This window comes from Kitasatospora sp. NPDC092286, assembly GCF_044755565.1.
In the GTDB taxonomy this organism is placed as follows: Bacteria; Actinomycetota; Actinomycetes; order Streptomycetales; family Streptomycetaceae; genus Kitasatospora.
Genome location: NZ_JBIVRD010000005.1, coordinates 175,537 through 232,532, shown reverse-complemented (window position 1 = coordinate 232,532; position 56,996 = coordinate 175,537). Strand labels below are relative to the sequence as shown.

General features: G+C 73.6%; 48 protein-coding genes, 2 pseudogenes and 1 riboswitch (1 of these 51 running past the window's edge). Of the genes and pseudogenes, 24 read left to right on the top strand and 26 right to left on the bottom strand.

Features of this window, described 5'->3' with window-relative positions; translation table 11 throughout:
- Window positions 1-24: 24 nt before the first annotated feature.
- Window positions 25-627: a superoxide dismutase gene (locus ACIQIB_RS07710; RefSeq protein WP_400650630.1), complete on the top strand. Its 603-nt coding sequence runs from the start codon at window positions 25-27 to the stop codon at window positions 625-627.
- A gap of 60 nt (window positions 628-687) precedes the next feature.
- Here ACIQIB_RS07710 and ACIQIB_RS07705 read toward each other — a convergent pair whose 3' ends face one another.
- The 11 genes from ACIQIB_RS07705 to ACIQIB_RS07655 form a co-directional block, all read right to left on the bottom strand.
- A complete protein-coding gene (locus tag ACIQIB_RS07705) occupies window positions 688-1,881 on the bottom strand; it encodes an XRE family transcriptional regulator (protein ID WP_400757218.1) in 1,194 nt (397 codons plus the stop codon).
- Window positions 1,882-2,339: 458 nt separating this feature from the next.
- Window positions 2,340-2,669 (bottom strand): MazG-like family protein, encoded by a 330-nt coding sequence (locus ACIQIB_RS07700; RefSeq protein WP_363605099.1) that lies wholly within the window; start codon window positions 2,667-2,669, stop codon window positions 2,340-2,342.
- A 19-nt stretch (window positions 2,670-2,688) separates the two neighbouring features.
- Complete coding sequence (locus ACIQIB_RS07695) at window positions 2,689-4,014, bottom strand: UDP-glucose/GDP-mannose dehydrogenase family protein (protein ID WP_363605098.1); 1,326 nt, start codon at window positions 4,012-4,014, stop codon at window positions 2,689-2,691.
- A gap of 103 nt (window positions 4,015-4,117) precedes the next feature.
- Window positions 4,118-4,450 carry a hypothetical protein gene (locus ACIQIB_RS07690; RefSeq protein ID WP_363605096.1) on the bottom strand — a complete coding sequence of 111 codons (333 nt, stop codon included), beginning with the start codon at window positions 4,448-4,450 and terminating at the stop codon, window positions 4,118-4,120.
- Entirely contained in the window at window positions 4,447-5,454 is a 1,008-nt protein-coding gene (locus tag ACIQIB_RS07685) for a hypothetical protein (protein WP_400757216.1), read from the bottom strand. Before ACIQIB_RS07685 ends, ACIQIB_RS07690 begins: the two co-directional genes overlap by 4 nt.
- A 60-nt stretch (window positions 5,455-5,514) precedes the next feature.
- On the bottom strand, window positions 5,515-5,655 hold the full coding sequence (locus tag ACIQIB_RS07680) for a hypothetical protein (protein WP_400757215.1): 141 nt from the start codon (window positions 5,653-5,655) through the stop codon (window positions 5,515-5,517).
- Window positions 5,656-5,862: 207 nt separating this feature from the next.
- The gene (meaB, locus tag ACIQIB_RS07675) at window positions 5,863-6,855 is read right to left on the bottom strand and encodes a methylmalonyl Co-A mutase-associated GTPase MeaB (RefSeq protein WP_363605091.1); all 993 of its coding nucleotides are present in this window, start codon (window positions 6,853-6,855) and stop codon (window positions 5,863-5,865) included.
- Between the two features lie 12 nt (window positions 6,856-6,867).
- Entirely contained in the window at window positions 6,868-9,072 is a 2,205-nt protein-coding gene (gene scpA / locus ACIQIB_RS07670) for a methylmalonyl-CoA mutase (protein WP_363605090.1), read from the bottom strand.
- A complete protein-coding gene (locus tag ACIQIB_RS07665) occupies window positions 9,069-10,997 on the bottom strand; it encodes a methylmalonyl-CoA mutase family protein (protein ID WP_400757213.1) in 1,929 nt (642 codons plus the stop codon). The genes scpA and ACIQIB_RS07665 overlap by 4 nt, the downstream gene beginning before the upstream one ends.
- A gap of 282 nt (window positions 10,998-11,279) precedes the next feature.
- Complete coding sequence (locus ACIQIB_RS07660) at window positions 11,280-14,039, bottom strand: FtsX-like permease family protein (RefSeq protein ID WP_400757212.1); 2,760 nt, start codon at window positions 14,037-14,039, stop codon at window positions 11,280-11,282.
- Window positions 14,036-14,803 (bottom strand): ABC transporter ATP-binding protein, encoded by a 768-nt coding sequence (locus tag ACIQIB_RS07655; RefSeq protein ID WP_400650611.1) that lies wholly within the window; start codon window positions 14,801-14,803, stop codon window positions 14,036-14,038. The genes ACIQIB_RS07660 and ACIQIB_RS07655 overlap by 4 nt, the downstream gene beginning before the upstream one ends.
- Before the next feature lie 243 nt (window positions 14,804-15,046).
- Between ACIQIB_RS07655 and asnB the strand changes: the two genes are divergently transcribed.
- The 3 genes from asnB (at window position 15,047) to ACIQIB_RS07640 (ending at window position 20,040) form a co-directional block, all read left to right on the top strand.
- Entirely contained in the window at window positions 15,047-16,879 is a 1,833-nt protein-coding gene (gene asnB, locus ACIQIB_RS07650; RefSeq protein WP_363605085.1) for an asparagine synthase (glutamine-hydrolyzing), read from the top strand.
- 162 nt (window positions 16,880-17,041) lie between these two features.
- A riboswitch (M-box (ykoK) riboswitch) is annotated at window positions 17,042-17,215 on the top strand.
- Between the two features lie 351 nt (window positions 17,216-17,566).
- On the top strand, window positions 17,567-19,210 hold the full coding sequence (locus tag ACIQIB_RS07645; protein ID WP_400757210.1) for an NRAMP family divalent metal transporter: 1,644 nt from the start codon (window positions 17,567-17,569) through the stop codon (window positions 19,208-19,210).
- A gap of 167 nt (window positions 19,211-19,377) precedes the next feature.
- On the top strand, window positions 19,378-20,040 hold the full coding sequence (locus ACIQIB_RS07640) for a YoaK family protein (RefSeq protein ID WP_400757235.1): 663 nt from the start codon (window positions 19,378-19,380) through the stop codon (window positions 20,038-20,040).
- A 14-nt stretch (window positions 20,041-20,054) separates the two neighbouring features.
- Here ACIQIB_RS07640 and ACIQIB_RS07635 read toward each other — a convergent pair.
- Both ACIQIB_RS07635 and ACIQIB_RS07630 read right to left on the bottom strand, forming a co-directional pair.
- Window positions 20,055-20,294: pseudogene (locus tag ACIQIB_RS07635) on the bottom strand (Uma2 family endonuclease); the annotation flags it as partial.
- A 117-nt stretch (window positions 20,295-20,411) separates the two neighbouring features.
- The gene (locus ACIQIB_RS07630; RefSeq protein ID WP_400757208.1) at window positions 20,412-21,080 is read right to left on the bottom strand and encodes a hypothetical protein; all 669 of its coding nucleotides are present in this window, start codon (window positions 21,078-21,080) and stop codon (window positions 20,412-20,414) included.
- A 435-nt stretch (window positions 21,081-21,515) separates the two neighbouring features.
- Between ACIQIB_RS07630 and ACIQIB_RS07625 the strand changes: the two genes are divergently transcribed.
- From ACIQIB_RS07625 to ACIQIB_RS07590, 8 genes are all read left to right on the top strand, one after another.
- The gene (locus ACIQIB_RS07625) at window positions 21,516-22,040 is read left to right on the top strand and encodes a PadR family transcriptional regulator (protein WP_363605080.1); all 525 of its coding nucleotides are present in this window, start codon (window positions 21,516-21,518) and stop codon (window positions 22,038-22,040) included.
- Window positions 22,037-22,723 carry an ABC transporter ATP-binding protein gene (locus ACIQIB_RS07620; protein ID WP_400757206.1) on the top strand — a complete coding sequence of 229 codons (687 nt, stop codon included), beginning with the start codon at window positions 22,037-22,039 and terminating at the stop codon, window positions 22,721-22,723. Before ACIQIB_RS07625 ends, ACIQIB_RS07620 begins: the two co-directional genes overlap by 4 nt.
- Window positions 22,720-24,948 (top strand): FtsX-like permease family protein, encoded by a 2,229-nt coding sequence (locus ACIQIB_RS07615; RefSeq protein ID WP_400757205.1) that lies wholly within the window; start codon window positions 22,720-22,722, stop codon window positions 24,946-24,948. Before ACIQIB_RS07620 ends, ACIQIB_RS07615 begins: the two co-directional genes overlap by 4 nt.
- Window positions 24,949-25,161: 213 nt before the next feature.
- Window positions 25,162-26,043 (top strand): hypothetical protein, encoded by an 882-nt coding sequence (locus tag ACIQIB_RS07610; protein WP_400757203.1) that lies wholly within the window; start codon window positions 25,162-25,164, stop codon window positions 26,041-26,043.
- A gap of 127 nt (window positions 26,044-26,170) precedes the next feature.
- Window positions 26,171-27,322 (top strand): ATP-binding cassette domain-containing protein, encoded by a 1,152-nt coding sequence (locus ACIQIB_RS07605; protein ID WP_363605074.1) that lies wholly within the window; start codon window positions 26,171-26,173, stop codon window positions 27,320-27,322.
- A 63-nt stretch (window positions 27,323-27,385) separates the two neighbouring features.
- Complete coding sequence (locus tag ACIQIB_RS07600; RefSeq protein WP_400650596.1) at window positions 27,386-28,711, top strand: ABC transporter substrate-binding protein; 1,326 nt, start codon at window positions 27,386-27,388, stop codon at window positions 28,709-28,711.
- Window positions 28,708-29,586 carry a carbohydrate ABC transporter permease gene (locus ACIQIB_RS07595; RefSeq protein ID WP_400757201.1) on the top strand — a complete coding sequence of 293 codons (879 nt, stop codon included), beginning with the start codon at window positions 28,708-28,710 and terminating at the stop codon, window positions 29,584-29,586. Before ACIQIB_RS07600 ends, ACIQIB_RS07595 begins: the two co-directional genes overlap by 4 nt.
- 9 nt (window positions 29,587-29,595) lie before the next feature.
- Window positions 29,596-30,375 carry a carbohydrate ABC transporter permease gene (locus ACIQIB_RS07590; protein WP_363605071.1) on the top strand — a complete coding sequence of 260 codons (780 nt, stop codon included), beginning with the start codon at window positions 29,596-29,598 and terminating at the stop codon, window positions 30,373-30,375.
- A gap of 8 nt (window positions 30,376-30,383) precedes the next feature.
- On the opposite strand, the gene ACIQIB_RS07585 is transcribed toward ACIQIB_RS07590, so the two are convergent.
- A complete protein-coding gene (locus ACIQIB_RS07585; RefSeq protein WP_363605070.1) occupies window positions 30,384-31,184 on the bottom strand; it encodes an IclR family transcriptional regulator in 801 nt (266 codons plus the stop codon).
- A 68-nt stretch (window positions 31,185-31,252) separates the two neighbouring features.
- Here ACIQIB_RS07585 and ACIQIB_RS07580 point away from each other — a divergent pair, with 68 nt between their 5' ends.
- Window positions 31,253-32,026 (top strand): inositol monophosphatase family protein, encoded by a 774-nt coding sequence (locus tag ACIQIB_RS07580; protein WP_400757199.1) that lies wholly within the window; start codon window positions 31,253-31,255, stop codon window positions 32,024-32,026.
- 17 nt (window positions 32,027-32,043) lie between these two features.
- On the opposite strand, the gene ACIQIB_RS07575 is transcribed toward ACIQIB_RS07580, so the two are convergent.
- The gene (locus tag ACIQIB_RS07575) at window positions 32,044-33,024 is read right to left on the bottom strand and encodes a zinc-binding dehydrogenase (RefSeq protein ID WP_400757197.1); all 981 of its coding nucleotides are present in this window, start codon (window positions 33,022-33,024) and stop codon (window positions 32,044-32,046) included.
- Window positions 33,025-33,242: 218 nt separating this feature from the next.
- Between ACIQIB_RS07575 and ACIQIB_RS07570 the strand changes: the two genes are divergently transcribed.
- The 7 genes from ACIQIB_RS07570 (at window position 33,243) to ACIQIB_RS07540 (ending at window position 40,635) form a co-directional block, all read left to right on the top strand.
- Window positions 33,243-34,322: a M24 family metallopeptidase gene (locus ACIQIB_RS07570; protein WP_400757195.1), complete on the top strand. Its 1,080-nt coding sequence runs from the start codon at window positions 33,243-33,245 to the stop codon at window positions 34,320-34,322.
- A gap of 26 nt (window positions 34,323-34,348) precedes the next feature.
- Window positions 34,349-35,269, top strand: coding sequence for a hypothetical protein (locus ACIQIB_RS07565; protein WP_400757194.1), 921 nt, complete (start codon window positions 34,349-34,351; stop codon window positions 35,267-35,269).
- A gap of 35 nt (window positions 35,270-35,304) precedes the next feature.
- Window positions 35,305-37,014, top strand: coding sequence for a dihydroxy-acid dehydratase (locus ACIQIB_RS07560; protein WP_400757192.1), 1,710 nt, complete (start codon window positions 35,305-35,307; stop codon window positions 37,012-37,014).
- 35 nt (window positions 37,015-37,049) lie between these two features.
- The gene (locus tag ACIQIB_RS07555; RefSeq protein ID WP_400757190.1) at window positions 37,050-37,916 is read left to right on the top strand and encodes an SMP-30/gluconolactonase/LRE family protein; all 867 of its coding nucleotides are present in this window, start codon (window positions 37,050-37,052) and stop codon (window positions 37,914-37,916) included.
- A 56-nt stretch (window positions 37,917-37,972) separates the two neighbouring features.
- Window positions 37,973-39,460, top strand: coding sequence for an aldehyde dehydrogenase (NADP(+)) (locus ACIQIB_RS07550; RefSeq protein ID WP_363605056.1), 1,488 nt, complete (start codon window positions 37,973-37,975; stop codon window positions 39,458-39,460).
- Complete coding sequence (locus ACIQIB_RS07545) at window positions 39,451-40,212, top strand: endonuclease/exonuclease/phosphatase family protein (RefSeq protein ID WP_400757189.1); 762 nt, start codon at window positions 39,451-39,453, stop codon at window positions 40,210-40,212. Before ACIQIB_RS07550 ends, ACIQIB_RS07545 begins: the two co-directional genes overlap by 10 nt.
- A gap of 81 nt (window positions 40,213-40,293) precedes the next feature.
- Entirely contained in the window at window positions 40,294-40,635 is a 342-nt protein-coding gene (locus ACIQIB_RS07540; RefSeq protein ID WP_400757188.1) for a hypothetical protein, read from the top strand.
- Here the strand turns inward: ACIQIB_RS07540 and ACIQIB_RS07535 are convergent.
- On the bottom strand, window positions 40,611-41,081 hold the full coding sequence (locus ACIQIB_RS07535; protein ID WP_400757186.1) for an NUDIX hydrolase: 471 nt from the start codon (window positions 41,079-41,081) through the stop codon (window positions 40,611-40,613). The two genes, ACIQIB_RS07540 and ACIQIB_RS07535, sit on opposite strands and share 25 nt — an antisense overlap.
- 134 nt (window positions 41,082-41,215) lie before the next feature.
- On the bottom strand, window positions 41,216-42,736 hold the full coding sequence (locus tag ACIQIB_RS07530) for an SDR family NAD(P)-dependent oxidoreductase (protein ID WP_400650562.1): 1,521 nt from the start codon (window positions 42,734-42,736) through the stop codon (window positions 41,216-41,218).
- Window positions 42,737-43,015: 279 nt separating this feature from the next.
- On the opposite strand from ACIQIB_RS07530, the gene ACIQIB_RS07525 reads away from it, so the two are divergent.
- A complete protein-coding gene (locus tag ACIQIB_RS07525; protein ID WP_400757184.1) occupies window positions 43,016-44,455 on the top strand; it encodes a GuaB1 family IMP dehydrogenase-related protein in 1,440 nt (479 codons plus the stop codon).
- Here the strand turns inward: ACIQIB_RS07525 and ACIQIB_RS07520 are convergent.
- Window positions 44,416-45,288, bottom strand: coding sequence for a DUF5995 family protein (locus ACIQIB_RS07520; protein ID WP_400757183.1), 873 nt, complete (start codon window positions 45,286-45,288; stop codon window positions 44,416-44,418). The two genes, ACIQIB_RS07525 and ACIQIB_RS07520, sit on opposite strands and share 40 nt — an antisense overlap.
- Window positions 45,289-45,505: 217 nt before the next feature.
- On the bottom strand, window positions 45,506-46,615 hold the full coding sequence (locus tag ACIQIB_RS07515) for a PP2C family protein-serine/threonine phosphatase (RefSeq protein WP_363605048.1): 1,110 nt from the start codon (window positions 46,613-46,615) through the stop codon (window positions 45,506-45,508).
- 166 nt (window positions 46,616-46,781) lie between these two features.
- Here ACIQIB_RS07515 and ACIQIB_RS07510 point away from each other — a divergent pair, with 166 nt between their 5' ends.
- From ACIQIB_RS07510 to ACIQIB_RS07500, 3 genes are all read left to right on the top strand, one after another.
- On the top strand, window positions 46,782-47,756 hold the full coding sequence (locus tag ACIQIB_RS07510; protein ID WP_400757181.1) for a pseudouridine synthase: 975 nt from the start codon (window positions 46,782-46,784) through the stop codon (window positions 47,754-47,756).
- Window positions 47,757-47,847: 91 nt separating this feature from the next.
- Complete coding sequence (locus tag ACIQIB_RS07505) at window positions 47,848-48,642, top strand: SDR family NAD(P)-dependent oxidoreductase (RefSeq protein WP_400757180.1); 795 nt, start codon at window positions 47,848-47,850, stop codon at window positions 48,640-48,642.
- The gene (locus ACIQIB_RS07500; RefSeq protein WP_400757179.1) at window positions 48,639-49,709 is read left to right on the top strand and encodes an S-adenosylmethionine:tRNA ribosyltransferase-isomerase; all 1,071 of its coding nucleotides are present in this window, start codon (window positions 48,639-48,641) and stop codon (window positions 49,707-49,709) included. Before ACIQIB_RS07505 ends, ACIQIB_RS07500 begins: the two co-directional genes overlap by 4 nt.
- Window positions 49,710-49,831: 122 nt before the next feature.
- Here ACIQIB_RS07500 and ACIQIB_RS07495 read toward each other — a convergent pair whose 3' ends face one another.
- The 7 genes and pseudogenes from ACIQIB_RS07495 to ACIQIB_RS07465 form a co-directional block, all read right to left on the bottom strand.
- Window positions 49,832-53,458, bottom strand: coding sequence for a SpoIIE family protein phosphatase (locus ACIQIB_RS07495; protein ID WP_400757177.1), 3,627 nt, complete (start codon window positions 53,456-53,458; stop codon window positions 49,832-49,834).
- Window positions 53,459-53,687: 229 nt separating this feature from the next.
- Window positions 53,688-54,341: pseudogene (locus ACIQIB_RS07490) on the bottom strand (thiolase family protein); the annotation flags it as partial.
- A 152-nt stretch (window positions 54,342-54,493) separates the two neighbouring features.
- Complete coding sequence (locus tag ACIQIB_RS07485; protein WP_400650547.1) at window positions 54,494-55,057, bottom strand: hypothetical protein; 564 nt, start codon at window positions 55,055-55,057, stop codon at window positions 54,494-54,496.
- A gap of 126 nt (window positions 55,058-55,183) precedes the next feature.
- Window positions 55,184-56,362: a methyltransferase domain-containing protein gene (locus tag ACIQIB_RS07480; protein ID WP_400757176.1), complete on the bottom strand. Its 1,179-nt coding sequence runs from the start codon at window positions 56,360-56,362 to the stop codon at window positions 55,184-55,186.
- Between the two features lie 3 nt (window positions 56,363-56,365).
- Window positions 56,366-56,509, bottom strand: a complete 144-nt coding sequence (locus tag ACIQIB_RS07475; protein WP_363605038.1) for a hypothetical protein — start codon at window positions 56,507-56,509, stop codon at window positions 56,366-56,368.
- 213 nt (window positions 56,510-56,722) lie between these two features.
- On the bottom strand, window positions 56,723-56,956 hold the full coding sequence (locus ACIQIB_RS07470; RefSeq protein ID WP_363605037.1) for a hypothetical protein: 234 nt from the start codon (window positions 56,954-56,956) through the stop codon (window positions 56,723-56,725).
- Window positions 56,949-56,996, bottom strand: partial view of a hypothetical protein gene (locus tag ACIQIB_RS07465; RefSeq protein WP_363605036.1) — the end only. The gene runs 207 nt beyond the window's last position; the window shows 48 of its 255 coding nt (coding positions 208-255); its start codon lies beyond the right edge, outside the window; its stop codon occupies window positions 56,949-56,951. The genes ACIQIB_RS07470 and ACIQIB_RS07465 overlap by 8 nt, the downstream gene beginning before the upstream one ends.

The following is a 56,996-nucleotide window of genomic DNA, read 5'->3' as shown; positions in this document are numbered from 1 at the left end:
CTCGCCGAAAGGGGCCGTGTCCTGATGGGCACCTACTCGCTTCCCGACCTTCCGTACGACTACTCCGCGCTCGAGCGGGCGATGTCCGCCGAGATCCTGGAGCTGCACCACTCCAAGCACCACGCCGCCTACGTCAAGGGCGCCAACGACACCCTGGAGCAGCTGGCCGAGGCCCGCGACAAGGAGCAGTTCGGCGGCCTGGTGGGTCTGCAGAAGACCTTCGCCTTCCACCTGTCCGGCCACGTGCTGCACTCCCTCTTCTGGGAGAACCTCTCCCCGGAGGGCGGCGACCGCCCCGAGGGCGAGCTGGCCGACGCGATCACCGAGCACTTCGGCAGCTTCGAGGCGTTCAAGAAGCAGCTCACCAGCGCCACCACCGGCGTCCAGGGCTCCGGCTGGGGCATCCTGTCCTGGGAGCCGCTCGGCCGGCGCCTGATCGTCGAGCAGGTCTACGACCACCACGGCAACGTCGGCCAGGGCACCACCCCGCTGCTGGCCTTCGACGCCTGGGAGCACGCCTACTACCTGCAGTACCGCAACGTCCGCCCCGACTACGTCACCCGCCTGTGGGACGTCGTCAACTGGCAGGACGTCTCGTCCCGCTTCGCGGCCGCCAAGACCGTCTGACCTGATTCAGGCGGCAGGGAAGGTCCCGGACCGGTCGGGCGGTCCGGGACCTTCCCTGCGTCAGGGGAGCCGCAACAGCGCCGTCCGGTGCTTCCAGGCAAGCCGCAGGAGTGCCGCACCGGCGGGCTGCATCGGCTCCGTGCCGGTGAGGCGGTCCACCTGCTCAGCCGTGAACGGGATGCCCGCCGACCGCCCTGTCGCATCGTCCAGTCCGACGCGACGACCTTCCTCGTTGCCGGAGACGATGCGCCGGAACGTCTCGTCGAACAGGTCGGCGTCGAACACGGCCACGGTGAGCATGTCGGTGACGAAGGTCAGTGGGTCCATCCCGAGGCCCAGCCAGAACACCCGCAGGCTGCCGTCCTCACGCGCTGCGGTGAGCGTCTTGTCGAGTGGCCAGGCGGCGTAGTCGATGGGTGCCTTGTCGCTCCCGTAGTCCTCGGTGTTGCCGAGCAGTTCCTCGCTCAGCTCCCTGAGGACGGCCCGCCAGAGATCGAAGTCGTTCTCCTCGTTCCACGGTGCGTCGTGCGAGGCCTGGAACATCCCGACCGGCATCACCTGGTAGAGGCCGCCGCCACTGGCGACCTTCCCGGGGTCACGCCAGTGCAGCACGAACTCCGCGTCGCCGGTTTGACGATCGTGCCGGATCGTCAACGTGCTGGTGGCCGCCATGACGGGGCGGCGCGTGAGGTCGGTCGGATCGGCGATGGCGGCCCGGAAGGGCGTGGCGGCAAGGCTCACTGGCCCATCCGGACCCGCCAGGACGGCTGCGGCGTACTCGTGCGCAACGGCCTCACAGATGTTGATGACGTCGAAGTACTGGCCGCGCCCGAAGGTCAGCACCGGTCCGGCGACGGACGTCTCGACATCAAGCAGGCGGTAGCAGCTTCGGTTCTCGAACAGCCTGGGTTTGGCAAGATCCCGAACCGCGTCGGCGTAGCGGCGACAGGTCGTTCCGTCCTGCTGGCGCGGGCGGATGTGATCCAGCTCGGGTCCGCCACCGTCCACAGGTGCTGCGGGCGTGTCCGGCTGCCAGCGCAGTCGGACACGCTCCAGTGGCACCGGCTGCTCCGGAATCCAGTGCCGGCGGGCAAGTAGAGGTGTTCCAGGGACCAGGTGGTCGGGAGGGCTCTCGGCCAGGAGTCGGCTGGTCAAGGCGAAGCGGTGATCATTCAGGAAGGCTCGAACCCGCTGCCACTGTTCCCTGCTGTCCAACGAGTTCGGCCGGTCATCTGCCACGGGCGCGCTGGGCACGACGCTCCTTCTTTGTATACAAGTGCGACGACTCGTGCCCGGTTACGGGCTGAGCAACCGGTCGCGGTACTTCCAGGTCAGAGCCAAGCATGCTGCGCCAGGCGGCGCCATGGGTTCGTCTCTGATGAACTGTGAGACGTTCTGTTCGGTGAAAGGGATACCACTTGAGATGTCCCGGCCGTTCCACTCGGTGATCGTCCCAGACGTCCACCGTCACACGGTGGGCGTGGACTGTTGCTGGTGGAGGCGATGGCGCATGCCTGGGGGTGGCATCCGGCGGGGGCGGGCAAGGTCGGGTGGTTCGAGTACCTGGAAACCTGCGAGGCGCCGTGCCCCCACACGTGGGGGCACGGCGCGTGACCTGCACTCTCCGCGCGAGGTGGCGAAACACCTCGCCGCTCTTCCGGGTGCGTGGTCGTGCCGCCTGCCACCGGACGGCAGCCGTCCGGTGGCGAGGGTCAGGTGGCGGCCGCCGCCTCGCGTCCCCGGCGGGTGCGGCGGTGGAAGATCTCGGTGAACGTTTGGCGCCAGCCGTGGGGGTCGACGTAGTGCATGGCGATCACGGACGCGATGACGGCGCCGGTCAGGTCGTTCTGCACCTCGGCCCACGAGTGGATGTCGGTGCAGGTGGTGAGTCCCTTCAAGCCGTGCAGGGCGTGCATGGCTTCGCCGGCTTCCTCGCCGACCTTTCCGATCTGAAGGGCTCTCAGTTCCTCCAGGGGCAGCTCGGCGCCGGCGACGCGGCACACGGCGGACAGCTTCTCGATCGCGTCGAAGAGATCTTCCATTGCCGTGACCCTTTCCTGGTTACCGGGTGGGTTGGGGTCGGCCAAGCTGGTGGACGGCCCATCCGTGGGTGCGCCACAGGTCGGCGTCCAGGACGTTCCGCAGGTCGATGACCAGCGGGTTTTGCACCAGCGACCGGAGCTCGGTGGGGTTGGCGTCGCGGAACTGCGGCCACTCGGTGCCGATCACGACCGCGTCCGCGTCGCGGGAGGCTTCGGCGGTGGTGTCGGCGTAGTCGAGTTCGGGGTGCCGGACGATTGCGGTCGCGTTCGCGTGCGGGTCGTGGACGGTGACCTGCGCGCCTCGGGTGTGCAGCAGTGAGGCCAGAGCGAGTGCGGGGGATTCGCGGACGTCGTTGGTGCCGGCCTTGAAGGACGCGCCCCACATGGCGATCCGAGCGCCGTTCAGGGGCCGCGCCAGGTGGGCTTCGACCAGGGCGGCGGCGGAGTGCGGCCGGTTCTCGTTGATGCGCTCGGCCGCCCTCAGCAACTCGGCGGCGTCGTTCGCGCCGAGGTGAGCGGCGGAGGCGGTGAACGCCCGGACGTCCTTGGGCAGGCAGCCACCGCCGTAGCCGATGCCGGGCTGCATTCCGCCGGCGCCGATACGCGGGTCCATGCCGAGGGCCCGCACCAGGGTGATCACGTCGGCACCGGCGGCGGTGCACATGTCCGCGACGGCGTTGACGAACGACACCTTGAGGCCGAGAAAGGTGTTCGCGGCGCCCTTGATCAGCTCGGCCGTCTCCGGGGTGGTGACGAACAGCGGGCAGCCGTCCGCCAGAATCGGCGCGAACACCTCACGCACGACGGCTTCGGCGTCAGGGCTGGTGAGCCCGGCCACCAGCCGATCCGGGCGAAGGGTGTCCTCGACGGCGTGGCCTTCGCGCAGGAACTCGGGGTTCCACACGACGTGGACGGCTTCGCCGGCCGGGGCGAGCCGCTGCACAAGCCGCGTCAGGTGGGCGGTGGTGCCGACGGTGACGGTCGACTTCCCGATGATCGTGCACGGCCGCGTCAGGTGCGTCGCGAGCGTCCGAGCGGCCCCGAAGACCTGTCCCGGGTCGTAGGACCGGCCGTCGGCGTCGATCGGGGTTCCGACCGCGAGGAAGTGCACGTCAGCGAACGCGGCGGCCTCGGCGATGCTGGTCGTGAACCGCAGTTGCCCGGAGCCGGTGTGTTTGGCGAGCAGTTCGGGCAGCCCGGCTTCGAAGATCGGGGCTTCGCCCTGGTTGAGCTGGTCGATCTTGGCTGCGTCGAGATCGACGCCCAGGACTTCGTGGCCGAGGTGGGCCATTCCGGCGGCGTGGGGGATGCCGAGGTGGCCGCAGCCGATCACGGAAACGCGCATCGTGGTCCTTGTCGGATGGAGTGGTCGCGGGGCGCGCGGGCGTGCGCGCTCCCGCGACGCTACCGGCCCGGCGGGGCCCAACTGACCGACATGTGATGGACCGTCACGCGGAGACGTTCGGCAACTCGCACAGCCGGCGCAGGGCAGGGATCGCGGCCTGCCGCACGACCACGTCGCCGGTATGGGCTCCCTCGATCGGGCAGGGCTTGAAGGTGCCGTTCTCCACCAGCCCTTCGGGGTCGACGTAAAAGATGCGCATATCCATCTCGCGGGCGCGCTGCTGGACCGCGCGCCGGTCTGCGTGCAAGCCGACGACCAGCAGGGCCCGGGCCTCGGGCAGCAGCGGCACCGGTGGGATCTTCTGGTCATAGCGGCGGACGAAGACCTCGGGCAGCCCGGCCCGCGCCGAGAGGCTGTCGAAGTTGTGCGTGATCACCGGGCCGACACCAAATGGCCGGTGGTGTGGAGGGCCTTGAGCGCGCGGTGCGCGGCCGTCGGCTCGGCCAGGAAGTATGCGCGGAACATCGCGACCAGGTCGGGTGCCTTGGTGTCGGCGCTGAGCAGCATCTCTGGGATCAGCGTGTCAGCCTCGTGGCTGAGGGTGAAAGCGTGGGACTGCGTCAGGGTGTTGTCGCGGCGGTCGGTGACCCGGTACACCTCGTGCAGGTAGTGCAGCGGCGGGATACCGGCTTCGATCGACGTGCCGCAGCCGACCTCGACCTGAAACGGCAGGAAGTCCAGGATCGGCGTCAGGTCGGGCGCGATCGTCGGCTCTCCACGTCGGTCCTTGATCCGCATGCCGCCCGCGAGAACGTCCCACGGCAGGTTCCGCACGGTGCGCGGAACCTTGAAGTCCTCCGAGATGAAGCACAGGTCGACGGACCGGAAGCCGGTCGGCGTGGGGCGCCCGGCACGCTCGTCCTGTGGGTGGTCGTCGTACTCGGCAACGGCGACCCGCAGGTCACCCTTCGCCCACACACCGTCGCCCTTCGAGCGCCACGCGCCCTGGTCGAGCCACATGCCGATCTGCCGCAGGTGTGTGGCGATCTCGTCGGCCGGGGCGGTGAAGGAGTGGAACAGGTACAGGTCCGAGAGGACCAGGCGCGTGACGGGGAACGTGTAGTCCAGCCCGTACTGGTAACGGTAGGCCCAACCGGGGGCGGTCGAGCAGACCTCCAGCAGGGTGTCCAGCGCGGTGTCCGACTGTCGGGTGTCCGCCTGTGCAAGGGCGATGTCGAGCAGCAGGCGGTTCCGCGCGGACGGCGTGAGGCTGGAGGTGTCGCCGATCGATTCGAACAGGCCGAGCGCCTTGCCGGGGCGGCCGGTCGATACGGCAGTGCCGACGGCCTGCGCGGTGACCGTGGCCGGCCCGAACGCCGTGCCGTTCACGGTCACGTCCCGGCCCATCCGGGCGGCGACCGCGTGGCCTTGGGACAGCAAGTCGTCGGCCCCGTCGACGTTGCCCTGACGGGCCGCGACGACGGCGGCGAACGTGACGTGTCACCCGTAGGTGGCGAGCAGGCCGAGCTCCCGGTGCCCGTAGTGGGGTTCGATCGACTCGTACGACGCCCGTGCGGTCTCCTCCGCCTGGTCGAGCCGGGCATCCCGCATGTAGATCCACGACCGGCCGGACGCGACCATGGCCGAGCGGACGGTGTCGCCGGAGCCGGTAGGTCTCCCATGCGGCGGTGAGCCCGGCCGCGAGCTCGGCCGGGGGCGGCGGCTGCACGTCGACGCCGACATCGGCGGCGGTGTCGTGGACGGCGCGGGACAGTTCGCGCGGCCGTGCCGCCTGACCGTACGACGAAGCGCCTCGACATCGCGTGCGAGTCGAGGCGCTTCGTGGACCTAGGAGGCGCCGAAGAAGCTGTCCAGGATCTGCTGGGCGGCCAGGCCGGCCGGGAGGGAGCCGGCGCGGACCTGGGCCTCCAGCTCGGGGGCCAAGCGCCGTACTTCGGGGTGTTCGTGGAGGCGGGCGTAGAGCTGGTCGTGGACCATGGCCCAGGTCCACTCGACCTGCTGGTCGCGCCGCTTCGTCGCCAGCGCGCCGGTGGCGTCGAGGACCTTGCGGTGCTGCTGGAGCCGTTCCCACAGTACGTCGAGTCCGGCGCCGTCCCGGCCGCTGCAGGTGAGGACCGGGGGTGTCCAGGGCGCGTCCGGGGCCTGCAACAGCCGTAGCGCGCCGGCGAGTTCGCGCGCGGCGGCGCGGGCGTCGGTCTCGTGCGGGCCGTCCGCCTTGTTGACCGCGATGACGTCGGCGAGCTCCAGTACGCCCTTCTTGATGCCCTGCAGCTGGTCCCCGGTGCGGGCCAGGCTGAGCAACAGGAAGGTGTCCACCATCCCGGCCACCGCCGTCTCGGACTGGCCGACTCCCACCGTCTCGATCAGCACGACGTCGTAGCCGGCCGCCTCCATCACCACCATCGACTCCCGGGTGGCCTTGGCGACGCCGCCGAGGGTGCCGGAGGTGGGGGAGGGGCGGACGAAGGCGTGCGGGTCGACGGCGAGGCGCTCCATCCGGGTCTTGTCGCCCAGGATGGAGCCGCCGGTGCGGGAGGACGTCGGGTCCACGGCGAGCACCGCGACCCGGTGTCCCGACGAAGTGAGCATCGTGCCGAAGGAGTCGATGAAGGTCGACTTGCCGACACCGGGCACACCGGTGATGCCCACCCGGACCGCCCCGCCCGCGTGCGGCAGCAGCCGCTGGAGCAACTGCTGGGCCAGCACGCGGTGGTCGGGCCGGGTGGACTCGACGAGGGTGACGGCGCGCGCGATGTGGGCGCGCGAGCCGTCCAGGACACCCGTCACGTAGCTGTCGAGGTCGATCGTCCGTGGAGGCATGCGATCAAAATCTCACAGCTCGTGGCCGAGGTCGGCGGCGAGCGTCCCCAGCAGGTCGTAGGCGGCGTCCGGGATCACCGTGCCGGGCGGGAAGACGGCCGTCGCCCCCGCCTCGTACAGGGCGTCGAAGTCCTGCGGGGGGATCACCCCGCCGACCACGATGGTGATGTCCTCGCGCCCGGCCTCGGCGAGTTCGGCGCGCAGCGCGGGCACCAGGGTGAGGTGTCCGGCGGCCAGCGAGGAGACGCCGACGATGTGCACGTCCGCCTCGACGGCCTGGCGGGCGACCTCGGCCGGGGTCTGGAACAGCGGTCCGACGTCGACGGTGAAGCCGAGGTCGGCGAAGGCCGTGGCGATCACCTTCTGGCCGCGGTCGTGGCCGTCCTGGCCCATCTTGGCGACCAGGATGCGCGGTCGGCGGCCCTCGGCCCGCTCGAACCGCTCGACCAGGTCACGGGTGCGCTGTACGGAGGCCGACGGCCCCGCTTCGTCACGGTACACGCCGGAGATGGTACGGATCTGGCCGGAGTGCCGGCCGTACACCTTCTCCAGGGCGGCCGAGATCTCGCCGACGGTGGCCTTCGCCCGGGCCGCGTTGACGGCCAGGTGCAGCAGGTTGCCGTCCAGCGAGCCGCCGCGCTGCGGGCCCGCCTCGGCGGCCCGGGTCAGCGCGTGCAGCGCGCCCCGGCAGGCGGCCTCGTCGCGCTCGTCGCGCAGCCGGCGCAGCTTCTCGATCTGGCGGGCGCGCACCGAGGAGTTGTCGACCTTGAGCACCTCGATCTGCTCGTCGCTCTCCACCCGGTACTTGTTGACGCCGATCACCGGCTGGCGGCCCGAGTCGATCCGGGCCTGGGTGCGGGCCGCGGCCTCCTCCACGCGCAGCTTGGGGATGCCCGCGTCGATGGCCTTGGCCATGCCGCCGGCCGCCTCCACCTCCTGGATGTGCTGCCAGGCGCGGCGGGCCAGGTCGTGGGTGAGCTTCTCGACGTACGCGGAGCCGCCCCACGGGTCGATGACGCGGCAGGTGCCGGACTCCTGCTGGAGCAGCAGCTGGGTGTTGCGGGCGATCCGGGCGGAGAAGTCGGTGGGCAGGGCCAGCGCCTCGTCCAGCGCGTTGGTGTGCAGCGACTGGGTGTGGCCCTGGGTGGCGGCCATCGCCTCCACACAGGTGCGGGTGACGTTGTTGAACACGTCCTGCGCGGTGAGCGACCAGCCCGAGGTCTGCGAATGCGTGCGCAGCGACAGGGACTTGGGGTTCTTCGGGCCGAACTCCTTGACCAGTCTGGCCCAGAGCAGCCGGGCCGCGCGCAGCTTGGCGATCTCCATGAAGAAGTTCATGCCGATCGCCCAGAAGAACGACAGCCGGGGCGCGAAGGCGTCCACGTCCAGTCCGACGTCCAGGCCCGCCCGCAGGTACTCCACGCCGTCGGCCAGGGTGTAGGCCAGCTCCAGGTCGGCGGTGGCCCCGGCCTCCTGGATGTGGTAGCCGGAGATGGAGATCGAGTTGTACCGCGGCATCTTCTGCGAGGTGTACGCGAAGATGTCCGAGATGATCCGCATCGACGGCTGCGGCGGGTAGATGTAGGTGTTGCGGACCATGAACTCCTTGAGGATGTCGTTCTGGATGGTCCCCGCCAGCTTCTCGGGCGCCACCCCCTGCTCCTCGGCGGCCACGATGTACAGCGCCAGGACGGGCAGCACCGCGCCGTTCATGGTCATCGACACCGACATCCGGTCCAGCGGGATGCCGTCGAAGAGCTGGCGCATGTCGTAGATGGAGTCGATCGCCACGCCCGCCATGCCGACGTCACCGGTGACCCGCGGGTGGTCGCTGTCGTAGCCGCGGTGGGTCGGCAGGTCGAAGGCGACCGAGAGGCCCTTCTGACCGGCCGCCAGGTTGCGGCGGTAGAAGGCGTTGGACTCCTCGGCGGTGGAGAACCCGGCGTACTGCCGGACCGTCCACGGCTGGTTGACGTACATGGTCGGGTACGGGCCGCGCAGGTACGGGGCGATGCCGGGGTAGGTGCCCAGGAAGTCCAGGCCGGCCAGGTCGTCCGCGGTGTACAGCGGTTTGACGCCGATGCCCTCGGGGGTGTCCCAGAGCAGTTCCTCGACGTCCTTGCCGGTGGCCTGCCGCCAGGCGGACCGCCACTGCCCGTCGGTGACGTCCGGGCCGGTGTCCCCGTCCAGCCCGATCTCGGTGAAGTCGGGGATCATCGCGCCACTCCGATCTCGGTGGTCTCGTCCAGGATCTCGTCCCGGGCCCCGCTCAGGATCTCGTCCTGGAGGGCGGTCAGCACGGCGACGGCGTCGCCGCCCGCGAAGACGAACTCGTCCACGCCCGCCCGCCGGTAGGCCTCCCGCTGTTCGCCCGGCCGCCCGGCCAGCAGCACCCGCCGGGCCCCGGCGGCCTTCAGCGCCGCGGCGACGGTCTCGGCGTGCTCGCCGTACAGCCGGTCGCTGGAGCAGAGGCAGGCCACCCGGGCACCGCTGGCGGTGAACGCCTCGGCCAGCGCGGCGGCGTCGGTGCCTTCGGCGGCGGTGGTCGCGATGCCGCCGGCCTGGAACAGGTTGGCGGCGAAGGTGGTGCGCGCGGTGTGCGCCGACGCGGTGCCGATCGAGGCCAGGAAGAGCCGCGGCCGTTCCCCGGTGGCGGCCAGCCGCGCGTCCGAGCGGTCGCGCAGTGCCTCGTAGGCCTCGGCGCGCCGCACCCGGGGCAGCCCGCCGGCGGGCCCGGCCGGGGCCGGCTCGCGGACCAGCGGCTGCTCGTCCAGGTTCGGGAACTCGCTGACCCCGGTGACGGGTTCGCGCCGCCTGGCCAGCGCGACCGAGCGCTCCGCCCAGGTCGCGGCGATCCGCTCGCCGACCAGTCCGGAGCCCAGCGCGGCCTGCTGGCCGCCGGCCCGTTCGATCTCCTGGAACCAGGCCCAGGCGGCCCGGGCCAGCTCGTCGGTCAGCCGCTCCACGTACCAGGAGCCGCCGGCCGGGTCGATCACCCGCGCCAGGTGGGACTCCTCCAGCAGGATCGCCTGGGTGTTGCGGGCGATCCGGCGGGCGAACGCGTCCGGCAGGCCGAGCGCGCTGTCGAACGGCAGCACGCTCACCGCGTCCGCCCCGCCGACCCCGGCCGCCAGGCAGGCGACGGTGGTGCGCAGCATGTTCACCCACGGGTCGCGCGCGGTCGTCATCACCGTGGAGGTGACGGCGTGCTGGCGCTGCGCCGAGGCCTCGGGTGCGGCCCCCGACACCTGGGCCACCCGGGCCCAGAGCCGGCGCGCCGCACGGAACTTGGCGATCGTCAGGAACTGGTCGGCGTCGGCCGCGTAGCGGAACTCCAGCTGCCCGAAGGCGGCGTCGACGGAGAGCCCGGCGGCACCGAGCGCACGCAGGTAGGCGACGGCGGTGGCGAGCGAGCAGCCGAGCTCCTGCGCGGGGGAGGCGCCGGCCTCGTGGTAGGGGAGGGCGTCGACGGTCAGTGCCCGGACGCCCGGGTACCCGTCGGCGCAGCGGGCCGCGAGCGCGCCGGCCTCGGCGAGCAGCGCGTCGGTGCGTTCGGCCCGGCCGGTCCTGGCCTGGAGGCCCAGCGGGTCGGCGCCGAGGCTGCCCGCGGCGGCGCCGGGGGAGACGTCGCGCTCCCGGTAGAGCGTGAACAACCGCTCGGCGGCGTCGGTGAATTCGGCGCCGGCGTCGAGCACCACGGCGGCCAGGTCCGGATAGACGCCGGACAGTACCTCGGGCAGCGCCGCGACCGGCAGGCCCGCGCCGCCCAGCTCCAGCCAGAGCGAGCCGACGCCGTTCTCCAGGTCCGCGAGCACCGCCTCGTTGGTGCGGCGCGGGTCCGGGTCGGCGTGCCGCTGGCGGACGTCCCAGCCGGAGACGGCGGAGCCCTGCGGCCGGCCGCCCCGGACGAACGGCGGGAAGCCGGGGTGACCGGGCGTGGCCGGGGCGTCCTCGGCGGTGTACAGCGGGCGGGCGCGCAGCCCGTCCTGGAGCGCGGTGGTGAGCGCCTCCTCGGCCGCCGCGCCGTCCGCGGGCTGGGCACCCGACTTGCGCAGCACACCCTCGACGAGGTGCTGCCACTGCTCACGGTGTGCTGCCGGGAACTCGGCGGCCAGGGGAAGCCCTTCGGGCGGGACCGTCATGTCCGGCAGGTTAGCGTCCGGCGGCGGGCGTGCAGGAGAGGCGGGGAGTGTGACCTTTCCCTCGCTCTGCCGCGTCGGTCCACTCCGGACCGGGTGGAGTGCACCGGAACCGGCGTGCGCGAGCCTGCTGGACGGGCGGTTCGGGGGCACTGTCCGGCCCGGACGGCGAAACGCGTTCCGCCCGGGGCCTTGGCCGGCCGCGTCCAGGGGTGACAGGCCCGGCCCGGACGGCCGGGTGGCCCGCCTCCGGACCGGAGACGGGCCACCCGCGGTGAGCCCGCGTCAGGAGACGCGCCGGGTCAGCCGGATCCGCGAGCGGGTGAACGCCGCCGTGATCAGCCCGGCCACCACCGGCAGGACGAGCGCGGTGAGGGCGATCAGCACCCAGGGCGCGGTGACCGGTGCCGAGCCGCCGTCGAGGCCGCCGGCGGTGCGGACCTTGAGCAGGCTCATCGCCGGGACGAATCCGTTGACCGTGCCCAGGACGGCCCCGAGAGCCGCGATCAGCGCGCACTGCAGTCCGGCCAGGGTGCGGCGGATCCGGGGCGGGGCGCCGACGGCCGCCAGGGTGGCCTGGTCGTGCCTGGAGTCGGCGGCCGCGAGGCCGGTGGCGATGCCGGCCGCGCCGAGGACGACGAGGGCGGCGAACCCGCTGAGCGACAGGGTGACCAGGTCGCTCTTGGGCTGGTAGCCGCGCTCCACCCCGACGCCGGCCATCCGGTCCAGCCGGGCGGCTGCGGCGTCGGCGCGCTGCTGCGCCTTGTCGTCCGGCGGCGTGGCGGGCAGCCAGATGGCACCGGTCGCCTGGGCGGAGAGCCCGAGCCTGTGCACCGTCGCCGGGTTCACCAGGACCTGTCCGTACCGGGCGGCCGACGGGTTGTCGACCAGGACGGCCTCCACGCCGACCTCCTGGACGTCCGGTGCGGGGATCTCGCCGGGCTGCAACGGGGCGCCGCCGCCGCGCAGCTGGAACACGGCCTTGCCGTCGAACAGGTAGGAGGGGTCGAACACGACCGCCTTGCCCGCGGCGAGCGCCTGCTCGGCGGCCGGATCGTGCACGGCGAACAGGTTGTGCAGGACGGCGTCGTCGCCGACGACCAGCCGGCCCTGGCCGGCGAACCGCCTGGTCCGGTCGCCGCCCTTGGGGTGGACGGTGCTGGAGCAGTTGGCGCAGAAGCGGTAGACGGCCTGGTAGAGGTCGCCGCGCGGGCCGAGGTCCGGCAGCTCCTGCTCCATCGTGGCGCGCAGCCTCGGCAGGTCGGGGCTGTCGACGCCGGTGGTCAGGGTGACGGCGCCGTTCGGCGTCTGCGGCCGGTAGTCCTGCCGGGCCTGGGCGTCGGTGCTGGCGGTGTAGACGCCGACCGCGACGGCACCGGCGACGGCGGCCATGACGGCGGCGACGGCGGGTGCGGTCCTGGAACGGTGCCGGGCCGAGTCGCGCAGGGCGAGCCGGGCCGCGATCGGGAGGAAGCGGGCGAGCCGTCCGAAGAGCGAGATCAGTACCGGGGTGCAGGCGAGCAGGCCGAGTTCGGCGCTGACCGAGCCGCCCAGCACGCCGAGCGTCCGGGCGTCGTACCCGCCGGCCACCGGGGTGCCGGGCATGCCGGTGCCGCTGCCCGCGCTGTAGAGCGCGAGCGCGGCGCCGCCGGCCAGCATCACCAGGCCGAGCAGGGTGATCCAGCGGTTCGGCGCGTTGACGGTGTCGCGGCCGGAGAGGCCCGCGGTGACGCTCCGCCGGGCGGCCTGCAGGGCGGGCAGGGCGGCGGCGAGCAGGGCGGTGGCCACGCCGATGCCGGCGATGGCGGCCAGGTCGAGCGGCGCCGGGTCGAAGTGGCCGAAGCGGCTGCCGCCCGCCCGTTCGATCCAGGGCCGCACCAGCGCGACCAGGCCGATCCCGAGGACGACACCCGTCACCGCACCGGCCAGGCCGAGGACGACGCCCGCGCCGAGCACCACCGCGCCCACGTGGGTCCGGTTGCCGCCGGCGGCGGCGAGCAGGGCGAGCTGACGGCGCGAGCGGCGGGCGCCGACCGCGAACGCGGGGCCCGCGAGCAGGGCGACCTCCAGCAGCGCCATGCCGGTGACCGTGGCCACCATGACGGCGGTGGTGGTCCGGGCGGAGGTCTCGGCGTACCGGGGGCCGTCCCGGTAGTAGGGGACGGCCGAGCGGTCCGGCGGGTCGAGGGCGACGGAGCGGGAGGTGACGGTGTAGCCGTACGCGTTGAACTCCCGCACCTTGGCCCAGTCGATCACCGCCCCGGCGGGGAGCCGGACCAGCCAGGCGTCCGTGCTCACCGGCTTCTCGTCCGCCGACCCGATACCGGCCACGGGCCTGTCCCTGTCCCGGGCCTCGGCCAGCGGGGTGATCAGCTCCCCGGGGCGGGCGACGAGTTCGACCTTCCTGAGGTCGCCCGGGTGTTCGACCACGCCGGTGATGGTGAAGGGGGTGCGGTCCAGCCCCTTGACCGCGGTCGTCCCGCCGAGCCGCAGCCCGGACCGTTCGAGGAAGGCCCGGGTGGCGGCCGCCTCGTGCGGGGCGCCGGGGGCGCGGCCGTCGACCACATCGAGCCGCCCGGCCCAGACCGGGTCGGTGAGGTCGGCCTCGGCGGTGTCGGTGCGGAGCAGGCCCTCGCGGGAGCCGGCGCTGGCCTCGGGGCCCGGCCGGGCCGCCGTGAGGACGCTGCCCTGGGGCAGCAACGAGGCCACCAGCGTGGCGGGTTCGACGGCCGCGCCCTTGGTCTCCTCGGGCGTGGCGGGCTTCCCGGGGGTGGCGGTGCGGGTGAGGGTGCCGTCGTCGGCGAACGGGGCCTGCTCGACGGTGCGGCCCGGGGCGAGGGCGCTGATCAGGGCGTCGGAGCCGCCCATCACCCGCTCGACGCGCTCGGCCGGGGTGAGCTGTCCGCTGCGGTGGACGATGTCGGCGCCGGTGACGCCGATGACGGGCAGGGCGACCATGGCGACGACGAGGGCGCTGCGGCCCTTGGCGCGCAGGGCGTCGCGGCGGGCGATGCGCAGGGCGACCCGCCAGGCGCTGAGCTTCACCGGGCCACCTCCGGGTGGCCGGCGCCGAGGTCGCGGAGCGTCCCGTCGGGGCGGCGGGTGCGCTCCTCGACGATCCGTCCGTCGCGCAGGAGGACGACGCGGTCGGCCCAGCCGGCGTGGGCCGGTTCATGGGTGACCATCATGGCGGCGGCCCCGGCGTCGCAGCGGGCCCGCAGGACGGCGAGGACGGACTCTCCGGTGGCGGAGTCGAGCGCGCCGGTGGGCTCGTCGGCCAGCAGCAGCCGGCGTTCGCCGATCAGTGCGCGGGCGATGGCGACGCGCTGCTGCTGGCCGCCGGACATGTCGTCGGGGAAGCGGTCGGCGAGCTCCGGGATGCCCATCTCCTCCAGGGCGGCGAGGGCCTCGCGGCGGGCGGCGCGGCCGGAGACACCGTCCAGTTCGCGCGGCAGCGAGATGTTCTCGGCGGCGGTGAGGGCCGGGATCAGGTTGTAGTCCTGGAAGACGTAGCCGATCGAGCGGCGCCGGACGGCGGAGAGCCGCCCCCGGCTGAGCCCGCCGAGCGGGGAGCCCTCGACGAGCACCTGGCCGGCGCTCGGGGCGTCCAGGCCGCCCGCCAGGGTCAGCAGGGTGGACTTGCCGGACCCGGAAGGGCCCATCACGGCGACGAACTCTCCGGCGTGCACGGTGAGTTCGACCCCGCGCAGCGCGTGCACTTCGGACGCGCCCTGCCCGTGGACCCGGGTGACGTTCTGCAGACGCAGGACGGCCTGGCCGGCGGTCCTGATCGGATCGGTGCGGGACACACTTTCCCCCTCATTGAGCTGTTCAGCTGCATATGCAGGTGAACTATATATGCAGGGCGACGACCGCTCGTGCCATCGGGGTGGCAGAAAATGTGTCCGATTCCGCTGGAACCGCAGGTGACCACCGCCCGACTGGTGGACCGGGCGCCGCCGGGCGACGGCCCGTCCGACCCACCCGCCCCGCCTGTCCCACCCGCTCCACCTGCTCCGTCCGACTCTGTCCGCCACAAGGAGTGCACGCGCATGTGCGGAATCACCGGCTGGGTGTCCTTTCATCAGGACGTCCGCCACAGCGCCCCCGTCATCGAGGCGATGACCGCGACCATGGCCCTGCGCGGGCCCGACGCCGGCGGGATCTGGCTCGGTGCCCACGCCGCGCTCGGTCACCGCCGCCTCGCCGTCATCGACATCGACGGCGGCGCCCAGCCCATGGCCGACCGCCAGGAAAACCCGGGCGTGGTGCTGACCTACAGCGGCGAGGTCTACAACCACCACCAGCTCCGCGCCGAACTCCGCGCCAGGGGACACCGGTTCGAGACCCGCAGTGACACCGAGGTGGTGCTGCGCGCCTACCAGGAGTGGGGCGACGCCCTGGTCGACCGGCTGGAGGGCATGTACGCCTTCGCGATCTGGGACGAGCGCGCCGAGCGGCTGCTGCTGGTCCGCGACCGGCTCGGCGTCAAGCCGCTGTTCTGGACCGCCGTCGGCGGCGGACTCGCCTTCGGCTCCGAGCCCAAGGCCCTGTTCGCCCACCCCGAGGTCACCCCCGCCGTCGACGCGGACGGCCTGCGCGAGGCCTACAGCCTGCTGTTCAACACCGGGCCCACGGTCTGGGCCGGCGTCCGCGAGGTGCACCCCGGCGGCCTGCTCGTACTCGACCGGGACGGCATCCGCGAGCGCCGCTACTGGGAGCTCCAGGCCCGCCCGCACGCCGACGACCTGGACACCACCGTCGAGCGGGTGCGCTCGCTGGTCAACCGCGCCGCCCGCGCCCAGCTGGAGGCGGACGTCCCGCTCTGCAGCCTGCTCTCCGGCGGCCTCGACTCCACCGTCGTCACCGCGCTCGTCGCCGACGAACTCCGGCTGTCCGAAGGCCCGCAGGCCAAGCTGCGCTCCTACGCCGTCGACTACAGCGACCAGGCCGAGCAGTTCACCGGCGACGTGCTGCGCACCGGCCACGACACCCCGTACGCCGCCGAGGCCGGCGCCTTCATCGGCAGCGACCACTCCACCGTGGTCCTCGACCCGCGCACCCTGCTCGACATCGAGAACCGCCGGGCCGTGGTCGTCTCCCGTGACTCGCCGATCGGCGTCGGCGACATGGACACCTCGCTCTACCTGCTGTTCGGCGAGATCCGCAAGCACTCCACCGTCGCCCTCTCCGGCGAGGCCGCGGACGAGGTGTTCGGCGGCTACCCGTGGTTCCACAACCCCAAGGCGCTCGCCGCGCAGACCTTCCCGTGGCTGCTGGTCACCGGCGACGAGGCCGCCATGCCGATCAACCCCGACCTCGCCGCCCACCTGCGGATCGGCGAGTTCCGCGACGACACCTACCGCACCTCGCTGGCCGCCGTCCCGCACCTGGACGGCGAGAGCGCCGCCGAGCACCGCCAGCGCGAGATGCAGCACCTCTCGCTGACCCGCTGGCTGCGTCAGCTGCTGCACCGCAAGGACCGCCTCTCGATGGCCCAGGGGCTGGAGGTCCGCGTCCCCTACTGCGACCACCGGCTGGTCGAGTACGCCTTCAACGCCCCCTGGTCGATGAAGAGTTACGACGGCCGGGAGAAGAGCCTGCTGCGCGCCACCGGTCAGGGCCTGGCCCCCGACTCGGTGCTGTGGCGGCCCAAGAACCACTACCCGGCGACCCACCACGCCGACTACAACAGCGGCCTTCAGCGGCTCGCCCGGGAGGCGCTCGACGCGCCGCACGTCCGCGACATCGCCGACGAGACCGTCATCAAGGCCAGCCTCGACACCCCGGCCGACCAGTTGGAGTGGGGCCACCGGCTGCGGCTGGAGCGGGTGGTGGACCTCGCGCTCTGGCTCGACCACCACCGCCCCGCGCTCGCCCTCTGAGGCCTGCCGCCCGCGCCGCCCGCTCCCGCCCCGGACACCCCCGGGCCGGGAGCGGGCCCCGTTCCACCCGCTTTCGCCCAGGTCCCGGTCAAGCTTCTACAAAGCTGTAGAGACCCGTTCGGCGGAGGGGCTATGCTTCTCAAGGTTTGACAGAAGACGAAGAAGGCACCTCGTTCGGTGAGGCGTCTTCACGGACACAGGCCACTGACCCGACGACGTCGAGAGACGCCCAGGTTCAGGACAGATCCTCCCGACTTAAGGGTTGATCCCAAGTGGCTTCCCCGCCAAGGGGATTACGCCGTGAAGTGCCAAAGCTCTGACGAGTAGGGGTGTGCCGGCCCGGCGGGTCGGCCCGCTCCTTGCCGTGTCGATCCGGCGCACCCGTGGTGCGTCGCCGGCCGGGAGGAGGCGAGAGACATGGACAGTAGTAGTCCGGGCCACAGTCGCCCCGGCCCCCGCCTGCTTTCGCTCACCCCCGGCACGCGGTAACAACCTCCCCCGCGCGTACTCCTGACGCACCGTCATGCCCCGCCGCCCCCGGCCCGGCCGTGACGCGCGTCCGGCGCGCCGCCATGCCCGCCCGGCCCTTTGCCGCCGCGGGCCGCGGTGCCGTGCGCCCGCAGGGGGGATCGCTGCTGCGCGCCCCCGACCGGCCCCCTCGCAGAGAAGGGGTCAGGGAGGCACGTCATGACGAACGTGATGCTCGACCCCGAGGTTCCCACGCCGCGTGCGGCCGTACTGGACGACGCCCACCTGGGCGACATCAAGGGCGCCCTCGGCACCATCCGCCTCGACGACGACACCCCGCGCCACGGGCTCTCCGCCCGGCTCAGGACGCTGCTCGCGGTCATTGGTCCCGGCCTGATCGTGATGGTCGGCGACAACGACGCCGGCGCCTTCGCCACCTACGGTCAGGCCGGCCAGAACTACGGCACCCACCTGCTGTGGACGCTGCTGCTGCTCGTCCCCGTCCTCTACGTCAACCAGGAGATGGTGCTCCGCCTGGGCGCCGTCACCGGGGTGGGCCACGCCCGGCTGATCCTGGAACGGTTCGGCAGGTTCTGGGGCGCCTTCTCGGTGATCGACCTGCTGCTGCTGAACGCGCTGACGCTGGTCACCGAGTTCATCGGCATCACGCTCGCGGCCGGCTACCTCGGACTGCCCAAGGCCCTGGCCGTCGTGCTGGCCGCCGCGGTCATCATCGCCTCCGCGTTCACCGGCTCGTTCCGGCGCTTCGAGCGGATCGCCATCGCCCTGTGCGCAGGCTCGCTGCTGCTGGTACCGGTCTACTTCCTGATCCACCCGTCGGCGACGCGGATGGCCCGTGACCTCGTCGTGCCGAACCTGCCGGGCGGCGCCGGGCAGTTGTCCACCGTGATGTTGCTGATCATCGGCATCGTCGGGACCACGGTGGCCCCCTGGCAGCTGTTCTTCCAGCAGTCGTACGTCATCGACAAGCGGATCACCCCGCGCTTCATGGCCTACGAGAAGGTCGACCTGTGGATCGGCATCGTCGTCGTGGTCGTCGGCGCCGCCGCGATGACGGGCTTCACCGCCGCGGCCTTCGCGGGCACCGACGGCTTCGGGCAGTTCACCGACGCGGCGGGCATCGCGCACGGCCTGGCCGTGAAGGCGGGCGAACTCGCCGGGGTGCTCTTCGCGATCGCGCTGCTGGACGCCTCGATCATCGGGGCCTTCGCGGTCTCGCTCTCCACCGCGTACGCGGTCGGCGACGTGCTCGGCGTGAAGCACTCGCTGCACCGGGGCGTGGGCGGGGCCAAGGGTTTCTACGCCGTCTACGCGGGCCTGGTGACGGTGGCCGCCACCATCGTGCTGATCCCCGGCTCCCCGCTCGGTCTGCTCACCGAGGGCGTCCAGACCCTGGCCGGCGTGCTGCTGCCGTCCGCCTCGGTCTTCCTGCTGCTGCTCTGCAACGACAAGGACGTCCTCGGCCCCTGGGTCAACGGGCCCCGGACCAACGCCTTCACGGCGGCGGTGGTCGGCGTCCTGGTCACCCTCTCGGTGGTCCTGACCGCGGCCGTGCTCTTCCCGGACATCAGCGCCGACACCATCCTCACCGTCATGGCGGTCTGCGGCGTCCTCGGGGTGTCGGCCGCCGGGTACTCCTTCGTCCGCCGGCGCACCGGCACCGAGAAGGACCGCATCGACCGCACCGGGCGGGAGAACTGGCGGATGCCGCCGCTGGAGACCCTCGCCCGGCCCACGGTCTCCACCGCCTACAGGATCGGCATGGGCGCGCTGCGCGGCTACCTGCTGGTCGCGATGGTCCTGGTCGTCGTCAAGATCGTCCAGGTCGCGCTCAACCACTGAGCCGCCGAGCCTCCGGACTCGCCCCGACCGACCTGCGGGCCCGCCCGGTGCTCGCCTGACCGGGATCCCGGGCCGACGGGCGTAGAACGGAGTACCCGCGATCATCGAAGCGCACCACTGGAGGACACAGGGTGAAGACCGACCGCCGCCACGGCCCGCTGGTACCGATGCTGCTGGTGCTCACCGTCGTCACCGGGCTGGTGGACGCGGTCAGTTACCTCGAACTCGGCCATGTCTTCGTCGCCAACATGACCGGGAACGTGGTCTTCCTCGGCTTCGCCCTGGCCGGCGCGGCCGGGCTCTCCGCCACCGCCTCGCTGGCCGCCCTGGCGGCCTTCCTGGTGGGCGCGTTCGCCGGTGGCCGGCTCTGCGAGCGGCTGCCCGGTCACCGGGGAAGGCTGCTCGTCGCCTCGGCCGTGATCCAGGCGGTCCTGCTGGCGGGCAGCACCGCCCTGGCGGCCGTGGCCGGCCACACCACCGACGCGGCCCGGTACGGCCTGATCGGCCTGCTCGGCTTCGCGATGGGCCTGCAGAACGCCGTCGTGCGCTTCCTCAAGGTCCCCGACCTCACCACCACCGTGCTGACCATGACCCTGACCGGCCTGGCCGCCGACCGCGCGGGCGCCCGCCGCCTCGCCTCGGCCGTCTGGATGTTCGCCGGCGCCCTGCTCGGCGCCCTGCTGGTCTTCCACGCCACCGTCACCACCGCGCTGGCCGTGGCGCTCACCCTGCTGATCGCGGTCGCCGCCGCCACCCACCGCGCCTCCACCTCCGCCCCCGGCGGGCCCACCCCGGCCTGGACCCGCCCGGGGGGCGCCGGGGACAACTAAGGCGTGGGGCGCCGTCAGAACCCGTTGGTGTCGAGGCTGAGGCCGAAGGGCTCCGGCAGGTGCACGGGAGTCCCGAACGGGTGCGGACCCTCCACACGCGTGTAGCCGAGCTTCCCGGGCTGGGAGAACAGCGTGCAGGCGCGTTCCTGGCGGTCCACCAGCAGGTACACGGGTGCCCCGTACTGCGAGTGCCGGCGGCGTTTGGCCGTGCGGCCGGTGTCACCGTTCGACGGTGACGTGACCTCGACGACCTGCTCCACCGTGCGGTGCGAGATCTCCGCGAACGCCCTGACCCAGTCGACGGGTTCGGCCGGCGGCTCAAGGGTGGGGTGGCGGCTCGCGGCTGCGGGTGAATCGGCCATGGGCGCAGCTCAGCCCTCCTGCGGGCCGCCCGGGCTGCGGCTGCCGCGGCCGCTCCAGAGCGGTTCCAGGCGGGCCCAGGACCGCTGCCACTCCTGGTCGGCCCGCCGGTCGAGGGCGCGCAGCCGCAGTGCGAGGCCGCCGCCGAGCGCGGCGGCGAGGGCGGCGAAGCCGGAGAGGCCGGTGCAGACCGCCTCGACCGCGACGCCGACCCGGGTGGCCGGGGGGTCGGCCCGTCCGCCGTCGTCGTCCACCCAGACGGTGACGGTGGACCCGGCGGTGGCGGAGCGGGGCGCCTCGGCCCGGCCGGTGTGCTGCTGCCCGTCGGGGTACGCCCAGGAGACGGTGACGTCGGCCCGGCTCTCGTAGCCGCCCGCCCAGCGGCTGTTCGCGGCGTTGCCGGGCCGGGCCGCGGTGAGCAGGACGGCGTCGACCCGGTGCAGCCGGGCGCGGTCCGCCGAGGCGTCATGGTCGGCGGCGTGGAAGGAGAGCAGCGCGGCGCCGACGGCGGCGGACAGCGCGAGGAGCAGGCCCAGGAGCGCCGCGGCCCACGCCCGGCTGCGGGACCGGTCCAGCGGTCGGACGGGCGGATCGCGGCGGGCGCCGAGGGCCCGTCGCAGGTGCCGGCCCGCCCGCCGCGGCAGCGACGCGGCCCGGGTCGGGCGGGGTGTGCTGGACACGATGCGTGCTCCTCCGGGGTGTTCGCCGGGCTTCGGCATCCAATCTCTCTCCGCTCCCGGTCCGCGCACAAGGGCTGAGCGGACCGTACCGGCCGGTCCCGTACCGGGACCGGCGGCCTGACGACAGGGACGTTCGGCCCTCGGCGGGGGAGGGGGCGGCAGGGCAGGCTGGTCCCGGCCGCGTCCTCTTGTTGCCGGGACGCGGCGAGGTCCGGCCTGCTGTGGGGGCTCGCCGGGCCGCGGTGTGGAGCAGGGGACGGACGTGGGGCCGTCCCCTGCTCACGCATGTCCCGCCCGGCCCGGCCGCTCCCGTGCGTCAGCGCCCAGCCGGCCCTGACCGCCTCCTGACCGCCTCCTGACCGATGTTCGAGCAGCTCGGCGGACTATTCTCGCCAGCTATACACTCGAAGTATACGTCTGGTGTATGGTCAGCTCATGAGTGTTCCTTTGACCCTTCTGGGCCTGCTGGAGCGAGAGCCGAGCCATGGCTACGACCTCAAGCGCGACTACGACGCCTTCTTCGGGCGGGGCAAGCCCCTGCCGTACGGCCAGGTCTATGCCACGCTCGGCCGACTGGCCCGGGACGGCAAGGTCGTGCCCGCCGAGGCGGAGCCCGGTGACGGTCCCGACCGCAAGCGCTACGTCATCACCGAAGCCGGGGTGACGGAGTTCGAGACCTGGCTCACCGAGCCGGTGTCGCCCGAGCCCAATCTTCAGACGGTGCTCTTCACCAAGGTCGTCCTGGCCCTGATGCTCGGCCGCGACGCCGAGCTGTACCTCGACACCCAGCGCGCCGCCCACCTGCGGCGGATGCGCGAGCTGACCGAACTGCGGCGCACGGGCGCGCTCGTCGACGCCCTGCTCGCCGACCACGGACTGTTCCACCTGGAGGCCGACCTGCGCTGGATCGACCTGACCACCGCCCGGCTGGACGCGCTCGCCGAGGCGGTGCGGTCATGACCCACCTGATCGAGGCCCGCGACATCGAACTCGCCTTCGGCGAGACGCCCGCCCTGCGCGGCGCCGGTCTGGCCGTCGACGCCGGCGAGGTGCTCGCCATCATGGGCCCGAGCGGCTCCGGCAAGTCGACGTTACTGCACTGCCTGGCAGGCATCCTCGTCCCCGACGCGGGGGAGGTCCACTTCGACGGGCAGCGGATCGACACCATGAACGAGGCCCAGCGCAGCGCCCTGCGGCGCGACCGGTTCGGCTTCGTCTTCCAGTTCGGCCAGCTCGTCCCCGAGTTGACGGCCGAGGAGAACGTGGCCCTGCCGCTGCTGCTCGGCGGCACCCGCCGTACGGCGGCCCTCGCCGAGGCCCGGCCCTGGTTCGCCCGGCTCGGCCTGGACGGCCTGGAGCGGCGCCGCTCCGGCGAGCTGTCGGGCGGTCAGGCGCAGCGGGTCGCGCTCGCCCGCGGCCTGGTCGCCCGCCCGCAGGTGCTCTTCGCCGACGAGCCGACCGGCGCGCTGGACTCGCTCACCGGCGAGCAGGTGATGGAGCTGATGGTCGGCGCCGCCCGCGAACAGGGCACCACCGTCATCCTGGTCACCCACGAGCCCCGGGTCGCCGCCTACGCCGACCGCGAGGCGATCGTCCGGGACGGGAAGGCCACCTCGCTCTCGGCCGGACGGATCGCCTCGTGATCGAGTTCGCGCTCCGCCTCGCCGTCAGCGGCGGCCGGGAGGCCATCGCCCGGCTGATCGTCATCGCCGCCGCCGTGGCCATCGGCGTCGGCATGCTGCTCTCCACGCTCGCCAGCATCAACGCCGTCGACAAGGCCAACGACCGGGTGCTCTGGTACAACACCGGGGCGGCCGCCCGCACCGAGACGGCGGCGGTGGACCCGCTCTGGTGGCGGACCCACGCCGACTACCACGACGGCGTCAGGCTCTTCGAGGTGGACGTCGCCGCCACCGGGCCGACCGCGCCCGTCCCGCCGGGCCTGGCCGCGGTGCCGGCACCCGGCGAGTACTACGCCTCGCCGGCCCTCGCCAAGCTGCTGCGCGAGACCCCGGCCGTCGAGCTGGCCGACCGCTTCCCCGGCCGGCTGGCCGGCACCCTCGGTGACGAGGCCCTGCAGTCCCCGGACTCGCTGGTCGCCGTCATCGGCCGCACCCCGGAGGAGGTCAGGGCCCAGCCCGAGGCCAGGACCGTCACCACCATCGCCACCACGCTCCCCGCGGCCTGCGACAACGACTGCCCGGGCGGCGGCGTCCGGGGCGACGCCATGACGCTCATCCTCTCCGTCGTGGCCGGCGCGCTGATCTTCCCGGTGCTCATCTTCATCGGCACCGCGACCCGCCTCTCCGCGGCCACCCGTGAGCAGCGGTTCGCCGCGATGCGCCTGGTCGGCGCCACCCCCCGGCAGGTGTCGGTGATCTCCGCGGTGGAGTCCACGGTGGCCGCCGTCGCCGGGACGGCCGTCGGCTTCGCGCTCTTCCTCCTGCTGCGCCCGGTGGTCGCCACCGTGCCGTTCACCGGCGAACGGTTCTTCACCGGCGACCTGACCCTGACCGCCGTCCAGGTGCTGGGGACCGTCCTGGGCGTCCCGGTGGCGGCGGCGGTCGCGGCCCGGTTCGCGCTGCGCCGGGTGACCATCTCGCCGCTGGGCGTCTCCCGCCGGGTGACCCCGCGTCCGCCCCGGGCCTGGCGGCTGGTCCCGCTGCTGGGCGGCCTCGCCGAACTCGCCTGGTTCGTCGACCGCCGCCCGGATACCACCGACGGGCAGACGGCGGCCTACCTCACCGGCTTCCTGGTGGTCATGCTGGGCCTGGTGGTCGCGGGGCCCTGGCTGACCATGGCCGCCGCCCGGGCCGTGGCCCTGCGCACCAGCCGCCCCGCCACGCTGATCGCCGTCCGGCGGCTCGCGGACGACCCCAAGGCGGGCTTCCGCTCGGTCAGCGGCCTGGTCCTCGCCCTCTTCGTCACCACCGCGACCGTCTGCATCATCGGCACCATCAACGAGAACCGGGGCTCACTGGCCGGCGATCCGCTGACCCGGACCGCGGTGGAGCACGGTGCCATGCTGGACGAACCGCCGATGACGGACGCCGTACCCGACCGCGTCCTGGCGGACGTCCGGGCCGTCCCGGGGGCCAAGGGCCTGGCGGTGGTGCACGCCAACCCGGACAAGATCGCGAAGGACCCGGCGGACCCCCGCCCCTTCGCGCCCGGCCTGGTGCTCTGCTCGGACCTGGCCCGGATTCCGGTGGTCGGCCACTGCCCGGCCGGCGCGAGCGCCGCGGCCATCCCGCTGTACGCGTTCCTCGACCTGCGGTCGCAGGCCGACACGGAGTGGCCCGCCGCGCCGATCACCCCCGAGGCCCTCGGCCGGCTGCCGGTCCAGATGATCTACGCGACCACCGACGGCTCGACGGCGGCCATGGAGCAGACCAGGACCGTCCTCACCCGCGCCTACCCGCACTACATGTCCCGGACGGTCGGCGACTGGGGCTCCGAGCAGCAGCGGCAGATGGCGGGCTGGCGCCAGCTGGCGAACGTGGTGCTGCTCGCCACCCTGCCCATCGCGGGCTGCAGCCTCGCGGTGAGCGTGGTCGCGGGTCTCTCCGACCGCAGGCGGCCGTTCGCGATGCTGCGGCTCACCGGGGCGCCGCTGCGGCTGCTGCAACGGGTGATCGGGCTGGAGAGCGCGCTGCCGCTGCTGGTGGTGGCCGCGATCGCGACCGGGACGGGTTTCGGGGCGGCGGCGATGTTCCTCAAGTCGCAGATGCGCTACGACCTGGTCTCCCCGGGCACGACGTACTTCGTCCTGGTCGTCCTCGGGCTGGTCGCCTCGCTCGGGATCATCGCCTCGACCCTCCCGCTGCTCCGGCGGATCACCGGCCCCGAAGCGGCCCGCAACGGCTGACCGCACCCGCCCGGCCCAAGGCCCCGGGTGTCGCGCCTCCTCACGGGGGGAGGCGCGGCACCCGGGGCTTTTCCGTGTCCGCGCCCCCTCGGCCGGTGACATCTGACGTTCACCTTCCGCCCATTGACCCTGTTGGAACGCCCCTGTTGTAATCCTCTTGGCGATAAAGAACGTCGTTCTGCTATCCCGAACAATCGAGAACAGTAGAGGTGAGTGGCAGTGAAGCTGGGCCGGATCAGCATCAGCGCCGCCCTCGTGGCGGCCGTGGCCGTCGCGGCGGCGACCCCCGCGCAGGCCGCGAGTTGGACGCGGACGTCGCAGTACTACCGGTGGACCGGATTCAACGCGCTGGAGCGCGGGCAGGGCGTGGCGACCGACGGCACGTACTTCTACTACGCGGGCCCGGGCGGGATGGTGAAGGCGACCATCTCCAACGACCACGAGGTGGCCTCCTCCACCTTCCCGATCCCGTCGGCGCTCGGCTCCTCGTTCAAGAGCGACCACATCGGCGACCTCGAGTACTACGGCGGCTATGTGATCGCGCCGATCGAGGACGGCAAGAACGGCTACCAGCACCCGGTGCTGGCGCTGTACAACGCGAGCGACCTCAGCTACACCGGCCGCTACCTCCAGCTGCCGCTCGCGCAGATGCCGGGCGGCGTGCCGTGGGTCGCGGTGGACGCCGCGGCCGGCCTGGTCTACACCGCGCCGTGGTCGCAGAACACCGCGGACGGCACCGACAGGCTGGTCGCCTACAGCCTGTCCGACCTGCTCGGTCTGCCGGCCGGCAGCACCCTGCCGGTGGTGAGGACCGTCACCCTGTCCCAGCCGCTGAGCCGGATCCAGGGCGCGGCCATGTGGCAGGGCAGGCTCTACGCCTCGGTCGACGACAGCGGCAAGTCCGTCTTCTCGATCGACCCGGTCTCCGGCCAGGTCGCCTACGAGTTCCACCAGGACGCCGAGCCGGGTGACGAGGTGCAGGGCATCGCCGCCTGGGACCTCGGTCCGTCGGGCGGCCAGCTGCACATCGTGCACGTCGGCTCCGGCTGGAAGTCGATCTTCCTCTACCTCCAGCACTACACCAAGACCGGCTGATCCACGCGGCAATCCGCATTTCATCGGCAGGTCACCGGCGCGCCGCCGCCACGACCGGGTGGCGCGCCACCATGTTCAGACACGCAGATCAATGTTCGGAATCACAGAACTTGAAAGGCCGGCAGGCATGCCAGACGTGGTACTGGAGCAGATCTCGAAGACCTACCAGGGTGCCAGGGGAGTCCGCCACCAGGCCCTGACCGGGATCGACTTCACCGTGCCCAGCGGCGAGTTCGCCGCCCTGCTCGGCCCGAGCGGCTGCGGCAAGTCCACCACCCTGCGCATCGTGGCCGGCCTGGAACGCGCGGACGGCGGCGACCTCAGGATCGGCGGCCGCTCGGTCACCCGGGTGCCCGCCGCCGAACGCGGGCTGGCGATGGTCTTCCAGAACTACGCGCTCTTCCCGCACCTCTCGGTCGCCGAGAACATCCTCTTCGGCCTCCGGTCCCGCCGGGTGCCGAAGGCCGAGCGGACGGCGCGGCTGGCCGAGGCGGCCCGGCAGCTGCGCCTGGAGGAGCAGCTGAACCGCCGCCCCGCCCAGCTCTCCGGCGGCCAGCGCCAGCGGGTCGCGCTCGGGCGGGCCCTGGTCAGCGGGGCCGAACTCGTCCTGATGGACGAGCCGTTGTCCAACCTGGACGCCCGCCTCCGGGCGGACATGCGCACCGAGCTGCGCGAGCTCCAGCAGCGCCTCGGGCTGACCGTCCTGTACGTCACCCACGACCAGGTCGAGGCGATGACCATGGCCGACCGGGTGATCGTCATGCGGGACGGCGGCATCGACCAGATCGCCGCCCCCGAGGAGCTGTACGCCCGCCCGGCCTCCACCCGGGTCGCGTCCTTCATCGGTTCCCCGCCGATGAACCTGCTCGACGTCCGCCGGGACGGCACCGCGCTGCTGCTCGGCGGTCCCGGCGGGGGCGGCACCGCTGTCGACAGCACCGCCGCCGACGGTCCCCTCCGGATCGAGGCCGCCGCCCTGCTCAGGGGCCTGCCGGACGGGCTGCCCGAGGAACTGGTCCTCGGCATCCGCCCGGAGGACCTGACGCCGGGCCCGGGCGAGCTGACCCTGCCGGCCGTCCGGATCCGGGACGAACTCCTCGGCGCGGACCGGCTGATCGCCTTCCGGGTCGGCGGCCGCACCGTCCAGGTCAGGGTCCGCGCCGACGAGCACCGCCCCGGCGGCGACCGCCTCGGCGCCCGGTACGCCGCCTGCCACCTCTTCGACCGCCGGACGGGAGCCCGCCTCGACGTCCGCCGGCCGGCCGGCGTCCCGCGCTGAACCCCCGTCTTCCCCTCGCCAGTTCCACCGATCCTCGGCTGTACAGAGCATCAGGAGATACCCGTGTCCCTCTCTCCCCGCACCCGGGCGCTCGCCGCCGCGGCGCTCGCGCTCACCGCGGTCGCCGGCTGTTCCTCCGCCTCCGGCGGCCCGGGCGGTGACGGCGGCAAGGACGGCGCCGTCAGCATCGACTTCTACTACCCCGACCAGGTCGGTACCCTCAGCGCGCTGATCGACGGCTACCTCAAGGACTTCGCCAAGGAGCACCCCGAGATCAAGGTCAAGGGCGTCTACTCCGGCGACTACGACCAGACCCTGGCCGCCGTCAACACCGCGATCGACGCCAGGAAGGCGCCCGCACTGGCCATCATGGACCAGTCCTTCATGCACGACCTGGTCGAGCGCAAGGCCGTGACGGCCTGGAACCCCTTCCTGACCAGCGACGCGGACAAGAAGTGGAAGGACGGCTTCTACCCGCAGTTCATGTCCAACTCGGTCGGTGCGGACGGCCAGGTCTGGGGCGTCCCGTTCGCCCGCTCGACCATCGTCCAGTACTGGAACAAGGACTACTTCAAGAAGGCCGGCCTCGACCCCGAGAAGCCGCCGACGAGCTGGGACGAGCTGATCGCCGACGCCAAGGCCGTCCAGAGCGGGGCCGGCGCCAAGTGGGGCCTGTTCGTCCCGACTTCGACCGGTACCGCCTACTGGCTCTACCAGGCGCTGGTCCAGCAGGCCGGCGGCGACGGCGCGCTCAGCGACCGGGCCGGCACCAAGGTCACCGTCAACTCCGACCAGAACGTCAAGGCGCTGGAGTTCTGGGCCTCGCTCGGCGCCCAGAAGATCGCCCCGACCACCGAGGTCGCCTGGGGCACCTCCACCGACGACTTCCTGGCCGGCACCACCGGCATGCTGTGGACGACCTCCGGGCGGATCGGCTCCATCCAGGAGAAGGCCGGGTTCGACTGGGGCGTCTCCGCGCTCCCGGCGGGCGCCGGCAAGGGCGCGCCCACCGGCGGCGGCAGCCTGATGCTGTTCGAGGCGGGGGTCTCCAGGAAGCAGCAGGAGGCCGCGGTCACCCTGGCCAGGTTCCTCACCACGCCGGAGCGGGCCGCGGACGTCTCGATCAAGTCCGGCTACATCGCGACCTCCGAAGCAGCCTGGAACACCGAGGCGATGCAGACCTACCTCAAGCAGCACCCGCAGGCCAGGGCCCCGCACGACGCGGTCGCCGACGCCATCCCCGAGATGGCCACGCCCGACCGCGACCGGGTCGTCTACCAGACCCTGGCACCGGCCCTGCAGGCCGTGCTGCTCAAGGGCGCCGACCCGCGGCAGGCCCTGAACAAGGCCCAGTCCGACATCGACGCCATCCTGAAGACCCACCGGTGAAAGCCCGCACCGCGCCGCGCAGGCTCCCGGACCAGGTGTTCGCGTACGCCCTGCTGGTGCCCGCGTTCGCCTTCCTCGTCCTGTTCACGGTGAAGCCGCTCGTCTCGACGGTCCTCAGCAGCCTGCGGGACCGCCGGGACGAGGGGCCCACCCTGGACAACTACCGCTTCCTCGCCGAGGACGAGGTCTTCCGCAAGGCGCTGGTCAACAACCTGCTGTTCTCGGCGCTGACCGTCCCGGTCTCGCTGGCGCTGGCCATGCTGCTCGCCGTGCTGCTCCAGCGGGCGCTGCGCGGGAAGGCCCTGCTGCGGGCCGGCGTGTTCGCCCCGGCGATCCTGCCGGTGGTCGCGATCGCCGTCATCTGGCTGTACTTCTACCAGCCCAACATCGGCGTGATCAACGAGGTGCTGGGCTGGTTCGGGATCACCGGGCCGGACTGGCTCGGCGACACCGCCCTGGTGCTGCCGTCCCTGATGGCGATGATGGTGTGGAAGGAGGCCGGGTTCTTCATGATCTTCTACCTGGCCGGGCTCCAGGCCATCGATCCCGAGCTGGACGAGGCCTCCCTGCTGGAGGGCACCGGCCGGTTCACGCACTTCCGCCGGGTGACCTTCCCGCTGCTGATGCCGACCACGCTGTTCGCGGCGATCGTGGCGCTCGCCGACAGCATCAAGATGGTCGACTTCGTCTTCGTGATGACCCAGGGGGGCCCGGACAACTCCAGCAACCTCCTCCTCTACTACATCTACCGGGTCACCTTCGCCCAGCACTGGCCGCAGTACGGCGCGGCGATCTCGCTGCTGGTGATCGGCGTCCTGGTCGCCCTGGCCGTCCTGCAGATCCGCCTGCTGGACCGCCGGATCCACTACCGCTAGGAGCCCCAGGTGGACCGTATCGTCAGCTGGCCCGACCGGGTCGAGACGGCGCTGGCGTGGCTGGCCGGCCTGCTCTGGACCGCCCCGCTGCTCTATGTCTTCGTCCGCGCCTTCGAGTCGGGCACCGCCGATCTCTCCTCGGCCTGGCAGGCCGCGCCGTTCGGCCGCTACTACCTCAACACCGCGCTGCTGGTCACCGGGATCACCGCCGCCCAGCTGGTGGTGGGGGTGCTCGCCGCGTACGCCTTCGCCCGGTTCGAATTCCCCCTGCGGGGACCGCTGTTCGTCTTCGTCCTGGTCCAGCTCATGATCTTCCCCGAGGTCCTGATGTCGGAGAACTACCGGACGATCGCCGGCTTCGGCCTGCTGGACACCCTGCCCGGGGTGGGACTGCCCTATGTGGCCAGCGCGTTCTGCGTGTTCTTCCTGCGCCAGGCGTTCCTCGGGGTGCCGGACGAACTGGTGGAGGCGGCGCAGATCGAGGGCACCTCCCGGCTGGGCATCCTGTGGAAGGTGTTCGTCCCGGCCGCCAAGCCGAGCATCGTCGCGTACGCGCTGGTGTCGATCTCCACCCAGTGGAACAACTTCCTCTGGCCGCTGATCGTCGCCGTGTCGGACGAGACCAGGCCGGTGACCGTCGGCCTGGTCCGGTTCCTGGCCCCGGAGACGGGCCTGGACGTGCCCCGGATGGCGGCCGGTACGGTCATCGTCACGGCGCCGCTGCTCGCCCTGTTCCTGATCGGGCAGCGGCAGTTCATCAACAGCTTCCTGCGGTCGGGGATCAAATAGACACCCTGCTAGAGCGCCCGGTGGCCGCCCAGCGCCCGGGTGATCCGGTCGGCGGCCTCGGCCAGCACCCCGCCGAGCTCGGTGATCTGGCGTACCGACTGGTCGCCCTTGAGGCCGGTGACGGAGAGCGCGCCGAGCACCGTCCCGGTGTGGTCGAAGACCGGGGAGGCGACGCAGAGCACCCCGTCGGAGTCCTCCTCGTCGTCCACGCCGTAGCCGCGTTCGCGGGTCAGGTCGAGCTCGGCCCGCAGCTCGGCCGCCGAGGTGATGGTCTTGCGGGTGCGGAAGGGCAGGCCGGTCTCCTCGGCGATGCGGTCGGTCACCGCGGGCGGCAGCAGGGAGAGGATCACCTTACCGGCGGCCGAGGTGTGCGGCAGCTCGCGCACGCCGAGCGGGGTGTGGAAGCGGATGGTGCCCGGGGCGTCGACCCGGGCGATGAACATCGGGTAGCCGTCGTCGTTGATCGCGGCGCGCGCCGTCATCCCGGTCTGCCGGCTCAGCTCGTGCAGCGCCGGTTTGACCACGTCGGCCAGCGGGTGCGCGGCGGACGCCCGGTCGCCGAGCCGCACCAGCGCCATACCGAGCCGGTAGCGGGGGCCGGGCTGCACGTCGCGCAGATAGCCGGCGTCGACCAGGGTGCGGGCCAGCGAGTAGGCGGTGGACTTGGAGGTGCCGAGGCCGCGGGTGAGCTCGGTGAGGGTGACCCCCTCGGCCGGGCCCTCGGCGACCAGGTCCACCAGCCGCAGCGCCCTGACCACGCTCCCCACCGCGTAGGTCCGCTTCTCGCCGGTCTCCGTGGTGTCCGCCATCGCTGTGCTGTCCCCGTCCTGCTGTATGGAACCCAATTCTTCTCTGCCGAACATTCTAGGAGGGGTCCGTGGACCTGCTGACGCTCGCGACCGCGGTGGCGCGAAGGGGAGCCGACTTCGTCCTGAGCAGACGGGTGGCGGCGGTCTCCGTGGTCGCGACCAAGGCCTCCGAGCTGGACGTGGTGACGGCCGTCGACCGCGAGGCCGAGACGCTGATCCGCGAGGCGCTCCGCGCGGCCCGCCCGCGGGACGGCTTCCTCGGCGAGGAGAGCGGACACCGGCCCGGCGGTAGCGGGCTGACCTGGATCGTCGACCCGATCGACGGGACGGTCAACTACCTGTACCGGGCGGTGCCGTACGCGGTGAGCGTGGCCGTGGGGAGCGGGCCGCCCGAGGCGTGGACGGCCGAGGCCGGCGCGGTGGTGGTGCTCCCGGCCGGGGAGGTGTTCGCCGCCGCCCGGGGGAGCGGCGCGACCCTGGACGGCCGGCCGCTGCGGGCGAGCGGGGAGACCAGGCTGGACCGGGCGCTGATCGGCACCGGCCTGGCGTACGACCGCGAGGCCCGCGCCGGACAGCTGGCCGTGCTCGGCCGGCTCGCCCCCGGGGTACGGGACGTGCGAATGAGCGGTTCGGCCTGCGCCGACCTCTGCGCGGTCGCGGCCGGCCGGCTGGACGGCTGCTACGAACGCGGCCTCGGCCCGTGGGACCACGCGGCGGGCGCGCTGATCGCCCGCGAGGCGGGCGCCGTCGTCGAGGGCCCCGACGGCGGCCCGCCGGACGCGGAGCTGGTGCTGGCCGCCGCCCCGGGGATCGCCGCGGCGCTGCGCCGGGCGGTGGGGTGAGGGCGCCCGGTCGCGCCTCACTCCAGCGTCAGCAGCACCTTTCCCCGGGGGCCCGCGCCGCCGCGCAGGGTGGCCAGCGCGGCGGCGGCCTCGGCGAGCGGGAAGCGGTGGGTGATCACGAAGCCGGGCGCGACCTCGCCCGCGTTGAGCAGGCCCACCGTCTCGCGCCAGACCTCGGAGGTGTAGGCGAAGCTGCCGCGCACGGTGAGGTCCCCGTTGACCAGCTCGTCGATCGGAAACGCGGCCGTGCGGCCCGTTCCGGCCAGGCCGAGCAGCAGGACCGTCCCGCCGCGCCCGGCCGCGCCGAGCACCGTCCCGACCGCCTCGGGTGTGCCGGCCGCCTCCACGACCAGCTGGTAGCCCCCGCCCGCCTCCTCGGGGTCGAGGGTGAACCGGTCCGCGCCGGCCGCCGCCGCGAGCCCGGCCTGCTCCGGGCGGCGGCCGAGCAGGCAGACCTCCGCCGGGGACCAGAGCCTCAGCAGATGGACGGCGAGCAGGCCGATCGTGCCGTCGCCGACCACCAGCGCCCGCAGCCCCGGCTCGGGCGCGGCCCGGCGCAGGCCGCGCAGCACCACGGCCATCGGCTCGACCAGCGCCGCCTCGGCCAGGTCCACGCCGGGCGCCAGCCGGTGCACCAGCCGGGCGGGGACGAGCAGTTCGTCGGCGGCCGCGCCCGGCCGGGTGAAGCCGATCTCGTCGTAGGTCGCGCAGAGGTTGGTCGCGCCGCGCCCGCAGGCGGCGCACCGCCCGCACGGGACGATGCCCTCGCCGACCACCGGGGTGCCGTCGGCCAGGACGCCGGACCACTCGTGGCCCAGCACCAGCGGGTAGCGGACGTAGGCGGGGTCGACGGCACCGTCCACCAGTTCCAGGTCGGTGCCGCAGAGGCCGACCGCGCGCGGGCGGACCAGGAGCTCGCCGGCCTCCGGGTCCGCCGCGGGGGAGGGCGCGTCGGTGAGCGCGACGGCGTGCGGCCGGTCGACGCGAAGGGTGCGCATGGTCGGTCTCCTCGGTGCAACGGGTGCGGGCGCCGTGGTGGCGTCGGGCCGGCCGGCCTGTCGTGTGCTGAGCTCGTGGCGGCGGTTCAAATGTTCTGCATTGCAGAACGTTGGTTGTTAATTCAGCATAGCAGCCTTGACGATCACGAAAGCGGGCTGCTTAGCTCTCCATCGTTCACTGGAACGCGGTTCTGCACTACAGAACAGGCTCAGATGTGTTGACCGAAGCACTCGCCCGGGTCCGGGCCTGGCTGGCCGAACGGGAACTGCCCGCGCTGGTCGCCACCCGGCCGCCGGCCGTCGCCTGGCTCACCGGCGGGCCGAACCCCCCGATCGACCGGACGGCCCCGTTCGACACCCTCTGGGCGGTCGTCACCCCGACCACCGCCCTGCTGCTGACCACCGAGGTCGAGTACGGCCGGCTCATCGCCGAACACCCCGATCCCGACAGCGAGTTGCGGGCCGTCCCGTGGTACGATCCGGCCGCCCCCGCGGTCGCCGCCGCACGGTTCACCGGCCACGACCCGGCGCTGACCGCCTCCGACGGCCACCCCGCCTTCGGCGTCGACGCCACGGACGACCTCGTGGCGTTGCGGCTGGCACTCACCCCCGGCGAACAGGACGCCCTGCGCGCCCTCGGTACCGACGCCACGGCCGCCGTCGAGGACGCCCTGGACGACTGGCGGCCCGGCGACCGGGACCGCGACGTCCAGGCGGCGATCGCGGCCGGGGTGGAACGCGCCGGAGCCGACGCGCCGGTCCTGATCGTCGGCGGCGACGAACGGCTGCGCCACCGCCACCCGCTGGCCGTCGGCGCACCGTTGCACCGCACCGTCATGGCGGTCCTGGTGGCCCGCCGGGGCGGACTGCACGTCGCCCTGACCCGGTTCGCCGGGGACGCCCCCGACCGCACCGCGGTCCGCGCCATCGAGGCCGGGGTGCTCGCCGCGAGCCGCCCCGGCCGCAGCTACGGGGACGCGCTCACCGCCCTCGACCGCGCCTACACCGCCGCCGGGCACCCCGGCGGCTGGCGGCAGCACTACCAGGGCGGCCCGATCGGTTACGCCCAGCGGGAGTTCGAGATCGCGCCCGGGCAGACCGACAGCCGCTGGTACCGCCAGCCGATCGCCCTCGGGCACGCGCTGGCCTGGAACCCCAGCCTCCCCGGCGGAGCCAAGGCCGAGGACACCTACCTGCTGACCGACGCCGGGCCGGAGCGCGTCACCACGGCACCGCCCGTCGTAGACCGGCCCGCCACCACCGAACGACCCGTCACCGAACGACCCGTCACCACATGACCCGTCACCGACCCGAAAGGCAGCGCATGAGGGGCACCGAAATCCTCGCCGGACTCGGCCTGAGCGCCGAACCCGTCCCGCCGTCCAGCGAACTCCGGTTCCCCGACGGCGCCCACTACCGGGTGGAGATCCCCAGCGTCGAGGGACCGGACGTGCTGCGCGCCACCCTCGACGCGGGCGACGCCCTCGGCGTGACCGTCAACCGCGTCTCGCAGGGCAGCGGCGCCATGCTGCTCACCCGGGCCGAACTGGCCGAGATGGCCAGGATCGGCGCCGACCGGGGCGTCGAGGTCTCGCTGTTCGTCGGCCCCCGCGAGGGCTACGACACCGGCAACCACTCCCGCTCGGCCGACGGCGCCGCGCTCGCGGGCCAGCTGCGCGGTACCCGCCAGCTCCGCTACGCCGTCGAGGACGTGCTGCGCGCCGTCGAACAGGGCATCCGCGGCTTCCTGGTCTCCGACCTGGGGCTGCTGGAGGTGCTGAGCGGCCTCCAGACGGCCGGGGAGCTCCCGGCGTCCGTGGTCTGGAAGGCCTCGGTGCTGATCGCACCGTCCAACCCGGTGGCCATGCGCCAGCTGGCCCGGCTCGGCGCGCACACCGTCAACGTGCCGTCCGACATCACCCTCGGCCAGCTGGCCGAACTGCGGGCGGTCACCTCGCTCCCCATCGACCTCTACGTCGAGTCCCCGGACTGGCTCGCCGGAGTCGTGCGCGGCCACGAGACGACCGACCTGGTGCTCGCCGGTGCCCCGATGTACGTCAAGTTCGGTCTGCGCAACGCCCGCAACCTCTACCCGGCCGGCGCGCACCTGGCGGCCGACGCCGCCGCGATCGCCGTGGCCAAGGTCCACCGGGCCGCCGTCGCGGGGGAGTGGATCGACCGGCTGGGCGTCCCGCTCGTCCAGTCCGCTCCCGGAGCGGAGGGACTGGGGGTGCCGGAGCTGTGACCGGCCGACCGCCGCAGGGCCCGGAACCCGCCCCGTTGCGCAGCCGCGCGTGGTTCGCGGGCGACGACGAGGTCGCCGTCCTGCACCGGGTGGCGATGCGCTCGGCCGGGATCGAGCTTGCCGCCGACGACCACCGCCCGGTGATCGGCATCGCCGACTCCGCGAGCGACCTCAACCCGTGCAACCTGCCGCTCGCCGGGCTGGTCGACGCCGTCCGCCGGGGCATCACCGAGGCCGGCGGCATCCCGCTGCGCTTCCCCGTCATGTCGCTCGGCGAGGACCTGATGAAGCCGACGGCGATGCTCTACCGCAACCTCCTCGCCATGGAGGTCGAGGAGACCCTGCGGGCCAACCCGCTCGACGGCGTCGTCCTGCTCGCCAACTGCGACAAGACCGTCCCCGGCGCGCTGATGGGCGCGGCCAGCGCCGACCTCCCGGCCGTCCTGGTCACCGGCGGCGCCCGCCCGCCGGCCGTGTTCCGGGGCCGCCGGCTCGGCACCGGCACCGACCTGTGGCGGCTCTGGGAGGACCACCGCACCGGGCGGCTCTCCGACGACGCCTGGACCGAGGTCGAACGCTGCCTCTCCTGCGGCCTCGGCGCCTGCAACACCATGGGCACCGCCTCCACCATGGCGGTCCTCACCGAGACGCTCGGCCTGGCACTGCCCGGCTCGGCGACCGTCCCGGCCGGGGACCGGGCCGCCGAGACGTTCGCCGAGCAGGCCGGACGCCGGGCGGTCGAGCTGGTACGGGAGGGCACCACCCCGTCGCGGATCCTCACCCGGACGGCGTTCCGCAACGCGATCACCGTGCTCAACGCCGTCGGCGGCTCGTCCAACGCGATCATCCACCTCTCGGCCCTCGCCGGGCGGCTCGCCCTGGACCTGGCACCGGAGGACTTCGCCCGCCCGGACGTGCCGGTGCTCGTCGACGTGGCACCGTCCGGCGCCGGCCTCGTCCAGGACCTGCACGCGGCCGGCGGCGTGCCGGCCCTGGTCCGCGAACTGGGCGGCCTCCTCGGCCAGGACGCCCCGACCGTGGCCGGGACGACCCTCGGCGCGGCCGCCGCCGGCGCACCCGGTCCCTCCGGCGTGCTGCGGCCGCTCGCCGACCCGCTGCGCCGGGGCGGGGCCTTCGCCGTCGTCCGTGGGTCGCTGGCCCCGGACGGCGCGGTGATCAAGATCTCGGCGGCCGGCCCGGAGCTGCTCGTCCACCGCGGCCCGGCGCTGGTCTTCACCTCGTACCAGGAGATGCGGGCGCGGATCGACGACCCCGACCTCGATGTCACCGCCGACACCGTGCTGGTGCTGACCGGCTGCGGGCCGGTCGGGGTGCCCGGCATGCCCGAGTGGGGCATGGTCCCGATCCCCGCCAAGCTGGCGGCGCGGGGCGTCACGGACATGGTCCGGGTCACCGACGGGCGGATGAGCGGGACCAGCTTCGGCACCGTCTTCCTGCACGTCGCCCCCGAGGCCGCCGTCGGCGGGCCGTTGGCGCTGGTCCGTACCGGCGACACGGTCGTGGTGGACGTCCCGGCCGGGCGGCTCGACCTGGACGTCCCGGCGGCGGAGCTGGCCCGTCGCCGCGCCGCCTGGTCACCGCCGCCCTCGCCGCACCTGCGCGGCTGGCCCGCGCTGTACCAAAAGCACGTCACACAGGCCTCGCAGGGCTGCGACTTCGGCTTCCTCCGCGCCCCCACCGAGGCGCACCTGGGGATGGTCCCCCCGGTGATCGGGCGCTCCTGAAGGGCCCTCACCCGACCCGACGCGGAAGGAAACGGATGGAGTGGGAGATCGCGGTCGCGGCCGGCGCAGAGCTGGGCGAGCGGCCGGTCTGGGACGACCGGACCGGTGAACTCGTCTGGGTCGACCTCGCGGCCGGTACGGTCCACCGGCACCGGCCGGGCGGGGACTCGGCCGTGCGGTACCCGGGCACGGTCGGCGCGGCCGGGCTCCGTGCCGCGGGCGGTCACGTCCTGGCGGCCGGCACCGACTTCGTCCTGACCGGCCCCGACGGCGGCGTCGAGCGGCGGATCCCGCTGCCCGGCGCCCCGGCGGGCGTCGCCTTCAACGACGGCGCGGTGGACCCGGCCGGGCGGTTCTGGGCCGGGACCGCCGCCCTCGATCTGCGGCCCGGCGGCGGCGCCCTCTACCTGCTCGAACCCGACCTGACGGTGCGGCTGGTCCTGGACGGCGTCACCGAGTCCAACGGCCTCGCCTGGAACCTCGCCGGCGACCTGCTCCACTACGTCGACTCCGGCGCGCCCGAGCCGCGCGTCCGCGCCTTTCCGTACGACAAGCGGACCGGTGAGCTCGGCGCGCCCCGCGACCTCGCCCGGTTCGGCCCCGGCGACGGCATCCCCGACGGGCTCACCGTCGACCGCGAGGACTGCCTCTGGGTGGCGCTCTGGGAAGGCGCCGCCGTCCGCCGGTACGGGCCCGACGGCACACTCCTCGCCCACCTGCCGCTGCCCGTCCGGCTGGCCACCTGCCCCGGGTTCGGCGGGCCCGGCCTGGACCTCCTGTACGTCACCACGGCCCGGCAGGGCCTCGACCCGGCCGCGCGGGCCGCCGAACCGTCGGCCGGGCACGTCCTGGTCACCCGGCCGGGGGTCCGCGGGGTGCCCGCCCACCGCTTCGCGAACTGACCCCCCGTACCGACCCCGCGCACCGCCGCCGCACCAGGAGAACGGCCCTGAACGCCATGGACACCCCGAACACCGCACCTACCGCACCTACCGGACCCGCCGCGCACCCGCCCGGCGGCCACCCCGCCGACGCCCTGGCCGCCCGGGCCGCCGCCGCCCACGCCGAGCTGCGCCGCCGGCCCACCGCCTACCACGGGCGGCTGCTGCACGCCGTCGCCGACCGGATCGACGCCGTCGGCCCCGACCTCGTCTCCACCGCCCACCGCGAGACCAACCTGCCCGAGCCCGGCCTCACCGCCGAACTCGCCCGCACCGTACGCCAGCTGCGGATGTTCGCGGACCTCGCCGCCGACGGCTCCCACACCGAACCGGTCGTCGACCGCGCCGACCCCGCCGCCCGTCCGCCCCGGCCCGACCTGCGCCGGATGCTCGTCGGCATCGGCCCGGTCGCGGTCTTCGGGGCCGGCAACTTCCCGCTCGCCTTCGGCGCCGCCGGTGGCGACACCGCCTCCGCCCTGGCTGCCGGCTGCCCGGTGGTCTGCCGCCCGCACCCCCTGCACCCGCGCACCGCCCGGCTCACCGCCGCCGCGGTCCTGGCCGGTCTGCGCGACGCCGGTGCCCCCGACGGCACCTTCGCGCTGCTCCCGGACCCGGCCCTGGAGGCCGGCCGCCGGCTGGTCACCGCCGACCCGATCCGCGCCGTCGCCTTCACCGGCTCGTCGACCGGCGGGCGCGCCCTGTTCGACCTGGCCGCCGCCCGCCCCGACCCCATCCCCGTCTACGCCGAGATGGGCAGCGTCAACCCGGTCGTCCTGCTGTCCGACGCCCTCGCCCGCCGGGGCGAGGAGATCGCCCGGGGCCTCGCCGCCTCCCTCACCACCGGCTACGGCCAGCTCTGCACCAGCCCCGGCGTCGTCCTGCTGCCGGCCGGCGCCGGGGACTTCGCCACCCGCCTGCTCGCCGCGCTGGACGAGGCCCCCGCCGGCCGGCTGCTCAGCCCCGACCTGGCCCGCCGGCTCACCGCCGGACTCGCCGAACTCGCCGCCCTGCGCGGCGTCGTGGTGCTGCGGGACGGCACCGCCGACGACGACGGCGCCTTCACCACCACCGTGCTCGGCACCGACACCCGGACCTTCACCGAACACCCCTCGCTGCGCGAGGAGTACTTCGGCCCGGCCACCGTCCTGGTCCGGTACGACGACCCGGCCGCGCTCCCGGCCGTGCTGCGGGCCCTGCCGCCCGGTCTCACCGTCACCGTCCACGGCGACGCCGAAGCCGAACTCGTCGACGCCGCCGTCCAGCAGGCCGGCCGGGTGGTCTTCGACGGCTTCCCCACCGGGGTCGCCGTCTCCCCGGCGATGACCCACGGCGGCCCCTACCCGGCGACCACCTCCGTCCTGCACACTGCCGTCGGCCCCACTGCCGTCCGCCGCTTCCTGCGGCCGGTCACCTACCAGAACGCGCCGCGGTCCGCGCTGCCGCCGGAGCTGCGCGACGATCGTCCGGCAAGCCCCACCAGCAGGGAGAACCCACCATGCGCGTGATGGCGTACAACATCCTCGACGGCGGGGAGCGCCGCACCGAGCCGCTGCTCGCGGTGATCCGCGCCCAGCGCCCCGACGTCCTGGGCCTCTGCGAGTGCGCCGGGTTCGACACCGGCGGCACCTTCGAGTGGTTCGCCGAGGAGCTCGGCCTGGTCGGCGTCCTCAACCGGGCCCCCAGCGGCAACCATGTGGCGCTGCTGCACCGGCCCGAGCTGGCGGTCGTCCGCACCTCCACCCAGTCGGCCGGGATGTACAACGGCATGGTGGAGGCGGTGCTGCGCACCGGGCTGGGGGAGGTCGCCTTCGTCATGACGCACCTCCACCCGTTCTCGCCGCTTTTCCGGCTGGCGGAGGCGGAGACCGTCGCCGGCGCCGCCTCGTTCGCGCCGCACTCGGTGGTGATGGGAGACCTCAACAGCCTCTCCGCCGCCGAACACCCCGACACCCACCGGGCGTTGGCCCGGACCCTCCGGCTGCGGACCACCACGGCCGACGGCCGGATCGACACCGGCCCGGCCGACCTGCTGGCCGCCCGGGGCTGGACCGACCTCGACCGGGGCACTCCGCGACCGACCTACCCGACCCGCATCCCGATCGCCGAGGAGGCCCCCGGCGGCGCGGCCCGGCTGGACTACCTCTTCGCCACGCCCGAACTGGCCGCACGCTGCCGCGAGTTCACCGTGGTCGACGACGACCTCGCGCACCTGGCCTCCGACCACCTGCCGGTCGTCGCGGAGTTCGACCTCGGCTGAGCGGGTGCCGGGTCGGACACCGGGCCGGGAGCCGGGCGCCGGAGTGGACTTCCGGGCCGAAGGCTTCGGTGAGGGGGAACCGTGGTGCGGCTGAGTGTCGACATCCGTGCCTCGCTGGTCGCGCGGGCCTTCCACCACGCCTTCACCCGGCCGGTGGTGGCGATCGACGGTGTGGAGACGCCCGCGGTCTGGGGCCGGACGCGACTGCCCGTCGAGCCCGGGCCGTACCGGCTGGCCGTGTACTTCCGCTACTGCGGCCGGCGCACCGCCCGGCTCGGCCTCGGGCAGAGCGCGTTCACCGCCGACACCGCCGTGCCCGAACCGCACGCCACCGCCCGGCTCGGCCCGCGCAACGGCAGCCACTTCCGCGTCACCGTCGACACGCGGACGGGTGGGCGTCAGCCCGAGGAGCCCACGGGGTAGGCGTACGTCCCCGCGCGCAGGACGTCGCGCAGCGCCGTCGGGCCCGGCAGCCAGCTGCCGAGGACCAGGGCGGACGGGTAGAACATCGGCCCGGGCAGGGCGTCGACCGGGAACCGCTCCCAGCCGGCGCAGGCGTGCGGCTCGGTGACCTCGGCGGCGGCCAGGCTCGGCGGGGCGAGCACGGCCGCGGTGAGCCTGGGCCGGCCCAGCTCGTGGTCGAGGAGGACGGCCAGGACGCGCATCTCCGAGGCGGGGAGCACGATGCCGGTCTCCTCGGCGAGTTCACGCGCGGCGGCCTGCTCGAAGGACTCGCCCGGGTCGTCCACCTTGCCCCCGGGCAGGCTCCAGGTGGGCGGCTCGCCGGCGGTGATCCGGCGGCCGAGCAGCACCCGGCCGTCCCCGGTGGGCACGATCACGCCTGCGCCGAGCATCGGTGCGGTGGTCAACTCCGGTCTCCTTCACGGACGGCGATGCGGGCGGCGATACGGCGGCGATACGGGTCTTCGGACGGCGACCCGGACGGGCGGGGGGAGCCGACGGGCCGCCACCGCGCGGCGGCCCGTCGTCGGACGGCGGTCCGTCACCAGGCGGCGCGGTCGAAGTCCTTGAGGAAGCAGCCGTACAGGTCCTCGCCCTGCTCGCCGCGGACGATCGGGTCGTACACCCGGGCGGCGCCGTCGACCAGGTCGAGCGGGGCGTGGAAGCCCTCCTCGGCGAGGCGCATCTTGTCCGGGTGCGGCCGCTCGTCGGTGATCCAGCCGGTGTCGACGGCGGTCATCAGGATGCCGTCGGTCTCGAACATCTCCTGCGCGCTGGTGCGGGTGAGCATGTTGAGCGCGGCCTTGGCCATGTTGGTGTGCGGGTGGCCGGCGCCCTTGTAACCGCGGGTGAACACACCCTCCATCGCCGAGACGTTGACCACGTACTTGCGGCGGGAGGCGGAGGCGGCCATCGCCGGGCGGAGCCGGCTGATCAGGATGAACGGCGCGGTGGAGTTGCAGAGCTGGACCTCCAGCAGCTCCACCGGGCCGACCTCGTTGACGGTCTGCACCCAGCTGTTGGTGGACGCGAGGTCGGGCACCAGGCCGCCGGCGTCGATCGCGGTGCCGGCCTCGATCCGGGCGGGCGTCGCGGAGCCGGTGACCAGGGCCAGCGAGGTGACGTCCTCGGCGGAGATCCGCTCGCTGCCGCCGGTGGCCTGGGCGGGCAGCGCGGGCAGGTCGACGCTGCCGCTGCCGAACCGGCCGATGGTGGTGGACTGCGGCAGCTCGCCGGCCGGCAGCGGCGCCGACTCGGCGGCGACCAGCTCGCGGTAGGACTCCGGCGGCCGGCGCACGGTCTGCGCGGCGTTGTTGATCAGGATGTCCAGCGGGCCGTCCGCGGCGACCTCGTCCGCGAGCGCCAGGACCTGGGCCGGGTCGCGCAGGTCGATGCCGACGATCTTGAGGCGGTGCAGCCACTCGGCGCTGTCCGGCATCGCGGTGAAGCGGCGGATGGCGTCGTTGGGGAAACGGGTGGTGATGGTGGTGTGGGCGCCGTCGCGCAGCAGCATCAGCGCGATGTACATACCGATCTTGGCCCGGCCGCCGGTGAGCAGCGCGCGCTTGCCGGTGAGGTCGGCGCGGGCGTCGCGGCGGGCGCGGTTCCTGGTGGCGCAGGGCTGGCAGAGGTTGTGGTAGAACGCGTCCACCTCGACGTACCGCTGCTTGCAGGTGTAGCAGGAGCGCGGGCGCTCCAGGATGCCGGCGATCTCGGCGGTGGTGACGGTGGTCAGGCCGAACGCGCCGGCCGTCTCGTCGTCGATCCGGGTCGGCGCGCCGGTGGCGGTCCGTGCGGTGACCTCGCGGTCGTTGGCGGTCTTCCGGGCCCGGGTCTCCTGGCGGCGGCGCTGCTTGAGCGTGCGGAATATGCCGCCGACGGCCTTGCGGACGGTGATCGCGTCCGGGTGGTCCACGTGCAGCTGGTCGAGCTCGGCGAGCACGTCGAGGCAGAGCCGCAGCCGCTCGGGGTCGAGACCGGGGCCGTAGTCGATCTCCTCCTCGGGGCCTTCGCCGCCGCCGTCCCGCTCGATGTCCTGCTCGAAGTCCACGCCCGCCGTCATTCCCGCTGCCGTTCTCTGGTCTCGCCTCGCCGTTACCGCGTGAATGCTACGGGAGCGGCCGTGGCCGGGGCGAAAAGCGGACCGGCTGGAGGAACCTCCAAGCCGGACGCCGATCCGGTGATCATGCTTTGTGCGGTGCGCCAGCAATCCTGTTCGAACTGGCTTTTGGTTCCACCGTCCCGGAGAATCGAATGCTGGGTGCGGGGCGCCCGAACGCGCCCTGCGGCACCACCGCAATCGCGCCCGAGGTGTACCTCCCCCCAGCCAGAGAGCCCCTTCATGCGCTTCCTGAACGACCTCATGCCCTCGTACGACCTGACGTACGACGACGTCTTCATGGTCCCCAGCCGTTCCGCCGTGGGCTCCCGGCAGGCGGTCGACCTCTCCTCGAACGACGGCACCGGCACCACCATCCCGCTGGTCGTGGCCAACATGACCGCCATCGCCGGCCGCCGGATGGCCGAGACCGTCGCCCGCCGCGGCGGCCTGGTCGCCATCCCGCAGGACATCCCCACCGAGGTCATCGCCGACGTCATCGGCTGGGTCAAGCAGCGCCACCTGGTGCACGACACCGCCATCACGCTGGACCCGGGCGCCACCGTCGCCGAGGCGCTGTCGCTGCTGCACAAGCGGGCGCACGGCGCGCTGGTCGTGGTCGAGGACGGCCGGCCGGTCGGCGTGGTCACCGACTCCGACTGCCAGGGCGTCGACCGCTTCACCAGCCTCGCCGACGTCATGTCCCGCGACCTGGTGCTGCTGGACGAGGGCATCGACCCGCGCGCCGCCTTCGACCGGCTGAGCGAGACGCACCGCAAGCTCGCCCCGGTGGTGGACGCCGAGGGCCGCCTGGTCGGCATCCTGACCCGCAAGAACGCGCTGCGCGCCACCCTCTACACCCCGGCCGTGGACGCCGCCGGCAAGCTGCGGATCGCGGCCACCGTCGGCATCAACGGCGACGTGGCCGGCAAGGCCCAGGCCCTGATCGACGCCGGGGCGGACGTGCTGGTGGTCGACACCGCGCACGGCCACCAGGAGTCGATGATCAGCGCGCTGCGCGCGGTGCGCGGGCTGGACCCGCGGATCCCGATCGTGGCCGGCAACGTGGTCTCCGCCGCCGGTGTCCGCGACCTGGTCGAGGCGGGCGCCGACATCCTCAAGGTCGGTGTCGGCCCCGGCGCGATGTGCACCACCCGGATGATGACCGGCGTCGGCCGCCCGCAGTTCTCCGCCGTGCTGGAGTGCGCCGCCGAGGCCCGCCGGCTCGGCCGGCACGTCTGGGCCGACGGCGGCGTGCGCCACCCGCGCGATGTCGCGATGGCGCTGGCCGCCGGTGCCTCGAACGTGATGATCGGCTCCTGGTTCGCCGGTACCTACGAGTCGCCGGGCGACCTCCAGACCACCGCGGACGGACGCCAGTACAAGGAGAGCTTCGGCATGGCCTCGGCGCGCGCGGTGAGCAACCGCACGGCCCAGGACTCCGCCTACGACCGCGCCCGCAAGGCGCTGTTCGAGGAGGGCATCTCGCACTCGCGGATGTTCGTCGACCCGGCCCGCCCGGGCGTCGAGGACCTGATCGACTCGATCGTCGCCGGGGTGCGCAGCTCCTGCACCTACGCGGGCGCCTCCAGCCTGGAGGAGTTCCACGAGAAGGCCGTGGTCGGCATCCAGAGCGCCGCCGGCTACGCCGAGGGCAAGCCGCTGCACTCCAGCTGGGCCTGATCGCCCGGGCGCGGTGTTCGGCCGACGCCCGGCCGGTTCCCCGCCACGGGGAGCCGGCCGGGCGCCGGCGCGGCGGTGGTGCCGTGGAACCCCAGCGGGGTGAGCAGGGCGCGGCCGAGCAGGCCGACCGATCCGTCCAGCGCGGCGGCGAGCGCGGCCGCCGCCAACGGCACCCCGCGCAGCTCCCAGAGCGCGAGCACGCTCGTCCACGCCGCCTCGCGGGCCGCGTCGACCGACCAGGCGCCCACCCGGTGGGTGAGCGGCTCGGCCCGCTCCAGCAGGTCGGGCCCGGGCATCAGCTGCTCGCGGACGGTCGTCTCCACCTCCGCCAGCAGTCCGTTGATCCGGTCGTAGTCCCCGGCCAGTTCGTCCGGCGGACAGTCCAGCCGGTGGCAGGTGTCCAGGACGGCGAGCGGCAGATCGTGCTGGATGTGGGCGTTCATCCCGGCCAGGGCGAACTGGACCGGGTGCACGTCCGGGTCCGCACGCAGCTCGAACAGCGGCCGCCAGCAGGCGGGCGGCCGCCCACCGGCCGCGTCGGCGTCCACGGCCAGCAGATAGCGCCCGGCGAACACCGCGTCCAGCTCGGCCATGGCGACCGGGTCGGCGAAGTAGGGCCGGTCGCACGCCGTCAGCCGGTCGCGCACGGTCTCCGTCACCGTGAGGTACATCCGGTTGAACACCGCCACGCCGTCGCCCCCGGGCAGGCCCACCCCGATCTCCCGCAGCCGGCCGATCACCCCGTCGACCTTCCCGAGGCCGGGTCCGAGCCCGGGCCCGAGCCGGGGACCCGGTCCGGGTCCGACCGCCGCCGTCACCGCACCACCCGGCATACGTCACTCCCCGACGTCGATCGCGCACCGATCGCATCATCGTGTCAGCGGAACGCCGGGCCGCAGCCGGTGCCGCGCGGCCGACGGCCGTCGGAGTGATCAGCCCAACTCGTACTCCAGGACGTACAGGACGTAGGCGTGCCTGCCCTCCCCGTCGGCGGAGAGCCGGAACGTGCCGGTGAACCCGGCCGGTTCGCCCGGCACCTGGCCGCTGCGGTCAGTGCTCCCAGTGCTCCCGGCGCTCCCAGCGCACCGCCAGCAGCGCCGCGTCGTCGGCCAGTCCGGCCTGGCCGACCCAGCGGCCGACATCCGCGAGCAGCTCGTCCAGCACGTCCGCCGGGCTCCCGGCGTGCAGCCCGGCGAACCGCTCGGCCAGCGGGTAGAACCGCCCGGCCGCGTTCCGCGCCTCGGACACGCCGTCGGTGTGGAGCAGCAGCAGATCGCCCGGGCGCGGCTCGAACCGGCCCACGCGGTACCGGCCGCCGACCAGGCCGAGCAGGCCCAGCGGCGGGGCGTGCAGGGGCGGTTCCAGTTCGCCGACCCGCCCGGCCCGGCGGTACAGCGGGTTCGGATGGCCGCAGTTCACGAAGTCGACCGGCCCGCCGTCCGGCGCCGCGTTCAGCAGCAGCGCCGTCACGAAGCGGTCGTTCTCCGGGCGGCCGGTCAGCGCCGCGTCCAGCCGTTCGGCCAGCCGGGCGAGGTCAGGCTCGGTGCGCGCCGCCTCCCGGAACACCCCCAGCACGTCCGCGGCCGTCTCCACCGCCGGGAGCCCGTGCCCCTGCACGTCCCCCAGCAGGATCCGCACACCGTACGGGGTGTTCGCCACCTCGTACAGGTCGCCGCCGATCCTGGCCTCGGCCGCCGCCGCGACGTACCGCACGGCGGTCCGCAGCGGCCCGATCCGCTCCGGCGGCGGGCGCAGCAGGGCCCGCTGCGCCGCCTCGGCCACCGTCCGGACGTGGAGCAGCTCGCGCTCCCGGGCCGCCACCAGGACGACGTTGCCGGCGCTGGCCAGGGTGGCGGCCAGCACGGTGATCAGCGCGGTGACGTGGACGGAGTCGGGCAGACCGCTGTTGGTCAGCTCCAGCAGTGCGACGGCGGCGATGGCGATCGCCCCGGCGATCAGCGGCACCCGCGCCGTCCGCGTGGTGGCCCCGGCCAGTATCGGCGCCACCGCCAGCACGGGGGAGAGGGTCGTCCCGGGCCCGGTGACGAGGTCGGCCACCACGGCCGCGCCCAGCAGCAGGAACGCGCCGCACAGCAGCAGCCTGGTCCGCCGCGGCAGATGCAGCGGCGGCACCGCGTCCGGTAGGCTCTCGGCGCTCACCTGTCAGCTCCTCCCGTCCTGGGCACGGCCGGTCCGACCTCTCACCCTCCACTTTCCTCCGCGCGCGCCGCCACCGGCACCTCGGGCGCCGCCCGATACCGGGCGGCTCCGGTGGCAGGGCTCCGGCGGCAGGGCTCCGAAGGGGTCCGGTTAGGCTGGCCGGGAGATGAGACGGAAGAGCAAGCCGCCCGCCCCCCTCCCGCAGCGCAACGGGGTGGACCCGGTACACCTGCGGCTGCCGGCCGAGGGCGCGTGGCCGACGGTGCGGGCGCACCTGGTCGACCGGTTGCCCACCGTGGACCCGGCGCGGATCGACGCCCTGCTGGCCGCCCGCGAGATCGTCGGCGAGTCCGGGCCGATCGGCCCGGACGAGCCGTTCCGGCCCGGTGCCCACCTCTGGCTCTACCGGGATCCGCCGGACGAGACCCCCGTCCCGTTCCGGCTGGACGTGCTCCACCACGACGAGCACCTGGTGGTGGTCGACAAGCCGCACTTCCTGGCCACCACGCCGCGCGGCCGGCACGTCGTCGAGACGGCGCTCTCCCGGCTGCGGCACTCGCTCGCCCTGCCCGCGCTCAGCCCGGCGCACCGGCTGGACCGGCTGACCGCGGGCCTGGCCGTGTTCGTGGTGCGGCCCGAGGACCGCGGCGCCTATCAGACGCTGTTCCGGGACCGGCTGGTCCGCAAGGAGTACCAGGCCGTCGCGCCGTACGACCCCGCGCTCGTGCTGCCGCGGACGGTGCGCAGCCACATCGTCAAGGAGCGCGGGGTGATCGCGGCCCGGGAGACCGACGCCCCGCCGAACAGTGAGAGCCGGATCGACCTGGTCGAGCGGCGCGACGGCCTCGCCCGCTACCGGCTGCGGCCGCTCAGCGGGCGCACCCACCAGCTGCGGCTGCACATGAGCAGCCTGGGCGTGCCGATCCTCGGGGACCCGGTGTACCCGGTGGTACTGCCGGAGACGGCTCCGGACGACTTCCGCCGCCCGCTGCAACTCCTGGCATCGGTGGTCGAGTTCACCGACCCGCTGACCGGGCGGCCGCGGCGCTTCGAGAGCCGCCGCACGCTGACCGCCTGGTCGGACCCGGAGGCGTGGGCCGCCGGGCCCGAGCCCGCTGGACGGTCCGGGACCGTCGGATGATCTAGGACCGCTGGTCTAGGGCGAAGGGACGACTCCGCTTCGGGCCCGGCGGCCGATCCGTCTCGGACCGGGCCGGGGCGATCGTGGGGGCATGAACGCACCGCAGCACACCGCCTCCACCGTCCGGCCCGGTCCCGTCGCCCTGGTCACCGGCGCCTCGCGCGGTCTCGGCCTCGCCCTCGCCAGGGGGCTGGCCGCCGCCGGCTGGCAGTTGGTGATCACGGCCCGCGACAGCGCGGAGCTCTCCGCCGCGGAAGCCGAACTGGCCGCCGTCACCACGGTCTCCGCCCCGGCCGGTTCGGTGGTCGACGACGATCACCGCGAACGCCTCGCCGAGGCCGCCGCCGCCCTCGGGGGCGCCGACCTGCTGGTCAACAACGCCTCCACGCTGACCGGTTACGACCTCGCAGGCGCGCCGCTGCCGCACCTGGCGGACTTCCCGCTGCCCGGTCTGCTGGAGACCTTCGAGGTCAATGTCCTGGCACCGATCGCCCTCACCCAGCTCCTCCTGCCCCAGCTGCGCGGCCGGGCCGGCGCGGTGCTCAACATCAGCTCGGACGCTGCCGTCGAGGCCTACGAGGGCTGGGGCGGCTACGGTGCGAGCAAGGCCGCGCTCGACCACGCCTCCGCCGTACTCGCCCAGGAGGAACCGCGGTTGAGGGTCTGGGCGGTCGACCCGGGTGACCTGCGGACCAGGATGCACCAGGAGGCGTTCCCCGGGGAGGACATCTCCGACCGGCCGCTGCCGGAGACCGTGGTCCCGGCCCTGCTGGCCCTGCTCCGTGACCGCCCCGCCTCCGGCCGCTACCGCGCCGCCGACCTGACGGCCGCCGCCGCGGCCCTCGCGCCCGATGCGGCCCTCGCCACCGTCCGGGGCGGGCGATGAGCGGGACGCTCCTGGGCCCCGGCATCGACGTCACCGTCCCGCCCGAACTCTCCGCCCGCGCACCGGCCGAGGCCCGCGGAACGGCCCGGGACGGCGTCCGGATGCTGGTCGGCCGCCGACGCGGCACGGCCGTCGAGCACCACGCCTTCACCGAGCTGCCCGAGGTGCTGCGCCCGGGCGACCTCCTGGTGGTCAACAACTCGGCCACCCTGCCCGCCGCGCTGCCCGGCCGGCTGCCCGACGGCACCCCCGTCGCGCTGCACCTCTCCTTCGCCCAGCCCGACCAACGCGGTTCCTTCCTGGTCGAGTTGCGCCGCGTCACCCCCGGTGAGGCCGCCGCCCACTACCCGCCGGCCGAGTCGCCGGCCCGACCGGGCCTGCGGGTGGCGCTGCCGGACGGCGCGTCGGCCGTGCTCGTCGAACCGTTCACCGCCCGGCTCTGGTACGCCCGACTCTCCCTTCCGGTACCGCTGTTGCGCTACCTGGCGGGCCACGGCAAGGCCATCCGGTACGGCTACGTGGACCGGGACTGGCCGATCGAGGCGTACCAGACGGTCTTCGCCACCGTCCCCGGCAGCAGCGAGATGCCCAGCGCCGCACGGCCGTTCAGTGCCGGGACGGTGGCCCGGCTGGCCGGGCGCGGGGTGCTGGTGGCGCCGGTCACCCTGCACACCGGTGTGGCCTCCCCGGAGGCGCACGAGGCGCCGTACGCCGAGCGGTTCCAGGTGCCGGCGGCCACCGCCCGGCTGGTCGGGCACGTCCGGGCCGGTGGCGGGCGGGTGATCGCGGTCGGCACCACCGCCGTCCGCGCCCTGGAGTCGGCGGTCGGACCGGAGGGGACGGTCCAGCAGGCCGACGGCTGGACCGAGTTGGTGATCACCCCCGAACGCGGGGTGCGGGCGGTGGACGGCCTGCTCACCGGCTGGCACGAGCCGCGCGCCTCCCACCTGCTGATGCTCGCGGCCGTCGCCGGGCGTCCGCTGCTGGCGCGCTGCTACGCGGAGGCCGTCCGGCACCGCTACCTCTGGCACGAGTTCGGCGACGTCAACCTGCTGCTGCCGGACTGAACCGCCCGCCCGGCCGGCCCCGCGAACAGGCCGCAGGCCGGGTGTCCGGGCAGGCCCGCCGGTCCCCGTCGGTGGATCCGTTCGCCGCCTCCTGCCGGTCCCGGTCCCGGTCCCGGCTACGGCTACAGCACGGAGGAGCCCGGCGGCAGCTCCAGCTCGAACCAGACCACCTTGCCTTCCTTGGTCCGGCGGCTGCCCCAGCGGTGCGCGAGTTCGTTGACCAGTTGCATGCCGCGGCCGCCCTCGTCCTCCTCGTGGGCACGCCGGATCCGGGGCGTCTCGCTGTCCTGGTCGGCGACCTCCACCGTGAGCACCCGGTTGCAGAACAGCCGTAGCTGGGTGGGGGATCCGGCGTGCACCAGGGCGTTGGTGATCAACTCGCTGGCGAGCAGCTCGGCCCAGTCGGCGAGCGGGTCCAGCCCCCAGCCGGCCAGCGTGTCGCGGGTGAACCGGCGCGAGTGCGAGACCATGGCGCGGTCTCCGGTCAGCGGCAGGGTGGCGATCCGGTCGGTGCCGATCGGCCGGGCCTGCGCCATGATGACGGCGATGTCGTCCTCGCTGGTGCGGTCGGTGAGCGCGGCCAGCACCGCGTCGCAGGTCTGCTCCAGCGAGCCGCGCCGGTCGGCGATCGTCCGGCAGAGCAGCCGCAGGCCCTCGTCCAGGTCGTGCCCCCGGCGCTCGACCAGGCCGTCGGTGTACAGCGCCAGGATGCCCTCCTCGGGGAGGGTGAACTCGACGCTCTCGAAGGGCACTCCGCCCACACCCAGCGGTGCCCCCGGCGGCAGTTCGAGCAGCCGGGCCAGCCCGTCGGGGCCGGCCACCACCGGGGGCAGATGGCCGGCGCAGGCGGCGGTGCAACGGCGGTCCACCGGGTCGTAGACCACGCAGACGCAGGTGGCGAACTGGCCCTCGCCGAGCGCGGACGTGGCCTCGTCCAGCCGGTGCAGCACCCTGGTCGGGTCCAGGTCGAGCGTGATCAGCGTGCGTGCCACCGTGCGGAGCTGGCCCATGGTGGCGGCGGCCCGGATGCCGTGGCCCATCACGTCGCCGACCACCAGGGCGACCCGGCCCGAGGAGAGCGGGACGACGTCGAACCAGTCGCCGCCGACCTCGCTGACCACGCTGCTCGGCAGGTAGCGGTAGGCGATCTCCAGGCCCAGCGCGCGGTGCACCTCCTGCGGGAGCAGGCTGCGCTGGAGCGTCAGTGCGGTGTCCCGCTCCCGGCGGTAGAGCCTGCCGTTGTCCATGGCGAGCGCCGTCCGAGAGGCGAACTCCTCGGCCAGCGCCCGGTCCGCCGGTCCGAACGGCTGCGGGTTGCGGGTCCGGATGAACTCCACGCCGCCCAGCACCAGGCCGCGTGCCAGCAGCGGCACCATCAGATAGGAGTGCACCCCGGAATCCAGACCCGGCTGCACCCGGTCCGGCGAGGACGCGATCCGGCGCAGCGCCGCCTCGTCGACCTCCGGGACCAGGATCGAGCGGCCGGTGCGCAGGCTCTCCGCGTACATCTGGGCGGACTGCGAGGTCGCCCCCACCTGGTCGGACGCCTCGGCCATCGTGCCGTCGGAGTCCGTTTCGCCGACCGCCACCGCCCGCATCAGCACCGAGCCCTTCTCCGGTACCGGGCCCGGCTCGTCGCCGCTGAGCACCGCGTCCCGCAGGTCGACGGTGACGAAGTCGGCGAAGCGCGGGATCACCACCTCCACCAACTCCTCGGCGGTGCGGTGCAGATCGAGGGTGGTGCCGATCCGGTTGCTCGCCTCGTTGAGCAGCGACAGCCGCTGCTGCGCGGTCCACACCTCGTCCAGGGCGCGCTGGCGGGCCGCGGCCGCGTCGCGCTCCCGGGTGAAGAGCAGCGCGTTGTCGATCGAGAGCGCCGCCCGGACCGCCAGCTCCCCGGCCAGCGCCAGGTCTTCGTCGTCGTACGGCCGCTCCACCACCGTCCGGTAGAAGCCCGCCACGCCCACCGCCGCGCCGCGGGCGATCAGCGGCAGCACCATGAAGCAGAGGAGGTTCTGCTCCCGTACCGCCGCCGTACGCACCGGGTCGTCGGCGAACCAGGCCATCCCGGCCGCGTCCATCGTCGGCACCAGCACCGGCTTGCGGTGCCGCAGGCTCCACGCGTACGGCGAGCCCGGCCGGAACCGCTGCACCCCGCCCACCCGGTCGATCGGTCTCATCGTCGAACCGGGCACCGAGTAGAAGGCCATCCGGCGCAGCACGGCGGAGCCGTCCGCCGGGGCCCGGGCCTCGCGCTCGCCGCGGATCAGGTCGTCCAGTATCTCGACCACCACCGTGTCGGCCAGCCGGGGCGTCGCGACCTCCGCCAGCTCCAGTGCGGTCTGGGCGAGATCGAGCGTGGTGCCGATCCGGGTCGAGGCGACGTTGACCAGTGCCAGCCGCTCCTGCGCGGCCCTCGCCTCGCGCAGCGCCCGCTGGCGGGCCAGGACGGTCTGGTGCTCGCGCAGGTACAGCCGGGCGTTGTCGATCGCGACGCCGGCGCGCGAGGCCAGCTCGTCGCCGACGGTGATGTCCGCCGCCGCGAACGACTCCCGCTCGCCGCGCCGTGAGTACACCACCATGCCGAGCGTGGTGCCGCGCGCCACCAGCGGGGTGATCCGCACCGAGCGCGGGCGGTCGCCGAGGTACGCCTGGTGGCCGTTCTCGGTGATGCCCTCGCTCAGCAGCGGCAGTTCCCAGGACGGCACCACCACCGTCCGCCCGGTCGCCAGCGCCCGCGTGTACGGGGAGTCCGGTGCCAGCTCGTACACCGCGTCCACCGGCAGGGTCTCGGCCGGGTACGCCGGGTCGGCGGTGGCGAGCGCGAGCCTGCGCACCAGCTGCGGGGCGGCCGGGTCGAGCGGCGCCACGCCGCGCCCGGCGACCAGCGCCTCCAGCGCGAACACGCCGCTGATGTCGGCGATCTTGGGCACCATCGCATCGGCCAGTTCGCGGGCGGTCTGCCGCAGGTCGAGGGTGGTTCCGATGGACGCGCCCGCGTCGACCAGCAGGGCCAGCCGCTCCTGTGCGCGGGCCGCCCGGGCGTCCGCGCGGAAGTGCTCGGTGATGTCGATGACGGTCGAACTGACCCCGAGGACCCGCCCGCCGGGATCCTCCAGCCGGAAGTACGAGGCCGACCAGGCGTGGTCGTGCGCCGGGTCGCCCGGGGTGCGGCCGTGCGAGTGGGTGTCCACGACCGGCTCGCCGCTCTCCAGCACCCTCCGCATCACCGCCTCGCTCTCGGCGCCGTTGATCCCGGGCAGCAACTCGGTCAGCCGGTGGCCCAGATGGGCCTCGACGGGCAGACCGTTGACCCGGGCCAGCGCGTCGTTCAGCCGGACGAAGGCGAGCCCGGTGTCGAACACGCTCATGCCGATGGGGGACTGCGTGAAGAAGCCGTCGAGGATGGCGAGATCCGCCTGGATCCGGCGCAGCGTCGTGACGTCCGCGGCGACGGCGAGGACCAGCGGGGTGCCGCCGGGCCCGGCGATCGGGTGGGTGCGGAACTCCAGCGAGACCTGGTGGCCGTCGCGGTGCCGGACGGGGAAGACCCCCGACCAGCCGCGGCCGTCCAGAATCCCCTGGAAGAGGGCCAGCACCTCGGGCCGGTTCTCCTTCGAGGTCAGCAGCTGCGCGGCCTTGGCGCCGACCGCCTCCTCGGCGGTGTAGCCGAGCAGCGCCTCGGCGTCACTGCTCCAGTGCAGGATCCGGCCGTCGGCCTCGACCAGCGCGGTCGCGATCGGCACCATCAGCAGGGCGTCCTGATCCGGCGCCCCGACCGGCTGCCCCCGGCGCGGTCGTCCGGGGCCGCCGGCATCACGCTGCTCGTTCACCATGGCCAGAGAACCGCCCGGAGATCGTTTCCACCAGCCCTGCCATCTTCCCACGCGGGCCCGGCCGACCGCGCGGGCGAGGGGCGGGGGAGTCCGCCGGCCGTTCTTCGCGAGGCCGGTCCGTCCGCGCGGTAGGGGGCGCCGCTCAGTCCAGCGCCTCCAGGACGGTGGCGTTGGCCAGGCCGCCCGCCTCGCACATGGTCTGCAGCGCGTAGCGGGCGCCCCGCGCGCGCATCGCGTGCACCAGCGTCGTCATCAGCCGGGTGCCGCTGGCGCCGAGCGGGTGGCCGAGCGCGATCGCCCCGCCGTGGACGTTCACCTTCGCCGGGTCCGCGCCGGTCTCCCGCAGCCAGGCCAGCACCACACTCGCGAACGCCTCGTTCACCTCGAACAGGTCGATGTCCGACAGCGAGAGCCCGGCCCGGCGCAGCACCTTCCCGGTCGCGGGCAGTGCGCCGGTGAGCATCAGCAGCGGGTCCGAACCGGTCACCGTGAAGGAGTGCGGCCGGGCCGGCGGGCGCAGCCCCAGCCGCGCGGCCGTCTCGCCGCTGGTGATCAGCACGGCCGAGGCGCCGTCGTTGATCGGGCTGCTGTTGCCCGCCGTCACCGACCAGCCGATCTGCGGGAACCGCTCGGCGAAGGCCGGGTCCTCGAACGCGGGCCGCAGCCCGGCCAGTACCTCGGGCGTGGTGCCGGGGCGCACCGACTCGTCCGCCGTCACGATGCCGCCGGGCGTCACCACCGGGGCCGGCTCCGCCTCGAACAGCCCGGCCGCCCGGGCGTGGGCCGCCTTGGCATGGAGGAACGGACCGAGCTTGCACCTTGTTCCCGACCTGCGATAACAAGCCCAAGGTGCATTGTGATGCGACCGTGTGTCCGCCCAGTTGACGTGAGCCCGTTCGGTCCCGCCTGCACATTCCAGCGGGCATGCAAGCGGGACCGATCGCGACGTTAGGCCGCCGGAAGGGCGAGCATCGGTCGGGCGTCACTCATGCTGGTCGGGGCGGGCGGAGTCGGCGGCGGGGGCGGTTGGGGGGAGTGCCACGCCTTGGCGGCCACGATCACGCCGCCGTCCTCGGGGCCGACCCACAGCGAGAGGTCAGCGGCGTATCCGCACCCCGCCATCGCGGCCAGCGTCCGGCCGCTCACGGTAGCGTCGTAGGTTGCTTCCTCAGGACGCTCCGGCCGATGGTGGATGAACCCGCCGAGTCCGGTGCACAGTCGGGCGTACAGCAGGGTGTCCAAGACCAGTGCGTGCCAGCCTTCGTCTACGGCCGGGGACGGCGCGATGCCGACGCGTGGGCACTTGGCCACGGTCGAGAGGAACGCCAGGGCCTCGGCCACAATGCGGCGACTCAGGTGGTGTTCCATGCCCGGGTTGCTGTCTCGCACGGTAGCGGCCACGCCCTCGAACTCCTCGGGCGTCAGCAGGTCCAGGGCCCGCACGGGCACGGCCGACGGCTCCGGGGGCATCGGGCCGGGTCCGGGCGGCTGATTGGGGCCGGGAGTGGTCATACTGGTGTCCTCCTCACACTGAGGCGATCGGTCACTGGTTAGTGGCCGGGTCGTTCGGTGGTGCGGGACCGCTCCGGTCGCTGCTCTCTGCCAAGATTTCGGCGACCGGAGCGGGTAGACGGTCGGTCAGTTCTGCTGCGGCACCGGATTCTCCGGGGAGTCGAGCCAGGCGGTCTGCCCGTGCGGGGTGGCAGTCAGACCGAAACGCTCATAGCCGGGGCGGCCTCGGTCATCCCACCAGCGGTAGGCGGCCTCCACCTCGTCCCAGAGCTTGCGTGGCCCGGACTGGTACACCTCGTACTCCGTGCGGTCTCGCACGTAGTCGGCGGACGCCCACGACTGCTTGTCTCGGCTGTACAGCCACAGCGTGTACGCGCCGTTGTCATAGCGCTCCGCTCGCCAGAACGCCCCGGGCACACCGAGCCCGATGACGAACTGCTGGAACCACTCGCCGGTGTCCCACGGAGACAGAGCAGTGACGCTCTTCTCTGCGTCAGCCGGCCAGGGCACCCCGCGCAGGTAATCGTCGAACGGTGGGCGCTCGGTTCGCTGCTGACGGATTCTCATAAAGCCCGATCCGCCGGTGAAGCGACCGACGGCCCGGCTCCGGTCCTCGTCCACGGCGAGTCGGACAATCTGTTCCCCGCCGTACTCGGTGCCGAGCGGGGCGACGATCACCGCACCCGGGGCGGCCTGCTCCAGCCACATCGGAGGGATCTCCAGCACTGAGCAGGTAGCGATGATCCGGGAGTAGCGTCCGCCCTCGGCCCACCCCTCCCGGCCGTCTCCCTCGATCACTGTCGGTGCGAGCCCCGCCCGGTGAAGGTTCTCCCGGGCTCCCTTCGCCACCTCGGGGTCGTACTCCACCGTGACCACGTTGGAGTCCCCGACGCGATGCGAGAGGAGTCCGGCGTTCCAACCCGTGCCGGTCCCGATCTCCAGCACTCGGTCATCCGGACGCACGTCCAGGTCTCGGAGCATGGAAACCACCATGGTCGGCATCGAGTTGGACGACGTCGGGGTGGTGCCGAGCCCGTCCCCCTCGTGCTCGCCGTCGTCCCACTGCGTGGTCAGTGGGATGTCCGAGTAGACCGCCCGTTCCCACGCCTCGGGGTCCGTCGCGCGGTCCACGAGAGGGTTCTGCCGTGTGCCGTCCGCGATGCCCGGCCAGATGCGGTCTGGGACGAACAACTCGCGGGGTACGGCCGTGAAGGAGGGGAGCCAGTCTGATGAAAGCGCGCCGCTGGCCACCAGCGCGGAGGCGAGCCCCTGAGGGCCCGCCTCCCTGTGCGTCTCGCCGGTCACTGGCTACTTACCGCCCGCCGGGTTCTGGCCGTCCGAGGTGTTGCCGCCCTCGTCCGAGCCCCCGCCGCCGTGCCCGGAGCCCTTGTTGCTGTCGTCCTGCTGCTTGCCGCCGTCACCGGAACCGGTGCCGCCACCACGCTTACCCATGCCACTACCTCCATGCTCGTCGTGTCCGGCGGGCGGATACCCGCCGGGTGGTGCTGCCCGTTCCGGCCGTTCTTCCCCAGGTCGGCCGGGACGGGGGACTGTGGGGCCCTGCCCGTCCCATCGGGGGGATTCGGGATGGGCTGGGCCCGGGGTCCGCTCGCGGCCGTCGAACGCCCCTTTCCTGGGCCCGCTGCGGTGGTCAAGGTCGGCGCGTCAGCGCCAGGGGTGGTTCTCCTCACGCACCCGGGCCAGCAGGCGCGCCCGTCGGGCCCGGTCCTCCGGCGACAGGGGCACCTCGCCGAACTCCTCCGGTGTGAGCACCGGCCTGGGCTCGGACGAGCGCACACGGGGCCACGGATGGGCGTGCAGCCACTCGAACGGGTTCACTGGTCCCAAACCCTCGACGGTGCCGTCCAGGGCCTCTTGCGGAGTCTCCTGGTCACTCACCGGCCACTCCCGACGCCACGCACTCCCCGCCCTCGATGTG

Coding starts and splice junctions, on each gene's coding strand:
- ACIQIB_RS07550 (WP_363605056.1), top strand. CDS start 37,973: ATGGACACCCCGAACACCGCACCTACCGCACCTACCGGACCCGCCGCG.
- ACIQIB_RS07500 (WP_400757179.1), top strand. CDS start 48,639: ATGAGCGGGACGCTCCTGGGCCCCGGCATCGACGTCACCGTCCCGCCC.
- ACIQIB_RS07710 (WP_400650630.1), top strand. CDS start 25: ATGGGCACCTACTCGCTTCCCGACCTTCCGTACGACTACTCCGCGCTC.
- ACIQIB_RS07665 (WP_400757213.1), bottom strand. CDS start 10,997: ATGACGGTCCCGCCCGAAGGGCTTCCCCTGGCCGCCGAGTTCCCGGCA.
- ACIQIB_RS07585 (WP_363605070.1), bottom strand. CDS start 31,184: ATGGCGGACACCACGGAGACCGGCGAGAAGCGGACCTACGCGGTGGGG.
- ACIQIB_RS07620 (WP_400757206.1), top strand. CDS start 22,037: ATGACCCACCTGATCGAGGCCCGCGACATCGAACTCGCCTTCGGCGAG.
- ACIQIB_RS07605 (WP_363605074.1), top strand. CDS start 26,171: ATGCCAGACGTGGTACTGGAGCAGATCTCGAAGACCTACCAGGGTGCC.
- ACIQIB_RS07485 (WP_400650547.1), bottom strand. CDS start 55,057: ATGACCACTCCCGGCCCCAATCAGCCGCCCGGACCCGGCCCGATGCCC.
- meaB (WP_363605091.1), bottom strand. CDS start 6,855: ATGCCTCCACGGACGATCGACCTCGACAGCTACGTGACGGGTGTCCTG.
- ACIQIB_RS07520 (WP_400757183.1), bottom strand. CDS start 45,288: ATGCCGGGTGGTGCGGTGACGGCGGCGGTCGGACCCGGACCGGGTCCC.
- ACIQIB_RS07565 (WP_400757194.1), top strand. CDS start 34,349: ATGAGGGGCACCGAAATCCTCGCCGGACTCGGCCTGAGCGCCGAACCC.
- ACIQIB_RS07640 (WP_400757235.1), top strand. CDS start 19,378: ATGCTGCTGGTGCTCACCGTCGTCACCGGGCTGGTGGACGCGGTCAGT.
- ACIQIB_RS07695 (WP_363605098.1), bottom strand. CDS start 4,014: ATGCGCGTTTCCGTGATCGGCTGCGGCCACCTCGGCATCCCCCACGCC.
- ACIQIB_RS07545 (WP_400757189.1), top strand. CDS start 39,451: ATGCGCGTGATGGCGTACAACATCCTCGACGGCGGGGAGCGCCGCACC.
- scpA (WP_363605090.1), bottom strand. CDS start 9,072: ATGATCCCCGACTTCACCGAGATCGGGCTGGACGGGGACACCGGCCCG.
- ACIQIB_RS07575 (WP_400757197.1), bottom strand. CDS start 33,024: ATGCGCACCCTTCGCGTCGACCGGCCGCACGCCGTCGCGCTCACCGAC.
- ACIQIB_RS07530 (WP_400650562.1), bottom strand. CDS start 42,736: ATGACGGCGGGCGTGGACTTCGAGCAGGACATCGAGCGGGACGGCGGC.
- ACIQIB_RS07700 (WP_363605099.1), bottom strand. CDS start 2,669: ATGGAAGATCTCTTCGACGCGATCGAGAAGCTGTCCGCCGTGTGCCGC.
- ACIQIB_RS07680 (WP_400757215.1), bottom strand. CDS start 5,655: ATGGTCGCGTCCGGCCGGTCGTGGATCTACATGCGGGATGCCCGGCTC.
- ACIQIB_RS07505 (WP_400757180.1), top strand. CDS start 47,848: ATGAACGCACCGCAGCACACCGCCTCCACCGTCCGGCCCGGTCCCGTC.
- asnB (WP_363605085.1), top strand. CDS start 15,047: ATGTGCGGAATCACCGGCTGGGTGTCCTTTCATCAGGACGTCCGCCAC.
- ACIQIB_RS07625 (WP_363605080.1), top strand. CDS start 21,516: ATGAGTGTTCCTTTGACCCTTCTGGGCCTGCTGGAGCGAGAGCCGAGC.
- ACIQIB_RS07645 (WP_400757210.1), top strand. CDS start 17,567: ATGACGAACGTGATGCTCGACCCCGAGGTTCCCACGCCGCGTGCGGCC.
- ACIQIB_RS07475 (WP_363605038.1), bottom strand. CDS start 56,509: ATGGGTAAGCGTGGTGGCGGCACCGGTTCCGGTGACGGCGGCAAGCAG.
- ACIQIB_RS07495 (WP_400757177.1), bottom strand. CDS start 53,458: ATGGTGCCGATCGCGACCGCGCTGGTCGAGGCCGACGGCCGGATCCTG.
- ACIQIB_RS07510 (WP_400757181.1), top strand. CDS start 46,782: ATGAGACGGAAGAGCAAGCCGCCCGCCCCCCTCCCGCAGCGCAACGGG.
- ACIQIB_RS07555 (WP_400757190.1), top strand. CDS start 37,050: ATGGAGTGGGAGATCGCGGTCGCGGCCGGCGCAGAGCTGGGCGAGCGG.
- ACIQIB_RS07525 (WP_400757184.1), top strand. CDS start 43,016: ATGCGCTTCCTGAACGACCTCATGCCCTCGTACGACCTGACGTACGAC.